The sequence below is a fragment of the uncultured Neglectibacter sp. genome (assembly GCA_937958185.1).
In the GTDB taxonomy this organism is placed as follows: Bacteria; Bacillota; Clostridia; order Oscillospirales; family Acutalibacteraceae; genus Acutalibacter.
This window is the reverse complement of record CALFFN010000022.1, coordinates 1-54,915: the sequence shown is the minus strand read 5'-3', so window position 1 is coordinate 54,915 and position 54,915 is coordinate 1. Positions and strand designations below refer to the sequence as shown.

Below are 54,915 nucleotides of genomic sequence, written 5' to 3'. Positions count from 1 at the left end.
CGCCGTGGTGCTGTTCGGCGTGATGCTGTTCTTTATCGACGGCCTGCGGGCGGGGAATATGCTGGGCAACCTGGTGGCGGTGCTGTCCGGCGTGTGCTATTCCGGCGTGTTTTTGATGAATTCCTCTGAAAAGGCGGACGCCATGTCTTCCGTTTTTTTCGGGCAGCTTGCGGCGGCGGTCATTTTCGCGCCCTTCTGCTTTCAGGAGACGGATTTTTCCCCTGTCCCCATGGCGGCGCTGTTGGCGCTGGGCGCGCTGCAGGTAGGGCTTGCCTATATTTTCCTGTCCCTGGGGATCCGCTATACCCCGCCGGTCACCGCTTCCCTGATCACCGGTCTGGAGCCGGTCCTGAACCCCATTTGGGTGGCGGTTTTCTACGGCGAGCATATTTCCGCCACGGCGTTTGCGGGAGCCGTTATCGTGGTGGGAGCCATCGTGGGCTACAATGTTCTGAAAAGCAGGCGGTCAAAAGCGGCGGTCTGACCCGCATAGCGTCCTGATTTTTTGGAACACTTTGAATAAGACACAGCAGAAAGGAGCATGGACATGAATCAAAACAGGAAAAAGGTGGTGCTGGTAGGCACGGGCATGGTGGGCATGAGCTTTGCCTATTCCGCCCTGAACCAGGCGGTCTGCGACGAGCTGGTGCTCATCGACATTGACCGGGAGCGGGCGGAGGGGGAAGCCATGGACCTGAACCACGGCGTGGCGTTTGCCTCCTCCAGCATGAAAATATCCGCCGGGGATTACAGCGACTGCGCCGACGCGGATATCGCGGTGCTGTGCGCCGGGGTGAACCAGAAGCCCGGCGAGTCCCGGCTGGACCTGCTGAAGCGCAACGAGGCGGTGTTCCGCTCTATTGTAGAGCCCATTGTCCATTCGGGCTTCAGCGGCATTTTTCTGGTGGCGACCAACCCCGTGGATATCATGACCCGGGTGACCTATGAGCTGTCCGGCTTTAATTCCAAGCGTGTGCTCGGCAGCGGGACCACTTTGGACACCGCCCGGCTGCGGTATCTGCTGGGGGAATACTTCTCCGTGGACCCCAGAAATGTTCACGCTTATGTCATCGGCGAGCATGGGGACAGCGAGTTCGTCCCGTGGAGCCAGGCGATGGTGGCGACAAAATCGGTGGAGGATATCTGCCGCCAGTCCGATGGGAAATTCCAGCTTGCGGAAATGCAGCAGATCAGCACGGAGGTGCGGGACGCCGCCCAGAAGATCATTGCCGCGAAACGGGCTACCTATTACGGCATCGGCATGGCGCTGGTGAGGATCGTCCGGGCGGTGCTGTCCAATGAGAACAGCGTGCTCACCGTGTCCGCCCGGCTGCTGGGGGAATATGGGCAGCGGGACGTATACGCCGGGGTTCCCTGTATCGTCAACCGCAACGGTGTAGACAGGGTGCTGGAGCTGAGCCTGACCGATGAGGAACGGCAAAGGTTCCAAAGCTCCTGTGAAATACTTCGGGAAAGCTTTGAAGGAATGCACTGAGAAAAAGAGGCTCCCCGCGGCGTTATGCGCATAACGCCGCGGGGAGCCTGTTTATGAAAGCAAAGATTTCACTTAAAATCGATATTGTCTGCCGGTGCGGTAGGCTTCGTACGCGCCCACCATGAATTTTGTCAGCGCCACCGCATCGTCAATGCCGTTGGGCGCGTCACCGCCCTCGTTGACCGCGGCGATCCACCCGTCGATGGGCATGGTGCCGGGCTGGGGCAGGTCGGTTTTCTGCACCAGCCTGTTCCCGGTCTCCTCGCAGGAATATTCCAAAATATCATTGTGCACCATCAAAGAGCCCTTGGTGCCGCTCATTTCCAGCACATAGGGCATGCCGTTGGTCACAAAGCCCGTTTCGGAAACGCCGATAGCGCCGTTCGCAAATTCGATAACGGATACCGCGTTGTCCTCCACACCCTTGTGGGTCACCTCTGTGAACATGGAAACGATGGACTTCGGCTCGCCCATGAACCAGTTCAAGGTGTACATGGGGTGGGCGCCCAGGTCGATCATAGCGCCGCCGCCTGTCTGGGCAGCGTCATAGAAATGGGGCGGCAGCCAGCCCGCCGTACTGCCGTTGTGGGCGTCCCGCACCCGGGCGTAGGTGATCTGCCCCAGCCTGCCGCTGTCCACCAGTTCCTTGGCAGACTTCAGGGTGGGGAAGGTCTTGTGGGGATAGGAAATGGTGAATTTCACCCCGCTGCTTTTTACCGACGCGGCGATCTCCTCCGCGTCCTCCATGGTAAAGGCAAGCACCTTCTCGGTGAAAATATGCTTCCCGGCTGCCGCCGCTGCCAGCAGCACTTCCCTGTGCTGGCAGGTGGCGGTGGTGATCTGCACGCCGTCGATCTCAGGATTTGCCCAGATTTTGTTCAGGTCCGGCTCAAAGGGGATACCCAGCTTTTCCGCCGCCGCTTTTCCTCTGGCTTCCTCATCGTCCCACAGGCAGACAAGCTCCGCCCCGGGGTTTTGCAGAACAGCCTCGCCGTACTCCATGGTGTGCACGTGCCATGCGCCTACGATCGCGATTTTCATAAGGACCCTCCCAGAATTATCTTCTCTGATTTTGTTTTTTGCTTCTGTTGTAGAACCGGACCAGCGCCGACATACACAGCGCAATGATCCCAAGCGTCAGGTAGCAGATGGAAAAGGTCAGCGCCGTTTCCAGATTCATGATGTAGGTAAACGTTCCTAAGGAGACCATGGCAGGCAGCAGCGCAAAGCACCACAGCTGCCGAAGGTCCTTTCCTGCCAGCACCCCTGCCACTACCGCGAACAGCGGGCAGACAAAGTAGGGCAGGCAGAGGAATGCGGGAAAGGGAATGACTGTTCTCAGCAGGAAAAAGGTCATGGGCAGCGCCAGCATGAACACAGCCGTCAGCACGGACAAAAGGATCGCTCTTTTTTTCATGTTGCTTTTTTCTCTCCCCAATACTTATTTTCCGGCGAACCGGGAAACGATGGCGCCCATTTCCTCCCGCTTCTGCTCCATTTCCTCCACCAGCTTGAACTGGTTCCTGGCGCGGTCCAGATTGTGGGTGGGGTAGGCGGTGCGGAAATATACGTCGCCGTTTAAGTAGTCTGCCAGAAAGCGGATACCCACTTCAAAGGTCATCAGGATCGCGCCGTCAGGCAGGGTGGCAAGCTCGGTTTCCGTCAGGGCGTCTCCCGCCGCGGACAGGAACCCCTGGGTGTAGGCTTCAAACTGTTTCATGTCGCAGTGCACACGGCTCAGGTCGGTTTCGTCCTCCGCCGCGGTGGCGGCTCCGGCACGGATCGAATCGCCGAAATCAAAGGCAGTCAGTCCCGGCATAACGGTGTCCAGATCGATGACGCAGACGGCTTTCCCGGTCTCATCGTCCAGCAGGACGTTGCTCATCTTGGTATCGTTATGCGTGACCCGCAGGGGCAGCTTTTTTTCCGCCAGCAGGTTCATCAGCAGCCCGCAGTTCTGCTCCCTTTTGAGGGCAAAGTCCAGCTCCGGCAGGACGTCCTTCTTCCGCCCGGCTGTGTCCTTGTCCATGGCTTCCCGCAGCTGCCGGAAGCGGTCGGGCGTATCGTGAAAATGGGGAATGATCTCATACAATGTGTCCGCCGGGTAATCGGAAAGCATGCTCTGGAAATTTCCGAAGGCAAAGCCGGCTTCCCGCAGCATTTCCGTTCCCGTGGCAGTTTCATGGGCGGAAGCCCCGGCAATAAACAGCATGCACCGCCAGTATTCCCCGTCCCCGTCCCGGCAGAAGCTCATGCCGTCCACGGTCTTGCGAATGGTCAGCGTTTCCCGCAGGGGGTCGCCGCCCCGGCGCTGTATCTTTTCCCGCAGGAATTCCGTGACCCCGGTGATGTTTTCCATAATATGCTCCGGGGAGGGGAACACAAAGCGGTTGATGCGCTGCAGGATAAAGTGCCCCTCGGTTGTTTCCAGGGAAAAGGTGTCGTTGATATGACCTCCCTGAACAGGTTGCGGCGCGGAAGCCTCCGGCAGCCCGAAGGCTTTCAGGATCTGTGAGGGTACGGCACACTGTTCTTTCATAAGGGTCTTCCTTTCATCGGTAGTGGTTAGTTTTAGAAAAATATTCCGTCCGATTTCTCAAAAGCGGAGGCTTACCTGAATGATGGTTTCTTCCTCCGTGCCGGATACCGTCAGCTTGCCGCTGTACAGGCTGACGATCTCCCCCGTGTGCTGCAGCCCGGCAGTGTTTACCGCCGGTGGGTCATCGTCAAAGAGCCACTGGGCAACGTCGGCAAATTTCTTTCCGTGCAGGCTGAATTTTTCCTGCCGGGGCAGGGGCGCGGAGTACACCGCTTCCAGCGTCAGCGTTTCCCCGGTGGGGAACACGGTGAACCGCACTTTCTTTTCCCCCTGTGCTTCGGCTGCCTCCCGGCACGCCTTGGTCAGCATTTCATCGATCAGCAGGCACAGCTCGGCGGTTTTTAAGGGCGCGCTTCCCGTGACGGCATTGCATTCAAAAGCGATGCCGTTCTGGGCGGCAAAGGCAGCCTTCAGAGCCAGTACCGCGTTGAGATAGGGATTTTCGTGGTATTCTCCCAGCACCGGCGTATGGGCGGAGTTTTGCTTTACAGAAGCAATATATGCCGGGATCTTATCCCCATTGCCGTCTGCCAGCAGCACCGCCACCGTATCCAAAGCGTATTCTCCTGCTTTCTGGGCAGAGTGGGCTTCCCGCACGGCGGCGTGGAGGTTTGTCAAACAGCTGGATTCCACGTCCAGTATTCCGGCGCGGGCTGCCGCCATGGCGGTCCTTTCCCGAAAACGCCCTGCCTGGTACAGGGAACGGAAGGCAAAAATCAGCCCACCGTACAAAAGCGTTACCACCAGCAGCCGGGCGGCGTGGATATTGGTGCGGAACAGGAAATCAAAGGCGCCCAGGGAGAAGAGGTAAATGCCAAGCAGGAGCAGGCACATACCCACAAGGAACCCGGAAGCCCCTCTGTCGCTGAAATGGCGGATAGGGCGGTACAGGCACAGCCCCAGCAAAAGCGTGAAAAGCAGGTAGATCAAAGCGGACAGCACCCCCGCGAACGCCCCTGCCGTGGAAAAGGGAAGCGCCCCCAGCAGCAGCGGCAGGAAAAAGCCCAAAAAAGTGAAATTGCACAGGGAAAGCAGCGCCAGAAACAGCTTTTGCAGGATATTGTTGGTGAAGAAAAAGAGGGAAATTCCAAAGAAGATCAGAGAGCCTACCAGGCAGGGCACCTGCTCTGCCAGAACGGGGTCATGCAGCACCCGGCGCAGAAAAAAAGCAGCCAGCAGCGAAAGCACGTACCCGGCTCCCACCGCGCCCAGGGTCGTCCATACCCGGAACCTGTCCTGCAGCAGCGCTAAAAACAGCCCAGCCGTGCAGAGAAAAACGATGGTAAAATAGATCATTCTGCAAGCCTCCTTTTTTCGGGAATCAAGTTTCGAGAAGCCCGGTACTTTTGCGGAGCAAAAGGGAACCGCTGCGCGGTTCAGGGATTCTCTTGAATGATCGCTTGCGATCATTTTCACCTTGCGGTGGACAATCGTGAAGCTCCTTTGTGCAAAGAAAAAACCAGGTGACCCGACCGCAGCTTTTTGCCCTTTCTAGCATCTAGAATCCAGAATTTAACATCTATTGTACCATAAATTTCCCTGTGAGACAATTACTTTTTCCAAATCCCGGAAAAGCCTCTCTCAAAAAATATATTTTATTTTCCAATATACCTTGACAGGTGAGGTATATTCTGCTATGATGTGTGCAGTCAATCACCTGCGCTGCGAATTGCGGCAGGAAAAAGGAGGAATTCCATGTCTATCGCGTCGGATGTCATTCGGGGGCATACCGATACCATCATTCTGGCTCAGCTCATGCAGGGAGACAGCTACGGCTATAAGATAAACCGTGCCATCGAGCTGCGTACAGGCGGAGAATACGAGCTGAAGGAAGCCACCCTGTACACGGCGTTCCGCCGGTTGGAACAGATGGGTTGTATCACCTCCTATTGGGGAGACGAAAGCACGGGCGCCCGCCGCCGGTACTATTCCATCACCCCGACCGGGGAGCAGGTCTATTATGCGATGCTGGCGGAATGGGACAGCTCCAAGCAGCTGCTGGAGACCCTTATTCGCCCGAATTAAACTTCTTAAAAGGAGATAAAAAGGAGAGTTTTACCATGGAATACAATATCAGAGTTTACGTTGACGAGTTGTTCCAAAACGCGCCCAAAACACAGAAGGCTTACGAGCTGAAGGTGGAACTGACCCAGAACCTGCTGGATAAATACCATGCGCTGCTCGCCGAGGGAAAAAGCCCGGAGGACGCCTACAACCTGACCGTGGTCAGTATTGGCGACGTGCGGGAGCTGTTTGACGGGCTGGAAGAAACGCCGGTACAGTCCGCTCCTGTTTACATTCCCACCACCAGCCCGGAAAAGCGCTCCGCCGCCATCACTTCCATTGCGGTCATGCTGTACATTCTCAGTGTGGTGCCTGTGATCGTGTTGGGCAGCCTTCCCATTCCGGGAATGGATATCCTGGGCGTGGTGCTGATGTTTGTCCTTATCGCCGCTGCTACGGGGCTTCTGATCTACAATCACGCCGCAAAGCCCAAAAAGCAGGTTCCCTCCGGCACGGTGGTAGATGATTTCAAGCAGTGGCAGACCCAGACCACCTCCCGCAAGCAGCTGTTGAAAGCCATTCGCTCCGCCTACTGGCCGCTGGTGCTGGCGCTCTATTTCCTGCTCAGCTTCGGCACAGGGCAGTGGCACGTTACATGGATATTATTCCTCATCGCCCCGGCGGTGGACGGCATTATCAAGTCCATTTTGACCCTGAACGACCCCAACGGCAAGTAAGCATCGGAAAGGAAGATAGGGTATGAAAAAGAAAGCAGCTTTTACATTGGTCGCCTGTTCCATCGCCGCGCTGTTCCTGATCTGCGTACTGGCGGTGGGTCTGTCCCAGAACGGCTTTGGCATTTTCAAGCTGGCAGGGGAAGCGAGCGCCGGCTGGTCGAAGGCGGCGGGAGATACCTATGAATACACCTGGGACCCGGTGGAAACCGATGTGACCGGGCTGGACATTGACTGGATCAACGGCGAGGTCGAGGTAAAGGTCGGCACCGGGGACTTGATCCGCATTACCGAGCGCCCGGCTTCCGGCAAGCTGGAGGAGCAGAAGCGGCTGAAGCTTTCCACCTCCGGCGACAACCTGCGGATCCAGTGGGATCAGGGCTTCCGGCTGATCTCCTTCGGCATTTTTGTGAATAACCGCAAGGACCTGACCATAGAGCTGCCCCGGTCCTTTGCCGGCGCCATGGGAGAAATGCTCTGCGAAAATACCAGCGGCAGGATACACATTGCCGGGCTGACCGCGAAAAAGATGAGCGTTTCCTCCACCTCCGGCAGCATTGAGCTGTCCGATCTGAAATTGGAAAAGGGGCTGGACATCGACAGCACCTCCGGGGCGATCGAGGCGGCTGACGTCACGCTGGGAGAGACTGTCAGCGTCAGCACCACCTCCGGCGCGGTGACGCTCAGCAACGTGCAGGCGAAAAAGGCGGATTTGGATACGGTTTCCGGCGCGCTGACCTATCTTGGCAGCGCGGAGGAATTTGACGGCAGCTCTGTTTCTGCTGCCATTCGCGGGGAATTTGTCAACTGCCCCGAAAAGGTAGACCTGAACGCTGTGTCCGGCGGGCTGACCCTGGTCCTGCCCGAAAACGACGGCTTTGAAACCGAATACAGCAGCGTGTCCGGCGATTTTTCTTCCGATTTTCCCGTCACCGGCGGGTCGGGAAAATCCGGCAGAGCCAAGTATGCTTCCGGCGCTGCCAGCTTCCAGTTTTCCACCACCTCCGGGGACATGAAAATATTGAAGCATTGACGCCTGCGCTTTTGAGATAATCGGAAACGGAGCAGTGCTGTCCGCCGGGTTCGTTCAAAACGGTGATACATTTCAGTTTGGGAAGGTTCTTTTGAGCCTTCCCGTTCTTTTTCCATGTTTCTGCACTTTTTTGTAGCAATTTTCCGAGTGTCATGTTAGAATGGGAATAGTAAAGAACAGGATCGGAAGTCCGGCGAAAACGACAGGGGAGGTGATCTGGTGTACGGCGCGATCTTAGGGGACGTGGCAGGCTCCCGGTTTGAGTTCAGCAAGCCCCAGGGCTTTGACTGGCGCACGGAAGAGCTGTTTGGCGGCATGAGCACCTATACGGACGATACGGTGCTGACCCTTGCCACGAAATATGCGGTGCTGCAGCAGGTCCCCTATGCCAAAGCCTATGGAATGTTTGGCAGGAAATATCGGAAGGTGGGCTATGGCAATCTGTTTTTAAGCTGGCTGGACGCCCATTCCGAACGGGGCTACGGCAGCTACGGCAACGGCTCCGCCATGCGGGTCAGCTTTCTGGGACAGTATTTCGATACGCTGGAACGGGTAGAACAGGAAGCGGAGGAGAGCTCCCGCTGCACCCACGACCACCCGGAGGGAATCAAAGCCGCGAAAGCCACCGCCGCCGCGGTTTTCCTTGCCAGGACGGGGGCGTCCAAAAAGGAGATCGCCTCTTACCTGCACAGGACCTACGGCTATACCGTCCACAAGCCGCTGTCCCTGTACCGCCCCTTTGGGAAATTTGATGTGACCGCCATGGGCACCATGCCCCTTGCGATCCGCTGCTTTCTGGAATCGGAGGATTGGGAAAGCTGCATTCGCAATGTGTGGAGCGTCACCTGCGATACGGACACCGTGGGCTGTATCGCGGGAGGGATCGCCGACGCGTTCTATGGCGGCACAGGTCTAAATGAAGACGAGCTGCTCCGGCGGTTCCTTATCAAGCCCAACGAACAGGGCGTTTTTGATACTTTTTTGTACGACTGGGCAACCAGGGAAGCTCTACCCCAGCTACCGACCGACAACCAAGAGGAGGGTACAGTATGATCGTACAGACCTACCAATCTAAAATAGTGCTGAAAATATTGCAGTCCGGGGAAACCTACCGGGCAAAGCCAAACCTGACCCTGAAGGGGGAATATCAGGCGCTCATCGACCTGCTGGGGCTTCGCTGCGAATGCCCGGTCTTTGGTGTGGTCAAGGGAAAAAGGCAGAACACTGGGGGCAAGGTTTCCGGCTCGGTCAAGCTGACGCTGGACGTGCCGGAAAAAATGGTCCACCTGACGGAATACGGCGAATGGGCGGATTTCCTTTACGTGTTCAAGTATACAAAGCCCGGGAACTACCGCTCTCTCCGCCCGGACTGTGAGGAGATCACCGTGCGGGACTACAACCTGCTTTTGGAAAAGCTGAAGACCCAGAAGCCCCTGTCCGAATACAAATGCCCCCAGGTGGTGCTGGAAAAAATACATCCGGCGTGGCTGAAAAGCGCGAAGGTCATGGGCAGGGGAAATCTTTTTACAAGGCTGTTCCGGCGCTGAGGGCGCGGAGGAAAGGAAGAGGGGACCACTATGATGATCGGAAAATACATTTTGTCCATCGACCAGGGGACTACCAGCTCCCGGGCGGTGCTGTTCGATTCCTTTGGCGGCATTGCCGGCATGGGGCAGCGGGAGTTCCGGCAGTTTTATCCCCAGCCGGGCTATGTGGAGCATAACGCGGTGGAGATTTTGCAGACCACCCTGTTTGCCATGCGCCAGGCGGTAGAGCAGGCGGGCATTCGGGCATCGGACATTGCCGCCATCAGCATTACGAACCAGCGGGAAACCACCGTGGCGTGGGATTCCGTTTCCGGCATTCCCGTGTGCAACGCCATCGTCTGGCAGTGCAGGCGTACCGCGCCGGAATGCGAGAGGCTGAAATCCGCCGGCATGGAGCAGTATATTAAGGACACCACTGGGCTCATTATTGACCCTTACTTTTCCGGCACGAAAATGAAATGGATCATGGAAAACGTTCCCGCCGCGAGGGAACTGGCAGACAAGGGGCGCCTGCGGTTCGGCACTATCGACACCTGGCTCGTCTATTCCCTGACTGACGGAGATTCTTACGTCACCGACGTTTCCAACGCTTCCCGCACCATGCTGTTCGATATCCACAGGCAGCAGTGGGACGAGACCATGCTCCGGGAGCTGGGCATTCCCCGCAGCGCCCTGCCCAGGGTGGCGGAATCGGGAGAGATCGTAGGCGTGTGCAAGGATTCCGTGCTGGGGGAGGAGATTCCCATTGCCGGCATGGCGGGGGACCAGCAGGCAGCGCTGTTCGGGCAGTGCTGCTTTGAAAAGGGTATGGCAAAAAATACATACGGTACAGGCTGCTTTGTGCTGATGAACACGGGCGATAAGCCGGTCAGGTCCGAAAACGGTCTGCTCACCACCATCGCGTGGAAATTAAACGGCAAAACCACCTACGCGCTGGAGGGCAGCGCCTTTAACGCCGGCTCGGCGATCCAGTGGCTGAGAGACGAGCTGGAGCTTATTAAAACTCCGCAGGAAGCCGACCAGCTGGCGGAATCTGTGGAGGACAGCGGCGGCTGTTCCTTTGTGCCCGCGTTTACCGGCCTGGGCGCGCCGTACTGGGATATGTACGCCAGAGGGGCGCTGCTGGGCGTGACAAGAGGGACAAAGCGCGCCCATCTCTGCCGGGCTGTGCTGGAAAGCATCGCGCTGGAAAGCTACGACCTGGTGAAGACCATGGAGCGGGAATCCCATGTGTGTATGTCCGAGCTGCGTGTGGACGGCGGCGCTTCCCGCAGCCGGTTCCTCATGCAGTACCAGGCGGATATCCTGAACGCCAGGGTGCGCCGCCCCCAGTGCCTGGAAACCACCGCCCTTGGCTCTGCCATGCTGGCAGGTTTGACCGTGGGCGTGTGGGACAGCCAGGAGGAGCTTTCCTCCATCTGGAGGGAGGACGTCCGCTTTACCCCGGACTACCCGGAGGAGCGCCGGGCAGCCGACCTTGCCCGCTGGCAGGAATCCGTTCGCCGCAGCATGGGCTGGGCGGCGGAACAGCGTTAGAGCTGCAATTTCCAATAAAATAGAGCCCTGCGCTTTCTTCCCGGAGAGTGCGGGGCTTTTGCAGGGAAAGGGCTTTTTTCGGCATACCTCCCTTTTTCAGTGGGTATAATAAAACCAGAATGAAACTGAAAAACGGAGGCTGCCCTATGTGTACCAGCATTGCTATGAAAACAGATCATTTTTACTTTGGACGGAACATGGATATCGAGTACGAGTTCGGCGCGCGGGTGGTGGTCACGCCCAGGAATTACCCCTTTCAGTTCCGCAGGGCGGGGGAGATGAAGACCCATTACGCCATGATCGGTATGGCGACGGTGATCTCCGGCTATCCGCTTTACGCGGAAGCGGTCAACGAAAAGGGGCTGTGCATTGCCGGGCTGAATTTTCCCGGCAACGCGTACTACTCTACCGTGTTGGACAGCAGTAAAGCAAATATTTCCCCCTTCGAGCTGACCCCGTGGCTGCTGGGCAGGTGCGCGAATTTAGCGGAAGCGAGAAAGCTGCTGGAAACCACCAGCCTGGTATCCATTCCCTTCAGCGAGAAGGTGCCGCTGTCGCCCCTGCACTGGCACATAGCGGACAAAACCGGGTCTCTGGTGCTGGAAGCCACCTCCACGGGAATGCACCTGTACGAAAACCCCATGGGCATTCTCACCAACAATCCGCCCTTTGATTTCCACGTGCAAAATGTCTGCCAGTATATGAATTTGACGCCCAGACAGCCGGACAACTGCTTCCACACCAGGGCAAGCTTAAAGCCCTTCAGCCTGGGAATGGGCAGCATCGGTCTGCCGGGAGATTTTTCTTCCGCCTCCCGGTTCGTAAAGGCTTCCTATCTGCTGCTCAATTCCACGATAAAACCAGATGACGAAAGCGGTTTGGCGCAGTTTTTCCACCTGCTGGCTTCCGTCTCCATGGTGCGCGGCGCGGTGATCGTCCCCGACGGCAGGTTTGAAATCACCACCTACAGCTGCTGTACCGATGTGGACCGCGGAATTTATTATTACACCACCTACACCAATCAGCAGATCACCTCTGTGGAACTGCACCGGGAAAACCTTGACAGCGCCGCCCTGATCGAATACCCGCTCCGCACCGCCCAGCAGATTTTTCAGGAGCGCCAGCCCTGCAAACGGAATGCAGGGTAACCTTTCTTCGCTGCCGATTTTGTCACAAAGCGTGATAGTACACAACACCCGAGCTGAGAAAGGAGAAGTACAGACCACCAGTTTTACTGGCAATCTTGATCCTGACAGCTTTTGGGATCACTTGATTTTTCAAAAAGGCTTTCCAGAGGGACTTCCAAAATTTTCGCCAGCCCGTAAAGCTCGATGTCCGTCACAGTCCGCTGCTTGTCCTCAATTCTGGAAATCGACCCACGGCAAACGTAAACCGCCAGCGTTTCCAGCTTATCGGAAAGAGCCTGCTGGCTCAGCCCCTTTTTGATCCGCAGCTCCCGTACCCTGCTTCCAATCATATTCATTTCCTGTCCATCAATGATTCTCGCCATAAAAAGCACCTCTATTCTTTTTGTCTTGACATAGGACAATGAATAGAGTAAACTAAGATTACGAAAATATTGTCCTGTAACAGGACAATAGGAAGAAGGAATGGATATGAAAAAAATTGCTGTGCTTTTCCTTGCCGTACTTATCCTGCTGGTCTCGCTTTGCGCCTGCGGAAAACCCGGGGCGGAAAATCCTGTTGTATCAGCTGTGCCGGTGGAAACGGTCACCCCAACCCCAACCCAGGCGCCGACGCCAATCCCAACTCCAACTCCAACTCCAACCCCAACTCCGACCCCGACTCCTGAACCCATACCAACTCCTGAACCCATACCAACTCCTGAACCTACGTCCACGCCCGGCAATTGGGAACTTTTCTATTACAATGACAACTTCAACGAGCCGACTGATGAATGGTATATCGCCGCCCTGGGTTTTGGTACTTTTTCAAATAATGCCGCGACCAACGAAGAATTAGCCGCGGCGCTAATGGTAGATACCGAAGATATTGCAATACAGCTTATTGAATATCCCAGAACTAGTCGTTTGGTGAAAAAAGCTCTATTCCTTGATGATTATTACGATATTACCATGCGGACGCAGGCTGGAACAGATTATTTCATGACGGGGACAATGTATGAGGGCGGTGACAGGCTTTGGATCGACAATGATCCCACCTATCGGGAGAATATTTTAAGCGCCCTGCAGGGGGAGGGCAGCGTTTCCTTCTATCTCAAATACTCCGCTCTCAATAATACCTATTTATTCACAATAGAGACGGGCAATTTTTCCGAGCTGTACCAACAGGCAATGGAACTGGGATAAGGAGAAGCTGCATTGAAAAACAATTTGTTTTGCTATGCCACCAGTGAGCTTTGCCGTCCTTGAAGACTACCGCAGGATTTTGGGGAATATCCGGGAAAAAACATAAAAAGTAATGGGGTATAGATCCCCGCAGGATTTTTTGTTGACATTTCCCGTGCCGTACCGTATAATAAAACTCCGCTTTTTGACAGGCTCTATCCTCCCGTCACCGTGAAACGGGTTGATTTCGGGCAAAAAAGCGCACATAATTCCGCAAGACACCCCGGGGGTACTTCCCTCCGGGGCAAATCCTGTTGGAAAAACGGCGGCGCCGTTACCGCTGCCGGATACCCGCGGTGATGTCACTGCCACCGCGGAACAAATGTGTAGAACGAGAAAGGAGCGGATTTTATGATCGAGGTGTCCCATTTGCGAAAGACCTTCCGCGTGGCAAGACGGAACGCCGGATTTTCTCAGGCGGTCAAGGCGCTGTTCCACCGGGAGTACGAGGAGATCGAAGCCCTGTCCGATGTGAGCTTTTCCATCGGAGAGGGGGAGATGGTGGGCTATATCGGACCGAACGGCGCCGGGAAAAGCAGCACCATTAAGGTTCTAAGCGGAATACTGACCCCGGACGGCGGCGAGTGCCGCATTGACGGCAGGGTCCCGTGGAAGGAGCGGGCGGAGCACGTCAAGCACATCGGCGTGGTGTTCGGGCAGCGCTCCCAGCTTTGGTGGGACGTGCCCGTTATCGACTCTTTCGAGCTTTTGAAGGAGATTTATTCCATTCCCGACGACCTCTATCGGAAAAACCTTTCCCGCCTGACAGAGCTTTTGGAGCTGTCCCAGCTGCTCCGTACCCCCACCCGCCAGCTTTCTCTGGGGCAGCGAATGCGGTGCGAGATCGCCGCGTCCCTGCTGCACAGCCCAAGGGTGCTGTTTTTGGACGAGCCCACCATCGGTCTGGACGCCGTGTCCAAGCTGGCGGTGCGGGAGTTTATCAAGGAGCTGAACCGGGAGGAAAAGACCACCGTTATTCTCACCACCCACGATATGCAGGACATTGAAGCGCTGGCGAGCCGGGTGATTTTGATCGGCAAGGGGAAAATCCTGCTGGACGGCACGCTGGACGATATCCGGCGGGGCGGGGAAAGCATTGACGAGGCTCTGGCTGAAATGTACCAGGAACTGAAAATTTAGGAGGGCGGAAACGTGAAAAAATATTTGGCTTTTTTCCGCCTCAGGTTTATCACGGGGCTGCAATACCGCGTTGCCGCGCTTTCCGGGCTTGTGACCCAGTTTGTCTGGGGCGGGCTGCTGATCCTCGCCTATCAGGCGTTTTACCGCAGCCAGCCGGAAGCGTTCCCCATGACCTTTCAGGCGACGGCGACCTACATCTGGCTCCAACAGGCGTTTCTGGCGCTGTTCCAGCCCTGGGGCTTTGAAAACGAGATTTTTGAATCCGTTCGCAGCGGCGCGGTAGCCTATGAGCTTTGCCGCCCGGCAAGCATTTATTCCATGTGGTTCTCCCGCACGGCGGCGCGGCGGTTCTCCCAGGCGCTCCTGCGGTGCTTCCCGGTGCTGATCGTGGCGTCCCTGCTGCCCGCGCCCTATGGCATTGCTCCGCCTGCCGGGGTGGTGCAGCTGCTGTTATCCCTGCTTTCCCTGGTGCTGGGCGCGCTTGTGGGGGTGGCTTTCTGCATGATCGTCTATTTCAGCGCCTTTTTTACCGTTTCCGTGGAGGGGACGCGGGCGATCTCCGCTTCGCTGGTGGAGCTGCTGGAGGGCGCAGTCATTCCCATTCCTTTCCTGCCCGACGGCATTCGCCAGATCGCGGAGCTTTTGCCCTTTGCCTCCATGATGAACGCGCCGCTGCGGATCTACGCCGGGGATATCGCCGGCAGGGAGATCCTATCCACCATGCTGATACAGGTGTTCTGGGTCACGGCGATGATAGCGGTGGGAAAACTGATGGAACGCTCCGCTATGAAGCGCACCGTCCTTTTGGGCGGCTGAAAGGGAGGGAATGAATATGAAGCTTTATCGAAAATATTTTGCCATTCACCTAAAAAGCGCCATGCAGTACAAGACCTCCTTTTTCCTGGCGCTGTTTGGACAGGCTTTCGTGACCATCAATATGTTTCTGGGGATATTTTTCCTTTTTCAGCGGTTCCACGCCATTGAGGGCTTTACCTACAGCCAGGTGCTGCTGAGCTATACCATCGTTCTGCTGCAGTTTTATCTGGCGGAGTTTTTCGCCCGTGGCTTTGACCGGCTGGACACGCTGTTGGCAAACGGAGAGTTTGACCGCATTCTGGTGCGCCCACGGAACACGGTGTTCCAGGTGCTTGCCAGCAGGTTTGAATTTACCCGGCTGGGCAGGCTGCTCCAGGTGGCGGTTTTGCTGCCCTATGCCGTTTCCACCTGCGGCGTGGAGTGGGATTTTCCAAAAGCGCTGACGGTGGTTTTCATGGTGCTGGGCGGAGCGCTGCTGTTTTCCGGCATTTTTATCGCGGGGGCGGCGCTTTCCTTTTTTACCACCCAGGGGCTGGAAGTCATCAACGTGTTCACCGACGGGGGAAAGGAGCACGGCAAGTACCCGTGGAGCGTATACGGAAAGCGGGTGCTGCAATTTACCACTTACATCGTGCCCTATGCCCTGACCCAGTATTACCCGCTGCTCTATGTGCTGGGGCGGGAAAATAATCCGTTGCTTATTTTCCTGCCGCTGTGCGCGGCGTGGTTCCTTGTGCCCTGCTATCTGCTGTGGCGGCTGGGGCTGCGGCGGTATAAGTCCACCGGGTCGTAATCATATATATTTTCGTTTTATGTTTTGATTTTCCCCCAAATATCTGCTTTCGCACAGGTTGCTTTTTTCCCCTTTGCCGATGCTTCCGTGTGCGAAAATCTTTTCTTCGTTGCAAAGGGGGCAAAGCCCCCTTTGCAAACCCCTTGATAGGGTCGCAGGTCTGTGCTTTTTTCAGGGGGAATGTGAGGGGGGGACGGAGTCCCCCCCTCGCAAGAAAGAAAATAATTGCGTATGGCAGCACTGACGGAAACGTACAAACCTGAATACGCGAAATCACTTTACTTTGGGAAAGAAACTGCCTGCCTGAAAAATCATGAGTTGTCAGACGGAAAGAAAGAGAGGAAACCTATGATATTGGAAACGGAACGGCTGTATTTGCGGGAATTGGAGCAGTCAGATTTTTCCGCCCTCTGCAGGATATTGCAGGACGAGCAGACCATGTACGCCTACGAGGGCGCGTTTACGGACGCTGAGGTGCAGGACTGGCTGGACAGGCAGCTTGCCCGGTACAAAAAGTACGGCTTCGGGCTGTGGGCGGTCATTCTGAAAGAGACGGAGGAGCTGATCGGGCAGTGCGGCTTGACCATGCAGCCTTGGAAAGACGGGGAAGTGCTGGAGATCGGCTACCTGTTCCGGCGGGACTGCTGGCACAAAGGCTATGCCACCGAAGCCGCGGTGGGCTGCAAGGAATATGCCTTTGAAACGCTGCACGCCGGGGAGGTGTGCTCCATCATTCGGGACACCAACACCGCCTCCCAGAATGTGGCGCTGCGAAACGGCATGGAAAAGCGGGACAGCTGGACAAAGCACTACCGGGGCGTGGACATGCCCCACTTCCGCTATGTTGTGGATCGGAAATGAGAAAAATGGCTCGGCGAATAGATATTAGTCGTTAGATGTTAGAAAGGGCAAAAAACTGTGGTCGGGTCGCTGGGCTTTTTTCTTTGCACGAAGCAGCTTCACGATTGCTCATTCTTGCCTGTCGGCTCGGTCGGTTCGCACCAACGTCCCGCTGGGACGCGCTCACCGCAGGTGTTTTTTGCAACTTGCGCCTGGATTTCAGCAGGTGGGGAAAAATCGGTTGCAGAGCGAAAATTTCCCGGGTATACTGAAAGCGTGATCACAGGAAGGAGGAAACCCCATGCGGATTTCCATTGAAGAGGGAGAACAGTACGCGGAAACAGAAATACTCATTCGCTGCCGGAAAACAGACCCGGAGCTGGTGAAGCTTATCAGCCTGCTGCAGGTTTTTGACCGCAAGCTCACCGGCATCAGGGAGGGACAGACCTTTCTGCTGGAAGCGGCGGACATACTCTACATCGACACGGCGGATAAGAAGACCTTTCTGTACACCGCGGACGAGGTCTATGAAACGCCCCTGCGGCTTTACGAGCTGGAGGAACGGCTGGCGACCAGCGATTTCTTCCGTGCGTCCAAATCCTCTATTATCAATTTCAACGGCATTCGTTCCCTGCGCCCGGATTTTGGGGGCAGAATGTTTGCCACCATGGTAAACGGCGAGCAGCTTGTCATTTCCAGACAGTATGTGCCGTATGTCAAACAGAAATTAGGCTTATAAGGAGAGAACTGTATGAAAAAATTTTTTCATTTTGTTGTGGAATTCAAGTCCTGGCTCAGCCTGTGCTTTACCGCTGCCATGCTCATCTTTCTCACCATCAGCTGGATCGTGGGAGAGAAGACTGTGGAAATTGCAGTTTTGTTCCAGATTTTCCTGTTGTCAGTGGGGGGGACGCTGTTGCAGTTTGTCTTCTTCTCCGGCTGGGTCATCAAGAAGATGCGCTATTCCCTGCGTCTTTTGCTCTTTGCTTTCCCAATGCTGGCACTGGTTACAGCTTTTGCGGTATGGTGTGGCTGGGTGCCGATGGGAAATCCCGGCGCCTGGGTGCTGTTCTTTGTGAGCTTCCTCGTGAGCTTTGCGCTGATCTGCGCCGGGTTTGAGTTCTGCTTCTGGGTGATGGGCAAAAAGTACGATGGGCTTTTGGGGCAGTACCGAAAGGACCGGGAAAAATAAGCGCTTGCCAAACTCCTGCTTTTTCGCTATACTAAAATAAAAGTAAATTCAAGGATTCCCCTGCCATTGGCAGGGGAATCCTTGAAAATTTCCGGCGCTGTGATTTGGTTATCGGCGCTTTTGGAGAGGGAGAGGGAATGACACAGGAGGAGCTGAACAGGGAGCTTGCGGAGCTGGCGGCGGCGCTCCGCGATATGGGAATCCCCGTGTCCCCAAAGCTGCTGCCCGGTGTGCGTGTGAACTGCCGGGCAAAGCGGCGGCTGGGCTGCTGCTATTATCAAAACGGCGTGTATCAGGTAGAGGTTTCCGAAACGCTGGTAGATTCTCCTGAGCGGCTGCGCCAGACCCTTGCCCATGAGCTGCTTCACACCTGCCCCGGCTGCCGGAACCACGGCGACCGCTGGAAAGCTTACGCCCGGGCGGTCAATGATGCCTTTGGCTTCTCCATTCAGCGCCTTGTCCCGGCGGAGGAAGACAGCACCCGCCTGCGGAACGACCCGGTCAAATATGTGCTCCAGTGCCAGTCCTGCGGGGCAGTGCTTTATCGCAGCCGGATGTCCAAGGTGGTAAAAGCCCCGTGGAACTACCGCTGCCGGTGCGGGGGAAAGCTGAAGCGGCTGCAGTAAGTTGACTTTTTCGGGAAATTTGGCTACAATAAGAAAAACGAAACGAAAAGCGGACAGGCTTGCTTTTGGGTTCTGGAGAGCAGGGCTTCTCCGTTTCTTGCGGAAAGGAAAAGGTCATTCTTGTGAAAAAGTGGAGCTTTCTATTGCTTGCGGGGTGCCTGCTCTGCTGTTTGGCAGGCTGCCGGAACCCTGATTCCCTCCAGCTGGACCTCTCCCGGGGTTATGGGCAGAACCTGAAGCTGATCCATCTCAATTCCAGCACTGCCGAAAAGCGGGAGCGGATCGACACCTTTATCGGTGTGCTGACCGACGCGGAGCCTTTGGAGAAGGATTTTTCCATGTTTGCCTATTACCCGGACTACCAGCTCAAAATCACCGGGAAGGCGCTGGACTACAAGTTGGACGGGGACGGCGTGATTCAAAATGTCACCGTAAAAGAGGGCGTGGGCTTGACGATCACCGCCATTGTGGACGTAAACGGCGACTTTGTGGATTTTATCCTGCCCGATGTGGAAGCGGGGGGTTCCTCTGTGATCTACCGTTCCGTTATGACCGCCGAGGATTTTGTGAAGCTGGTGAACCACGCGTAAAGAAAATTGTGAACCGAAAGAAAAGCGGAAAGCGGGGAAATCCTGTTTTCCGCTTTTTGAAACGGCGTCTGGAAAGAGCACCTCCGGCGTATTGCGCCGAAGGTGCTCTTTCAGTGTTTCTATGCTTTTGGCTGTGCAATTATTGTTCTCTGAGAGTGACGAACCGCTCCATGACCGCGGCAGTCTCGGCGCGGGTGGCAGTGGCGTGAGGCATCAGGCGCATCGTGTCGCTGCCCTGAATAATGCCTGTGGAAACAGCCCATTCCATCGCTGATTTTGCCCAGGGGGAGACCTGCCCGTGATCGGCAAAGGGCGTCAGATCGGCAGTGCGACCGTCATTCAAGCCGGGTGAGCCTGCATAACGGTACAGCATGGTCGCCAGCTGTTCCCGCGTAATGTGATCGTGAATATTGCTTCCGTCCGAAACGCCGGCGCTCACAGCCCATTTGACAGCCTGATCGTACCCACTGACGGTCTGCCCAGCCATTCTGGCAATTACGGTGATCACCATTGCCCGGCTGGTTTTTCCAAACGGATCAAATTTATTGTTGCCCACCCCCAAAAAGAGGCCGCGGTGGACCGCAAAGCTCACAGGGGCTTCGTACCAGCTTCCAGCCTTCACATCGGTAAACAGCTGGGACGCAGGCGGTATTTCCGTATCGTCAGGGGGAGTGGGAACATCGGGCTGCTCCAAAGGCGGGTCCCCGGTCGAACCGCCGCCTGTTCCGCCGGTATTGCCACTGCCGGAGCCGCTTTCCCCAGAGCCTGGATCGGAGAGCACGGTCAGCCGCGCGGCGGCAGAAAGCGTACCGTCCTTTGAAGGCGCGGAAACCGTGACTTCGTAAAGCCCGGGGGCGATCCCGCCGGACAGGTCGATGGATTCGATACAAAGGTCATAGCCGTCGTCACTGCCCAGTTTCGGGGTCATAAACACCCGGAGATTGAGCTCCTCAGATTCAGCGGAGGCGGTGTCCCAATCCGGCTTAAGCTCCTGTGATTTCCCGTTCAGCTCCAGCTCGTAATAGAAAGTGGGGAATCCTGCCGGATCGCTCTGCACGATCATATCAAAGGAAACTCCGCTGTTCAGATCGCCGCGGTGGGCGCTTTTTTCCGGCGAAAGGCATTCCAGCCTGGTGAGATATGGCACAGGGGTTTCTCCGGCATGTATGCTCCAGAGCTTCCTGCCGCCGGAAAGTTCGCCTGCAATGACGCAGCCTGCCTGAGAGGGGGAGGGGGCAAAGGTAAAGCTTCCGGCACTGGTTTCAGGACCGTCAATATAGATATGCCCGGTTTGTGCCAGACCAGAGTGACCGTTATAGCCGCCGGAGGTCTCAAAGGCAGTGGTCCCCGTCAGTTCCCTTGCCACCGTAAGCTTTTCGCTGCTTCCGAGCACGAGAGTGCCGCCGCCGGAAAATTTTTCCGTGACGATGGGCTCCTCATTGCCGGCAACGTTCAGCACCGCGCCCTCATCGACGGCGATTTCAAGAAAGCCGGAGCCGTTTTCGCTTGTAAGCGCCGATGGCTTCAGTGTGCTGGATTTTACCGCGAGGCTCCTGATCCCGAGCAGGGAAAGATTCGTATTGGGAAATTCTGAGGAAAATTGGACGGAAGTTCCCTGAGCCGCCCCAAGACCAACAACTTCACGCACAAAAGCGTCGTCAAGCCGGACCGCTACCTTTCCGTTGACGGAGAAAGTGGGGTCGTACCGGGGATCGGGCGGTTCTGTCACATCAAACATATTGTCCAGATCCAAGTTGGGTTCCTCGGCGCCGCAGGCATATACGTTGCCGATGGCAATGTTTTTTGAACCAGCAATACTGATCGCGGCGTCGCCGTCCTGCCCCACGTTCAGACCCCCGGCGTAAATGTTTCCAAGGTGGGTCTTTTCCCCGGATATGGTGATGGAGCCGCCGCTGGCAGGCACAGCGCCCAGCCAGCTGCCGCTTGGGTGTTTTAGTCCCCCCGCGAACACATGGACAAGCCGGCAGCCGCTTTCCCGCGCGGTGTTTTTCAACGTAAGGCTGTGACCGTTGGCAAAAATGCCGCTGTGATACTTATTGACAAATCCCAGCGTGACATTTTCAAAAGTCACATCGCCGCCCATCACAAGACCGGCGGCACGGACCGTCAGCTCTGCCTGCTCGTTCCCCGCGGGGCGTACAGTCACGTTTTTGTCGATGACATAGGGGCTGACGCCTGCCTCCTCGCGGATATTGATAAAAGCGCCGGAACCGAGAATGTATATGGTACCGCCGTCCGCCACGTTGGCAACGGCGTCCTCAAAACGGTTATAGGGGTTTTCCCGGCTCCCGTCCCCGGAGGTGTCGGCGTTGGGTCTTGTCGCCTCAGTGTAGACCTCGCTTTTTCCCGCCGTATTTGGGGTCGCCATCGCTCCGAACGCAGTGTTGGGCACAGCCGCAAGGAAGCACAGCAGCAGTGTGATGGCAAAAAATTTCTGTCGCAGCTTCATCTTCATGGGTTACCTCCCGTAAAGCATAGAATCAGGGCTTATCAGCATTGTACCAGAAAAATTCCCGCCTGTCACCAACAAAATGTTTTTGAAGAAAAATCTAAAATTATGTAAACTGAAATTTGGATTTGAGATCCTGCCGCGGTCCCAACCGCCGGAAAAGGAAGCGATGATTGCGGCAGGGCAAAAACCTGATAAGAAAAAGCTCCCCGGTTTCCGGGGGGCTTTGCTTCATAGGGAAATGGCTCAGTCCTTCAGGATCACGCCGTTGCCGTCGTACATACGGGAGGGAGAGTTTGCGGAAAGGATCAGAATGCCCTCGATCAGCGACCAGATGGCGACGCCGGCAGTCGCCACGCCGCAGGTGAAAATTCCGCCCAGGGTGGACACGATCAGCTGAACTACCGCGCGGCTGTTAAAGCCCAGATAGAAATTGTGTACGCCGAAAACGCCGACTAAGAACGCCAGCAGACCGGCAGCCAGCCGGCTTTTTTGATTATATCCGGCAGGGGGGACATTATAATAGGTCTGGGGCTGCCCGTAACTGGGAGCGCCGTACTGGGTCTGGGGATTGTACTGGGGCGGCGTGCTGTACTGGGGCTGCTGCGCCGTATAGTTGGGCGGCGTCTGCTGATAGGCAGGCTCAGCCTTGGGAGGCTCCGGCGCGCGGGGCGGGTCGGGCATATGGAAAGGTTCCGCCGCGGAGCCGGGAATATTTGCTTCCTCCGGCGTGAGGATCTCCGGCACCACCGGGTCCGGCTCCAGCGTCAGCTGGGGCGTGGGGCGTGTGGGAACCGTTTCAGGGGCAGGGCTTGCCGCCTGAACAGGCACTTCCTGAGCAGGCTCTGCCACAGGGGCTTCCGCCGCGGCAGGCTGTGTGACTTCTTCCGCGGTCTGCGCGGGCTCTGCCGCTTCGGCCGTTTTCGGAACAGTCGTTTCGGGCTGCAGGTCTTTGTTTTCAAAATCAGTCATGGAAATTTCTCCTTTTACAAAAATAGGGAATGCCGGCTGCGGAAACTCAATCCTTCAAGAACACGCCGTTTGCGTCCACATTGATGCGTCCGTCCAGCAGCTTGATGCCGTCCAGAATGCCCCAGATCGCGATGACGATAGCGCCCACGCCGCAGGTCAGCAGGGAAATCAGCAGCTGCATCAGCCCCCGGGAGGTGTTCCCAAGGTAAAAGCTGTGGATTCCGTAGGTGCCCAGCAGGATCGCCAGAATGCCTGCCGCGATACGGCTCCTCTGGGGATAGCCGGGAGGGGGCTCCATACCTGCCTGAGGCTGGTATTGGGGCGGATTGTACATGGGCGGTTGGTTGTTGCCGTTGTTGTAATTGCGATAGTCTGACATAGACACCATCTTTCCTTTACTAGAATAATTGCCTGGTCTGCCATGGAAAAGCGAAGCAAATTGCCGCGTTTTTCCGTTCTTCTGTCTTTCTGTCACCCATCATACACTATCGTTTTGTGGAAATCAATACGGGAACGTGCAAAGTAAGAGAAATGTAATCATCAGAAAGATTTTTTTCGTTTTCTGTAATAAAGTTGTCCTTTTGAGGGCAACTTTTTCCTTTTTCGGCGGTGGGGATAGAAAGGAGACGAGCTTGTATGGACAGACAGGACCCGGCGCGGGAAACCGCGCAGGAAGGCTACCGACGCATTGCCTTCGGAGACATTAGCGACGCGATCCGGCTGCTGTTCTGCGAGGAGGTTGCGCCCCGCGCCTTGAAGAATATGGACCTGTTCAGCATATCGGAGATCAAGCGCCTGAAGGGCGGCGGCATGGAGATCAAGTTCTTCGATCGGATCCAGGCTCTCCAATGTATGCAGGAGCTGGAGGGGGATACCACCGGCTGCGGATTTTATCAGGCGCTGGAAAACGGCGCAAGGGTGCTGCGGGAAACGGAAAATTGAGACTCTCCTTTATGGTGGTCTTTTTCCAAACGCAGGGGACTTGGAGCGCAAATGTTTCTGCTTGGCAGAGAAAGGAGGTGAATTTATGACGCTTGCGCCTTTTTCGCCGAAGCAGATGAAAGCGCTGTGCTGGTGGGGGAAGCAGAGCCCCTACCACGACCGGGAAGCGCTGATCTGCGACGGCGCGGTGCGCAGCGGGAAAACGCTGTGCATGGGCATCTCCTTTATATGCTGGGCATTTTCCCGGTTTTCCCACCGTTCCTTCGCCCTTTGCGGGAAAACCGTGCGCAGCATTCGCCGGAACATGGTGACGGAGCTGCTGCCCGTCCTGCGGGAGCTGGGCTTTACCGTGCAAGACAGGGTGAGCCAGAACAAAATCACCCTGTCTCAAAGGGGGAGGAAAAACACCTTTTATCTCTTTGGAGGCAAGGACGAGGCTTCCGCCGCGCTGATCCAGGGCATGACGCTGGCGGGCGTGCTGTTCGACGAGGTGGCGCTGATGCCCCACTCCTTTGTGGAGCAGGCTCTGGCGCGCTGCTCCGTCACCGGGGCAAAATTCTGGTTCAATTGCAACCCCGAGCACCCGGGGCACTGGTTCTACCGGGAATGGATCGAAAAGCGGCAGGAGAGGAACGCCCTGTACCTGCACTTTACCATGGAGGATAACCCTTCCCTTTCCCCGGAAACAAAGCAGCGCTACCGCAAAATGTTTTCCGGCGTTTTTTACCAGAGGTTCATCGAGGGGAAATGGGTGGCGGCGCAGGGGCTCGTGTACCCCTTTGCGGAAAGCCTGCTGTGCGAGCCGCCGCCGGGAGCATGGGAGGACTGGGCGGTGTCCTGCGATTACGGCACCGTGAACCCCACGTCCTTTGGCTTATGGGGCTTGCAGGGCGGCTGCTGGTACCGGGTAGACGAATACTACTACGCTTCCCGGCTGACCGGGGAGCAGCGCACGGACGAGGAGCATTATCAGGCGCTCCTGCAGCTCTGTGGGGATAGACCTGTGCGCCGGGTGGTGGTAGACCCCAGCGCCGCCAGCTTCCTGACCCTGATGGGTCAGCGGGGCAGGTTCCAGCCTGTTCCCGCGAAAAACGACGTGCTGGACGGTATCCGTCAGGTGAGCAGCGCGCTGAAAAGCGGGAAAATCCGTATCTGCAAAAACTGCGTGGACACGGCGCGGGAATTTTCCCTGTACCGCTGGAAGGACGACCTGGCACGGGACGCGCCGGTCAAGGAAAACGACCACGCCATGGACGACATTCGGTATTTCGTGTCCACGCTGCTGGAAGCAGATGGGGCGGGCGCTTCGGCATTCTGCGCCGTTGCCCGCGGGGAAGAAGACTGATTCAAAAAAGGAAGGTGGTTCTACATGGGGTTCCGAAAACGGGAGGAGAAATTGGCGGCGGTCAGCGTGCAGAGCGGCGCCCAGGGCTGGGCGCTGCCCCGTACCCTCCCCGCAGGGCGGGGCGAGCGGGAGCTTTACCGCAGCCTGCGGGAAAATGTGCCCATCATCGACGCCGCTATCTATAAGCTGCGCCGGTTGATCGGAGAATGCGCCGTGTCCTGCGAGGACAACGGAGCGGAAAGGGGCTTGCGGGATTTTTTGAAAACAGTGCAGGTAAACGCCGTGGGGCAGGGGCTGGACGATTTTATCGGCATCTATCTGGAGGAGCTGCTGACTTTCGGCAACGCCGTAGGGGAAATGGTGGTGTCCGGCGGGCAGATACGGGCGCTGTACAACGCTTCCCTGGACGATCTGGAGCTGGAGGAGGACGGACCGCTGGGGGTCAGGGTCTCCGTGGCGGAGCCGGGCGGCAAGCGGGAATGCCCCTATCCCCAGCTGCTGCTGGTGTCGGCGCTGAACCCTCCGGCGGGCAGCCCGTGGGGCACCTCGCTGCTGCGGGGGCTCCCCTTTGTCAGTGAGATCTTGCTGAAAATCTACCACACGCTGGGCGTGAACTGGGACAGGCTGGGCAATGTGCGCTTCGCCGTGACCTGCAAGCCCGACAGCGCCGGCGGCTTCCCGGCGGCTGACAGGGCCAGAAAGATGGCGGAGGAATGGAAGAAAGCCATGCGCAGCCGGGAGGTCAGCGATTTTGTGGCGGTGGGGGACGTGTCCATCAAGGCGATCGGCGCGGACAATCAGATTCTGGACAGCGATGTGCCCGTCCGCCAGATGCTGGAACAGATCGTGGCAAAGCTGGGGCTGCCCCCGTTTTTGCTGGGGCTTTCCTGGTCCTCTACGGAGAGAATGTCCAGCCAGCAGGCAGACGTGCTGACCAGCGAGCTGGACGCCTATCGCCGCCTGCTGACCCCGGTGATCCGAAAAATCTGCTGCACATGGCTAACGCTGGCAGGTTATCCGGCGGAGTGCGGTATCCAGTGGGACGAGATAACCATGCAGGACGAGGTGGATCACGCCAACGCCCGGTACCTTACTGCCAGAGCAAGACAGCTGGAGCAGAGCTTGGAGAAAAACGGAAAGGAGCGAAAGCCATGAAAGAGGGATACGTGATAAAGAGCGGGGACCCGCAGGCGCGGGAAATGGAGCTGATCAACCGCTACACCCGCCGGGAATACAAGCCCGAAGAGGTGTACGCCTTTTCCCTGATCCTCTGCGACAACGAGATAGACAGGGATTTTGAGCGCTTTTCCCCGGCGGCGCTGGAAAAGCTTCGGGAGCTGTTTTTGGGCAAGACCTGCATTCTGGACCACGAGCGCAAAAGCGCCAACCAGACTGCCAGGATTTTCGATACGGCGCTGGAAACGGAGGAGGGGCGCGTCACCCGGGCGGGAGAGCCCTACCAGCGGCTGACCGCCAGAGCCTACCTGCCCAAGACGGAAAAGAACCGGGAGACGATCGAGCTGATCGAAAGCGGCATTTTGAAAGAGGTCAGCATCAGCTGCGCCGTGAAGAGATCCGTCTGCGGCATTTGTGGAAAGGAAAGCTGCTCCCATCAAAAGGGGAGAGAGTACGGCGGAAAGCTGTGCAGCCGCATTCTGGAAGAGCCTGCCGACGCCTATGAATGCTCCTTTGTGGCGGTTCCCGCCCAGCGGGAGGCTGGCGTGCGCAAGGGCTGGAAGGAGGCTTCGGAGCCCGGTCTGGAAAAGCTGAAAAGCAGCGCAGGGGAGCAGGTCTCCCTGTCCGCCGAGGAAGCCCATCTGCTCAGCGCCAAATTGGAGGAGTTGGAGGAGCAGGCACAGTGGGGGCAAAGCTATCGGGAAGCTTTGCAGGCGGATATTTTGAAATACAGCGGGCTGCTGCAGCCGGAGGTGCCGGGAGATGTGATGAAAGCGGCGGTGGAGAGTTTGTCGCTTTCCCAGCTTTCCCAGCTGGGGGCAGCCTATGCTGCCATGGCGCAGAAGGTCATGCCCCTGCGCCCCCAGCTCGCCCCGGAAGTGAAAAAAAGCCGGGAGGAAGCAAACGGCGCGTACCGCATCTAACGGGAGACCCCGTCCCGAGCCGGGCAGCGTGAATCCGCGCTGCCCGATGAGTGGGCGGTGTTCCAAATACAGCAAGGAGAAAGGAGAACAGTTATGAAAGTATCGTTTTTGGGGATCGGAGAGCAGGTGGCTACCTTTGAGGCAGTCACCAGCGGCGCCACTGCCGTCCAGGTGAACGCTCCGGCGGTCATGAGCGGGAACGGCAAGGTAAGCGCCAGCAGCAAGGCGGGCGAGCTGCCTGCGGGCATGGTGACAGCCGTGCGCGGGGACTTCGCCGCCGTGCAGATCGGCGGCTACATGAAGCTGCCCTGCGACGCCGCCCTGACCGTGGGCTACCAGCACCTGGTGACGGACGCCTCCGGCAAGCTGAAGTCTGCCGCCGCCGGCAGACCCGGTCTTGTCGTCGACGTAGCGGACGGCGTCTGCGGCGTGATCCTGTAAGCGGGACAAATTCGGCTCCCGGCAGGCTCATGCTCCGCCTTTGGGCGCAACAGAAACAGGAATGAGAAGTAAAAGGAGGAAAAAGCATGGCAGATTTTGAAAAGATCGTCTTGGAAAAGGGCATGTACGGCGTGCCCGGAAAAAGCTTCACACAGGTATTGGAGGAGCTGGACAGCTCCGAAAACTACAAGGGAACCGCGCTGGAAGGTCTGGACGCTTACCAGCGCCAGCTGAAGCGCTTCGGCATCCGCGTTAGCGGAACGGGCTCCGACACGGTGGAGAAATTCTTCAGCACCACCTCCAGCGCGGCGCTGTTCCCGGAATACGTCTCCCGGGCGGTAAGCAGCGGCATGGAAAGCGCCAATAAAGTCACCGACCTGGTGGCGACCGTCACAAAGATCGACGGCATGGACTACCGCACCATTACAGCCGAGGAGGACGGGGAGTACAAGGAGCTGAAGCCCGTGGTAGAGGGCGCGCAGCTGCCCCAGACCACCATTCGCGTGGGAGACGGGCTGGTGAAGCTGCGCAAGCACGGCAGAATGCTGGTCAGCTCCTATGAAGCCCTGCGCTTCCAGAAGCTGGACCTGTTTACCGTGGCGCTGCGTCAGATTGGCGCCTACATCGCCACCTCCCAAATGCGCGACGCGGTGGACACACTGATCAACGGGGACGGCGCCAAGCCCGGCATCACCTTTACCGCCGGAACGCCCGGCTACAGCGATTTTATCGCCATGTGGGGCAGGCTTTCCCCCTACAGCCTGAACACCGTGATCGCCGGTACGGAGGCAATGGAAAAGCTGCTGCAGATCTCCGAATTTAAGGACGCCCAGGCGGGCATGAATTTCCAGGGCACCGGCAAGCTCTGCACGCCGCTTGGCGCGAACCTGATCCACATTCCCGGCATGGAAGCTGGGAAGATCATCGGGCTGGATAAGAACTGCGCCCTGGAAATGGTGCAGGCAGGTGACGTGAGCACCGAGTACGACAAGCTCATCGACCGCCAGCTGGAGCGGGCAGCCATCAGCGTCATCACCGGCTTTGCCCGTATCTATCAGGGCGCCGCGCAGGGCATTTCCTACACCGTGTCCGCCTGATAGGATCTTTATGCTCTGAAAAAGAAACGTGGGGGCGGAAACGTTTCCGCCTTAGAGAGTATCAAGAAGGTTGGAAAGCTTCCTCTTCGGAAGGAGGGAGAGTTACGAGAGGGGACGATCAGTAGTCCCCTTTCATTTTCCAATCACAGCATGTTGAGGGAAGCTCAACGTGCTTGAGCGGGGCGAAAAGCTTTTCGCCCTGCTCGTGGGGGCGGAAACGGAAACGTTTCCGCCCTTGCTTCAAAAAGGAGGAGGATCAAATGACGCTGAATTTGGAAAAGGTATCGGAAAAATTCTACCGCTACAGCGGCGAGAGTAAAGAAGATACGGAACGCGCCGCCCTGTGCGCGCAGCTCTGCGAGGAAAGCGCGGCGAAAATCCAGGGGGCGCTGGACGCCTGCCCCGGCGCCGACCCCGCGCCCTGTTTGGGGGCGCTGGAAAGCTGGGCGGCGGCGGAAGCCTTTTACCACCTGACCCTGGCGGACGAGGCTACCGCGCCGGAAAGCATCTCTGCCGACGGCGTTACCGTCAGCGCCGGGGAACGGTCGAAAAAGGCAAAGCTCCTGCTGGAGGAAAAAAGGAGCGCTGTGTTCCCGGCGCTGGGCGAGGGAGGGTTCTATTTTGGGAGAGCTTGAGCAGACGAGAAGATTTTTCTGCCGCCTGTTCCGCCGAACAGGACCCGTTACGCTGGAAACGGAAGCCGGGAAAGTCCTTTCCGGCAGGGGGGTCATTACGGCGATGAAGCGCACGGCAGGGGAATGGGGCGGCGTCCGCCATGAATTGGGAACGCTTTCCCGCCCTCTGTACCGCTTTTTGGGCGACCTGCCCCCGGAGCAGGGAAGCGGCGGTATTCTCACGCAGGGGAAGCGCAGCTACCGCGTTCTGGAAAGCCGCCCCCTCCTGCTGGGAGGAGAAGAGATATGCACAAAAATGATTTTGGAAAGGAGGGACGATGATGAGGAGCAGTGAATGGCTGGAAAAAATTTTAGCCCTGTTTCAGGAAAAAATTCCCGAAGCGGATTTTTACCGGGCGCACCGGGAAAAGCCGGGCAGCAGAGCGCTTTCATGCCCGGTGGTCACGGGAGAGGTGGACAGCGAAACGGTAAAGCCCGCATCGGAGGAGACCCGGCTGCGGTTCCGCATCTATCTCCCGGAAAAGCAGGGCTTGGAGACGGCGGAAAGCATTTTTGCCGCCATGTGCAAGCTGGCAGGGGAAAAATATTCGGGCTTTTCCGCCATTTCCCGCGGCGCGGCGGAACGGGACAAGATAACCGGGCTGCTGGCGGTGAACTGTTCCCTTTCCTTTCTCACCCAGGGCGCGGCGGGCAGCCCGGGCGATGGTTCCTGCAAGGTGCTGCTGGGCGGCAGGGAGTACCAGATATCCGGCAGCAAGACCACGGTGAGCAGAAGCGCGAAAAATTTGGTTTCCATTGGGGAGACAGAGCCATTTGCCAGCCTGAACGAGGAGATGGAATACACCGTGGAGCTGGAGGGCATCGACACCGCCGGGCTGGATAAGCTGGCAAGCTTCACCGCGGAGCTGGGTACGGGGGAGGAAAAATCCGTCTATCAGGGCTGCCGCTGGAAGCAGATTTCCGATGTGCTGCGCCGGGCGGTGTTCGTTTCCGCCGTCAAAGAGGGCGCCGCGTAGAAAAGGAGGAATGGATCATGGAAAGTGTAGAACGGGCGGAGGAGCTGTCCCTGGAAATCGAGCGGGACAGCCGGCGCTATCCGGGAAAACTGTAAAGGGGGGGAAAGCATGAATCTGATGGGCATGAGCTTTCGGAGCTTTCTCTGGCGGAACAACCCCACGTCCCTGACCGTCAGCGATGAAAGGACGCTAAAGGAAACTGTGCTGCCCTACGCGGGCACAAAAGCGGAGGATCTGGGGCGGCAGAAGCGCAGGGTCACCGGGGAGGGCTATTTTGTCGGCGACAACTGCTGGACGCAGTGGAACGCCCTGCACGACCTGTACCTGCAGGGTGGGGCGGGCAGCCTGCGCCTTCCGGGGCAGAAGCCGTTTCTGGCGATCTTCGACAGCCTGAAGCTGATCGGCGCCGCCGGGAAAAATCTCCTGAAGTACAGCTTTACCTTTGTGGAGACCCAGTCGGAGACCGAATATGACGGCAGGGGCGCGTACACGGCAAAAGAGGGCGAAAGCCTGTGGGACTATGCCCACCGCTGGAACAGGAGCATGGATACGCTGACAGCGGCGAATCCCGATCTGCCGGATATCGGCTGCCTGAAAGCGGGAGAGCGGGTGATCGTGCCGTGACATTTCTGGGATATGATCTGGCAGGAAAGGCTTTGGAGCTGGGCGACCCTTTGGAGCTGAGCCTTTCCTTTGACAGGGACGCGCCCGCCGACCTGCTGCGGGTAAAATTTCCCGCAGACAGCCGCTGGCAGGAGCTTGCGGAGGTGCGGATCATCGAGAGGGGAAGCACTTTCTTTCGCGGCATTGTGGACGAGCAGAATACCACCCTGTCCGCTTCCGGCCTGCAGGTGGAGCTGATCTGCCGCAGCATGGAAGCGCTGCTGCTGGACAACGAAGCGGCGCCGGAAACGGTCCTCTCCCCGGCGCTTCCCACGTTGGAGAAAAAGCTTTTGACCCCTGTGGGGCTGACCCTGGGCAGGGGGGACCGTGGGCGGAAGCCGGGAAAACTGACCATCGGCAAGGGCGACAGCTGCTGGACGGCGCTGGCGGGGTTCTGCCGCGATTTTCTGGGCACAACGCCCTATGTGGACGAAGCCGGAGCGGTCCACTGCGAAAGCGCCGAGCCAAAAAAGCTGCGGCTTTCCCATGTGCTTTCCGCAGAGCTTCACCAAAAGCCCTGCAAGTACATCACGCAGGTGTGGAAACAGAACAGCCTGGGCGGGTACGACACCCTGTACCAGGGCAGCAGACCGGGCGTTTGCCGCAGAAGGTACGTCAGCATGGAATCCGGCAGGGACCCCCGCAGTATCCTTGCCAAGGGAAAGCGGGAAAGCTTTTTGCTGACCGTCACCTGTCAGGGCGCTGTGTGGGGGCTGCGGGACGCGCTGGTCACCGTGACCGTGCCGGGCGCGGGGACCTTTACCGACTGCCCGGTGCAAAGCGCCCGGTACAGGCGGGACAGAGCCGGCGAACGCACCACACTGGTGCTGGAACGGGGAAAGGAGGAAGATTATGTGGCTGACGCAACAGCTGGAAAGAAATGACGGCGCAAAGGTGACCAGCGGCGAGGTGCAAAGCGGCGGGGAATTTTCCGTGCAGGGGGAAAGCGAGTACCGTTCCCCGGAGCTGCTGTTCCCCTACGGTTTTTCCAGCATGGCGGCTTCCGGCGGGAAAGCCGTCATGCTGAACGGCTTCTGCGCCGGGGTCTCCGCCCTGCCGGACACGGAGCTGAAGGAGGGCGAGGTGCGCCTGTATTCCTCCGGCGGAGCGGAGATACTGCTGAAAAGCAACGGCGACGTGGTGATAAACGGTCAGGTCTTTTCCCCCCAATAGGAAAATAATTTACAGGACCGTCCACCGCTAAGAGAAGGGAAGTGTATAACTATGGGGCTGAAACTGCAATACGGCACCTATCCGCTGCTCAGGACAGGGCTGCCCAGAACCACCACCGAAAAGGAGGAGCTGCTGCAAAACGCCACCCTGCGGCTCACCATTCCGCAGGGCAGCTTCCTTTACGACCGAACCATCGGCAGCCGCCTTTCCACATTGGATACTACGGCGGAGCATGCTGCCGACCAGGCGCTGAGCCTGGCGAATGAAGCGCTGATGGGGCTGCCGGGCGTCCAGGCGAACAGCGTGGTGAGCCTTTCGGAAGAGCAGGCAGGCTTTACCGTTTCCACGCCGCTGGGAAATGGCACTGTCTGGGTGGATTTTTAAGCGGCACAGCACAAAAGAAAGGAGAACGCCATGGAGACCTATGAAGAAATTTTTTCCCGCATGAAGGAAGCCTATGAAAAGGAAAGCGGCTGCAATGCCGAGGACGTTTCCGATACCGGGCTTCGCATGAAGGTGCTGGCGGGGGAGGTGTACCGCCTGCAAAAAAAGCTGGACTGGATCCGGCAGCAGGCATTCCCGCAGACCGCCACCGGCGAGCAGCTGGATTCCCACGGCGCGCTGCGGGGCGTTGCCCGCCGGGGCGCCGCTCACGCGACGGGGACCATCACCTTTTCCCGGTACCTGCCGCTGTCCTTCGATCTGGTGATCCCTGCCGGAACGGTATGCGCCACCTCCGGCAGCTCGCCTTTGGAATATGAGACGCTGGAGCAGGCTGTCCTGTCAGCCGGAAGCCTGAATGTAGCCGTTCCCGCGCAGGCGGTACAGAGCGGCGCGGCGGGGAACGTTGCTTCCGGGCGGATAAATACCCTGTCTTCCTCCCTGACGGGGATCAACACCGTGACAAACAAGACGCCTTTCAGCGGCGGGAGGGAGCAGGAAAGCGACGGGGAATACCGCAGCCGGGTGCTGCTTGCCTATCAAAACCTGCCCAACGGCACCAACGCCGCTTATTACCGGGATATTGCCCTGTCCTGCCCGGGCGTGGGCTCGGCGGGAGTGGTTCCCAAAAAGGACGGCGCGAACACCGTGGGCGTGTACATCTGGGGAGAAGCCGGCGCGCCGGACACCGCAACGATAAGCCGCCTGAAGGCGGAATACGACCGCCTGCGGGAGGTAGGCGTTACCGTATCGGTGCAGGCTGCCGCCCAAAGCGCTGTCAATGTGGGGCTGCGCATGAAGCTTCCCGACGGCATGGACTTTGGTCACGGCAAGGAGCTGGCGGAATCCGCCATCGCCGCCTATTTTGCCGGGCTTTCCGTGGGCAGCCCCGTATATCTGGCAGAAATTGAGCGTGCCGTGCTGAACGCCGTCCCGGCGGTGAAGCTGGTATTTTTCAGTTCCATGCGGGATGTAAACGGAGCAGCCAATATGCTGCTGACGCTGGGAACGGTGACCCTGGAGGAAAGCGTATGAGAAAACCGGCGGCGCAGCGAATGCTGGAAATTTTGAACGCCACGGGCGCCTACCGAATGGAGCTGGAGGAGGACCCCGGCAGCTGGGACCTGCTTGCCTGCGGCGAGGGGCTGGACAGGCTGGAAACGTCCATGGACGCTTTGCTTTCCGACCTGTTCCCGCCCACCATGTCCGAAGGGGAGCTGTCGCGCTGGGAAAACCTGTACGGCTTTCCCCCTGTGAACGGCGCCCTCTATGACCGCCGGGAAAGGCTGGGCGCGCGGCTTGCTATGAACCCGAAAAAATTCGCGCCGGGGGATTTTTCCCATATGCTTCCGGCGGCAGGGGTGAAGGGCGAGCTTGCGGAAACGGCGGAAGGGCTTACTGTGCTGGTGGGCAGGCTGCTGGGCGTTTCGGAAGCGGAAGCCCGCCGGGAGCTGGAAAAAATTCTTCCCGCCCACCTTTCCTGGGAATGGTCGGAGGACATGAACTGGGTCAAGCTGGACGCCTATCTGCCCGCATTTTCAGAATTTGACGGGCTGCAAAAGACATGGGAGGAACTGGACGGGCTGACACAGGAGGAGCTGGAAGCACTGTGACGGCAGCATATCTGAAAGAGGAGGAATTTGAATATGGCTTCATCGGAAAAATCGGAACGGCTGGGGCTGTCCCTCTGGGAACCCACAGACAGGCCGGAACGGCTGGATTTCAGGCAGGATAACGAGATTTTGGAAACCGCCCTGGGAGACCATCTGGAAAGCGCCCTGAAGCACATCACGGCGGACGACAGGGAATTTCTGGACCGCCCCTTTTCCTATCTGTATTACACCGGGACGGGAGCTTCGAGTACATCGAGGAAAATCTATTTTTCGCCGCGGGCGATGTTTGTCTTTTGTCTGGACTGCCCGCCGGTCGTGCCCCGCTCCGACGGAAAGCTGGATATCTATTGGGACCTGTGGTTCAACCACTCTAACAGCTCTATCCCAAAAGACCTTGGTCTGGGCGGCATCGCCATCACAAGCACCGGCGGAGGGATCAATGTGGCGCGGTACAACAAGACCTGTGCCAAGGACAGCAATTACATTCTGCACCTGAACGATTCCAGCAAACGGTATCTTGTGCTGCTCCTGCCGGAAAGAAGCAAAAATGAGATACTGTAGGATCAATGGACAGAAAAATATTTCACAGCATACTGAATAAGTAAGTTAGAAAAGGCGGTTTTCGTTTAGAAAATCGGCTGCGGTGCAGCCGAAGCCTTTTCCAGGAAGAAAGGCGCAGCCTTTCTTTTGCTTCGCAAGAAGTATATGTCTTTCCTACGGAAAGACCGGGCTTCTCTAAAGCGGTATGGACATATTGACAGGGAAACAAGGAAATGCTAGACTGAACAGAACAGACCGGGGAACCCTATTGTAATTAGAAGCAGGTTTCACTGTCGGAACGGGAGGAACGCTATGTTTGAAAATGAAGAAAAGCAGGAACGGGCGCTGCTTGTTTCTCTGGACACCGGGGAATACGACGCCCAGGCGTCTCTTCTGGAGCTGGGGGAGCTGACCCGCACCGCCGGGGCGGAACCGGCGTTTACCCTTATGCAGAAGCGCCCCTCTCCCGATACGGCGACCTGCCTGGGCTCCGGCATGGCGGAGGAAGCGGCGGAGCTGGTCAAGCGGGAAGAGCTGGACATGGTGGTGTTCGACAGGGAATTGACGCCCACCCAGATACGCAATCTGGAAAAGCTCTGCGGCGTGCGGGTGATAGACCGCACCATGCTGATTTTGGACATTTTTGCCCAGCGCGCCAGAAGCCGGGAGGGCAAGCTTCAGGTAGAGCTTGCCCAGCTCCGCTATATGCTGCCCAGGCTCAGTGGGCAGGGCACGTCCCTGTCCCGTTTGGGCGGCGGCATCGGCACAAGGGGACCCGGTGAAACCAAGCTGGAAACGGACAGGCGGCACATTCGGCGGAGGATAAGCGCCTTAAAGGAACAGCTCGGCGATGTGGAAGCCGCCCGGGGCGTGATCGACAGGCGCAGAAAGAAAAACGGCACGGTCACCGTGGCGCTGGTGGGCTACACCAACGCCGGGAAAAGCACCCTGATGAACCGCTTGACCCAGGCGGGCGTACTGGCGGAGGATAAGCTTTTCGCCACCCTTGACCCCACCGCCAGAGCCCTGAAGCTGCCCTGCGGAAAAACGGTCATGCTCATCGACACGGTGGGCTTGATCCGCCGCCTGCCCCACCATCTGGTGGAAGCTTTCAAATCCACCCTGGAGCAGGCGGCGGCCGCCGACATTCTGCTGAATATCTGCGACGCTTCCAACCCGGAAGCGGGAGAACATCTCCGGGTCACCGAAGAGCTGCTGCAAAGCCTGAACACCGGGAAAGGGCAGGAAACGCCCAGCCCGGTGATCCCCGTGCTGAACAAATGGGACGCTGTGGAGGACCCGGAATCCACCCTGCGTATCCCCGGCGCCGTCCGTATCAGCGCCCTGAACGGAGACGGCATTGACGGGCTGGTGCAGGCGATCGAGGAAAACCTGCCGGAAAAGACCTTTGATGTGGAGCTTTTGCTTCCCTTTTCCAAAAGCGGCGTGGCGGCGAAGCTTCGGGAGGAGGGGGCGGTGCTCTCCGAGGAATACGTGCCGGAGGGGCTGCGCCTTTCCGCCCGTCTCAGCGAGCGGCTGTACGCGGTTGTGAAAGAGTACGAAATCAAAAGCTGAATCCAAAAGAAAAACAGGAAGCCCTGAACCAGATATGGTTCAGGGCTTCCTTGCGCAAGAAAGGAATTTTTCTCAGATTGAATCGCGTTTTTTACTCGATGGTCCATTCCACGGCTTCCACGCCGCCTTCGTTGGTAAATCCGCCGGTGCCGCTGTCTGTGATCGTCCAGACGCCGTCGATTTTCTCTACCTCCACTCCACGAGCAGCGGTATAATAGCCTTCGTTTTCTCCAGTGCCCGGCTTGGTGTTTCCTGCCATCCAGTAGGAAAGGCTTTCTTCATTTTTCGGCTTGAACACCATGCGCAGCGCCATACGGAAATAGCCCTTTTCTTCAGAGATCGCCTCCACCCGGAGATTTTGATAGAAGCATTCCGCAAGGGGGTGCTCTGTGTTGGAAAGCCATTGGTTTACATAATTTTGCGCCTGTTGCTTTGCTACTCGCCGTACCTCTTCCCAATAAGGCACTTCGCCGCTCTGTGCCAGCTCTTCCGAGCCTGTAAAGACCCACTTGCCCTCCGTCGGCTCACTGGGCGGGTAGACCCATTTGGCGTAGACATTGCGGGTAGTGACCCAATAGCCCTCGTAAGCCTCGGTGCCCTCCTCTGTGTTTTCCGTGACCCAGTAGGCGCGGGCTTCCGAGTCGTCCGGGTCCTGGAGCTGGAACGCGATCCGGCAGGTCAGCCTGATGTTGTTGTCCGGGTCGTTTTCCAGAACGATATAGGAATAATCCACCAATAGCTGGGAAGCGAGGGGATAAGTTTCCCGGTTCACAAATTCCTGCATTCGGTACTCGTTGACCAGTGCTTTTGCCGTTTCTTTCGTAATAGTGGGGGTGTAGCTGCCGGCGGTATTCGCCCCGTCCTGCGCTGCTTTTTGCTCCTGTCTCAAGGACACATTTTGCTTTGCGGTTTCGTTGCGCATGGCGGCGGCGTGAAGCTCCTCGTCTGTAATGAGGCGGTACTCGCCGTCCTGAAGCTGATAGCCCGTCAGATCGTTCTGGGACATATAGGCAAACAGCAGCTGCTGGAAAATATCTCCCGCCTGTTCCCCGTCTTTATTAAAGGCGTTTCTCTTCTGCTCCGCCTTTTCCAGCAGAGCGGAGGTTTCTTCCTCAGTCAGCCCGGTAAATTCCGCAATGGAGGAAACATATCGTTTTCCATCGCCGGGGTACCATGCAGGTTCCCGTCCGGGAGCAAACGCATCGCCGGCGTCCTTTACCGCCGTCATGCCTGCAATGTCGCTGTAGCCGCCAATCGGTCTTACGGTCTTTTCCCCGTCTTTCTCAAAAAATCCGTATTGCTGTTCTTCCAGCAGACAGAGCAGATGAGAGGTTTCGCCGTCCACTGGATATTTGCCTATCATGTAGTAAGGCAGGATAAGGTCTAAGACCATGGTGCAGGAATCGTCTCCCGCTTCCGAAACGGCGTCCTCACCTGTTTTTACGTTCCGGCTGTCTGCTCCAAAGGCAAAGTACAGCTTTTGATATTTTGAATTGGCAAAGTACAAATCCCCCTCCTTGCTGATATACAGCGCGTCCCTGGTGAGCAGGGGAACGTCGGACGGCTGAACCGTGCTGGAGCTTCCTTTCGCATAGCGGCTCAGCTCCACCATTTCCTTGACGCCGGGCAGCTGCACCCGGGCGTATTCCAGCAGGTCGTTCTGCTCCAGATAGGAATAGAGCAGCTTGTAGATCAAGTCCTCGCCGCCGTATCTTTCCCATTTTTCGTAAGGACCTTCCAGGTCCCGGGGGGATTCCGGCGGCACGCTGGCGGTCTCCGCGGAACCGTCCGTGGATTCGCCGGATACGCTCAGCGTGCTTCCGCTTCCCGGTTCCGCTCCCTGAAACTCCCGCAGGAGGTCTGCATAGTTATCTTCTTCGGCGTACCGGGGCTGCTCCGCATGGTACACGTGCTCCTCGTCATAGTATCCGATCACCCCGGCCAGCCCGTCAAAGCGGGAAACAGGTTTCAGATAGGCGGGGGAGCCGTCCTCCGGCTTGCAGAAATAGTAATCCGTTTCCAAAAGCTGCCACAACAGATTGGTGCGGTCCGCCGCTTCGTACCGACCTGCCACGAACAGGGGCAGCGTCAGCGTGAGAATGCGGTCCGCAGGATCCCCGGTTTCGGGCAGGGCGTATTTTGTTCCGTCGGAGGCTTCCAGAACGGGCATTCCCTGTTCTTCCCGCATTTCGCCGACGACCACCGGCTCATGGCGCAGGAACACCCGCTGTACCTCCTGAAATTCCGGGTTTGCAAAGGTCAGGCTGCCGTCCCGGTTCATGGTGACCGTGTTTTCAGAAAGCACCTCCGTGCCATTGACGGCGCTGCTCAGGGAAGACGTCCCTCCCGGCTGGGATTGCACCGAAGCGATGGGCAGCAGCCCGTTTTTGCCCAGCAGCCACACGCCTATCCCCACCACTAGGCAGGCGGCAGCGGCGCAGCTCCAGCGGAGAACAGTGGAAACGGGGGAGACCTTTTCCGGCTTTACAGGTCCGAAGATATCCGCCTCTTTGATATATTTGTCGCTGATCTCCGTCAGCCCGTGATAAAATTTTTCTTTTGTCATGTTACAGCGCTCCTTTCTTTATAAGATAGGTTTTCAGCTTTTTCCGTGTGCGGGAGACCCGGGCGGCGCAGGCGTTTTCCGATATCCCAAGCCGCAGCGCCAGCGTGTCATAGGCTTCCCCGTACCAGTACCTGCCCAGAAACAGAACCCTGTCCCTGTGGGTCAGCCTGCGCAGGAAACTGTCTAATAGCTGTCCCAGCTCCTTTGCGTCCAGCTCCTGCTCCGGGCTGCCCGTGGGGGAGACCAGCACTGCTTCCAGCTCCTCCAGCGCCGCGTCGAACCCACCGCCGCCCCGTTTCCGGGCGCTGCCGGAGCGCCTGCGGTTCAGCGCCTGGTTCCTCACAATGCGGTAGAGGTAAGGCAGCAGCGGGTCGGGCTTGCTGGGGGGAATGGAATTCCAGGCGCCCAGGCAGGCGTCATTGACGCATTCCTCCGCGTCCTGGAAATTTCCCAGCAGGTTTTCCGCCAGCCGCCGCAGCTTTTCGCCGTATTGCTTTTGTGTTTCCTCAATGGCTGTCTGGGAGCGCTCCCAGTACAGCGCTACGATCTCCCTGTCGTCCATAGGGGTCGCCTCCTTTTACTCCCTGAATCATATCCTCGTTTGAGTGACGTCCTCAACCCTGTTTCTACCTCTTTTGGAAAAAGTATGACAGGTTTTTCCGAAAAAATCAAAAAAATTTTTGGAAAGCTTCTTGTAAGGTTTCCTTGAAAAAAATTTGAGATTCTCCCCCTATACTGAATGCAGCATAAGAAAACCGATAGGGGGAAGTGTGATGGATCCGCTGAAAAGGAAACGCGCCGCGGCGCTGGCAGCCTTAGCCGTATCACTGGCGCTTACCGGGCTGCTGTGCTGGTACGTGGGAAAGCCCATGCTGGAATTTGTCTCCCAGCCGGAGCAGTTCCGCGAGTGGGTAAACGCCCACGGTATCTGGGGGCGGCTGGCGTTTGTTGGCATGATGGCGTTTCAGATCGTAGTGGCGTTCCTGCCGGGCGAGCCGCTGGAGATCGGCGCGGGCTATGCCTTCGGCGTTTGGGAAGGAACGCTGCTGTGCCTGTTGGGCGCTGTGCTGGGCGGGACCATTGTGTTCCTGCTTGTGAAAAAATTCGGGCTGCGCTTTGTCACCCTGTTTATTCCCGAAGAAAAGCTGCATTCCCTGAAATTCCTGCAAAACGAGGAGCGGCTGAAGACCGTCACCTACATTTTGTTCCTGATCCCCGGCACGCCCAAGGACGTGATGACCTACCTTGCCGGGCTGACCTCCATGAAGCTGCCCTTCTGGATATTTCTCACCTTCACCGCCCGTATCCCTTCGGTGGTCACCTCCACCATTGGCGGCGACGCGCTGGGAACCCAAAATTATGCCTTTGCGGCCGCGGTGTTCCTGATTACCGCCGCCCTCAGCGGCTTGGGGCTGCTGGGCTATACGCGCTATACCCGCAGAAAGCAGAAAAAGGAGGCGCGGCAGCCTGCCGAAGAACATGGAGAGCGCCATGCTGCATAAAATTGCATACGGTTTGAGCTTCCGGCTTTTTGGAGAGCCGGGATTTTGAAGGAATCTGCGGGGCTCTGCCGCTTTGAAATGCCGTTTTGCGGAAAAACTTTTTCCGGGAAGCGGCACTTTTTGTGAGAATGTATAAATATGCAAATTCTCCTTGCTTTTTTCAAAAATCAGTGTATAATAATAAATGCTCCATTCAGAAAAGGCACAATTTGGCGGCGGCGGAAAGCCAAAGCCGTAACAATTTTGGAAAAGAGGAAAAGAACATGGCAAACGAGATCAAGAAAGTAGTGCTGGCATATTCCGGGGGACTGGATACCTCTATCATTATCCCATGGCTCAAGGAAAATTACGGGGGCTGCGAAGTGATCGCCGTTTCCGGCGACGTGGGGCAGGGAACAGAGCTGGACGGCCTGGAGGAAAAGGCGAAGAAGACCGGCGCTTCCAAGCTGTACGTGCTGGACTTGAAAGAAGAATTCGTGCAGGATTATGTCTATCCCACGGTAAAGGCAGGGGCGGTCTATGAAAACAAGTACCTGCTGGGCACCTCCTTTGCCCGTCCCATCATTGCCAAGGGCATTGTGGAAATTGCGAAAAAGGAAGGCGCCGATGCCATCTGCCACGGCTGCACCGGCAAGGGCAACGACCAGGTGCGGTTCGAGCTGGCAATCAAGGCGTTTGCCCCCGAGATGAAAATTATCGCCCCGTGGCGTATCTGGAACATCAAGTCCAGAGAAGAAGAGATCGACTACGCAGAAGCGCACCAGATACCCCTGAAGATCAACCGGGAAACGAATTATTCCAAGGATAAGAACCTGTGGCACCTTTCCCATGAGGGGCTGGATCTGGAAGACCCTGCCAATGAGCCACAGTACGAAAAGCCCGGATTTCTGGAGCTGGGCGTTTCCCCGCTGGAAGCCCCCGACAAGCCCACTTACCTGACCCTCCATTTTGAAAAGGGCATTCCCACCCAGCTGGACGGCAAGACCCTTTCCGGCGTGGAAATGGTGGAAGCCCTGAACAAGCTGGGCGGCGAAAACGGGATCGGGCTGGCGGATATCGTGGAGAACCGGCTGGTGGGCATGAAGTCCCGTGGCGTGTACGAAACCCCCGGCGGCACCATTTTGTACCACGCCCACAACAAGCTGGAGGAGATCTGCCTTGACCGGGACACCTATCACTACAAGCAGCAGGTCGCCATGAAATTTGCGGAGCTGGTCTATTTCGGGCAGTGGTACACGCCCCTGAGAAAGGCGCTTTCCGCCTTTGTGGATTCCACCCAGGAAACGGTCACGGGAGATGTGAAGCTGAAGCTCTACAAGGGCAACATCATCGACGCCGGGGTGACCTCTCCCTATTCGCTCTACGATGAGGATATCGCCACCTTCGATGAGGACGAGGTCTATGACCAGAAGGATTCCGCAGGGTTCATCAATCTCTTCGGTCTGCCCATCAAGGTACAGGCGAAAAAGGGCTTGACATACGACAAATAAAGCAGTACCTTTTTGAGCGGCGGGTTTCTTAAAGTATAAGCCCCGCCGCTTGCCATAGAAATTCAAAGAATGGAGACGGGCTTATGAAGCTGTGGAAAGGGCGGTTCCAAAAAGAAGCCGATCCCAGGACCAACGATTTCAATTCCAGCATTTCCTTTGACAGCCGTATGTTCCGGGAGGATATCGAGGGCAGCATCGCCCACGCCGCCATGCTGGGCAAACAGGGGATCATCTCCCAGGCGGAAAGTGAAAAGATCCAGGCGGAGCTGCAAAAGCTTCGGGAGGATATGGAAACGGGCGCTTTGCCCATCGATCCCGACGCCGAGGATATCCACACTTTTGTGGAGCAGGAGCTTACCGCCCGCCTGGGCGATACCGGCAAACGCCTGCACACAGCCCGCAGCCGGAACGACCAGGTGGCGCTGGACCTGCGCCTGACCCTGAAAAAGGAGGGGAAAGAGCTTGTCTCCCTTTTGGAGGAGCTGGTCCTCACCCTGGCGAAAAAAGCGCGGCAGCACAGCCGCACCGTCATGCCCGGGTACACCCACCTGCAGCGGGCGCAGCCCGTCACCTTCGGGCACCATCTGCTGGCATACTGCGAAATGCTTCTCCGCGATTTTGACCGCTTTGACGGCGCGCTGTCCCGCATGGATATTTCCCCTCTGGGCAGCGGCGCTCTGGCAGGGACAACTTATCCGCTGGACAGGCAGTACACCGCCCAAAAGCTGGGCTTTGCGGATGTGAGCCACAACAGCCTTGACGCGGTAGCCGACCGGGACTTCTGCGCGGAGCTTGCCTTTGCCTGCTCCCTTGCCATGGTGCATCTGTCCCGGCTCTGCGAGGAGCTGGTGCTGTGGTGCTCCTGGGAATTCCAGTTTATCGAGCTGGACGACGCCTTCTCCACCGGGTCCAGCATCATGCCCCAGAAGAAGAACCCGGACATTGCCGAGCTGATCCGGGGCAAAAGCGGCAGGGTGATCGGCGATGTGGTGACGCTGCTCACCATGCTGAAGGGCTTGCCCCTTGCCTATAACAAAGATATGCAGGAGGATAAGGACGCCATTTTCGACGCGGTGGATACCCTGAAGCTGTGCCTGACGCCTTTGATCCCCATGCTGGACACCATGACCGTGAAGAAAGAAAAAATGCGGGGCGCGGCTGCCGGGGGATTCATCAACGCCACCGACTGCGCCGATTACCTCGTTTCGGAAAAAGGCGTTCCCTTCCGGGACGCGTATAAGATCACCGGGGAGCTGGTCGCCCTGTGCATCGAAAAGGGTCTGACTTTAGAGACCCTGCCCCTGCCGGACTACCAGACCCTTTATCCCGGCTTTGACGAGGGCGTGTATCAGGCGGTCGCTCTGGAAAGCTGCGTGAACGGCAGGAACGTCATCGGCGGACCCGCCCCGGAAAACGTCGAGCGGGAAGCCGACCGGGTGTTGGAGCTTCTTCGGCGCATAGATAGTAGTTGTTAGACGTTAGATGTTAGAAAGGGCGTAAGATAGCTGCAGCCGGGAGGGTCGCTTTCGGCTTTGATACAGGCAGCTTCACGATCGTCCACCGCAGATGGAAAGGAGAGCATATGGGAGACAAGGAAAAGAAAACTAAACTGACAGCTGGGGACAGGCTGGCGGCGGCGCTGGCGATCCTGCTGTACGGCAATTTTCTCACGGTGCTGCTGTTTGCTGTTTTCGCCATGGGAAAGCTTTTGCTGGAACCGATCTTCCCTCTTGGGACAGGCGGTCTGGCGCTGTGCGGGCTGATCGGGCTTCCGGTGTCCCGGCGGCTGGGCGCGGGAAAGCTTTGGCGAAGGCTGCTGCTGGGCGCCGTTGCCGGAACGCTTCTCATTATCGCGCTCTATTGTTTTCTTTTTGCGGCGATGGTTCTTGCGTGGCAATAAAATGGGGGCATTTCCCAAGCCTCGGCGGTTTTCAGAACGGCGGAGCCTGGCTGCCGAAAAATCGGTTGACAGGGGAAGGCTCCCTGTGATATGATAAGCTTCCTTTCCCACAAAAAAGGAAAGAAGGACAAAAAGAAAAACTTACCGTTTCCGGCGCAACCCGGCGAATGGCAAGTTTTTTTGTTCGGCAAAAACGGTCAAAATCGATTTTTGACCACATGTAATATATAACATACCATACCGCAAAGAAAAAGTCTAGTCTTTTCAAAAATTTTTTGCTATACTCGTTACGTCTCAGGAATCTTTCAGACCGGTCAACCGGAACAAAAAGGAGGAATGGTCATGAACAAAGCGCAAGAACAGCAGGAGCCGCTCCAAAACGGGGGAACCGCCGCCGAACAGTTCCCGGAGGAGGCTGCCCGCCTGCGGGAGATCGAGGAGCGTGTCCTGCGCGAGCTGCAGGACGCCCAGGACAGGGTGGACCGCATGGAGGAAGAGCAGCGGGAGCTGCAGCAGTACATGGTGGATCACCACGGCGAGGGAGACGCCAAGGAAATGTTCCAGACCGAGCGCATCATGCAGGAGGTGAACAATTCCGGCGCTTCGGCGGTGCAGTACCTGAACCGTTTGAAAAAGGTGCAGGATTCTCCCTACTTTGCCCGGATAGACTTTCACGCGCAGGAGGAAACGCTCCCCTATTATATCGGCTTGTACGCTTTTCGCCAGGAGAAGCAGCTTCTCATCATCGACTGGCGTTCCCCCGTTGCCAGTATGTTTTACGATTTTGAAACGGGTCCCGCGTTTTACACCACTCCCGCTACCCTGATGTCCCCGGAGGAAAAGGTGGAGGGCGAGATCGTGCTGAAGCGGCAGTTCAAGATCAAAAACGGGGAAATGGAGTTCGCCTTCGACAGCTCTCAGAATATTCAGGACGACATTTTGCAGCAGGAGCTTGCCCACACCTCCGATGAAAAGATGAAATCCATCATCTCCACCATTCAAAAGGAGCAGAACAGGATCATTCGGGACGAGAAAGCGGACGTGATGATCATTCAGGGCGTGGCAGGCTCTGGCAAGACCAGCATCGCCCTGCACCGGGTGGCGTTCCTGCTCTATCGGTTCCGGGATACCATCAAGGCGCAGAACGTCACCATTATTTCCCCCAACAAGGTGTTCGGTGATTACATCGCCGGGGTGCTGCCGGAGCTGGGGGAGGAACCCATCTTTGAAGCAAGCTTGGAAGATCTGGCGCTGATCCAGATCGAAGACGGCGTGGATTTCGTGGGGGAGAAAAACCCGCTGGAAACCGATGACCCCGCGTGGACAAAGCGGGTGCGCTTCAAGGGCACCGCGGATTTTGTCCGCCAGATGGACGAGTTTATCGAAAAACTGCCCACCCTTGCCTTTCAGCCCCAGGATTTCGTCTTTGGGGAATTTTCCGTTCCGGCGGACTGGATCCGGGAGCGGGTGCAGATCTACAGGCGTTTCCCGCTGCTCAAGCGGCTGGAACAGGTGGCGGACGATATCCACAGCCGGCTGGAAAACGAATTTCTCCGGGAGGAGCGCCCGCCCCATCGGAACGTGATCTTCCAGGTGCTGCGGAAAATGCTGGTCTACAAAACCACCCTTGCCGCCTATAAGGGCTTTTACGCGTGGCTGGGGGAAACCAGAATGTACAAGCCGGTGAAGAAAGGGATTCTGGAATGGAACGATGTGTACCCATACCTGTATCTCCAGTCCTATTTCACAGGCGTGCAGGAGAGCCGGCTCATCAAGCACCTTGTCATCGACGAAATGCAGGATTACACCCCTATTCAGTACGCTGTGCTCAACCGCCTGTTCCAGTGCCCCAAAACCATTCTGGGAGACTTTGGGCAGTCCATCAACCCCAACTGCCAGTACACGTTGGAGGACCTGCACGCACTGTATGAGGGCTCGTCCCTGATGCGGCTGGAAAAGAGCTACCGCTCCACCTATGAGATCATCCATTACGCGAAAAAGATCGCCAAAGCCCAGGATTTCCAGGCTGTGGAGCGCCACGGGGACCCGCCGAAGCTGTTGACCTTCTCCACGGAGGAGCAGGAATTGGAGCAGCTGCTGCAAACGATCGGCGAGTTCCACCAAAGCGATTATAACGCACTGGGTATCCTCACCCGGACGAACCCGGAGGCGCAGGCTCTTTACGAGAAGCTGAAGGAGCGCGGGGCGGAGGTGAACCTGATCCTGCCGGACAGCAAATCCTTCCACAATGGCGCTTCCGTCATGTCGGTTCAGATGTCCAAGGGACTGGAATTTGACGAAGTGCTGATCCCCTGGGCAAACGAGGAAACGTACCACACCGACTTTGACAGGAATATTCTGTATGTCGCCTGTACCCGCGCCATGCACAAGCTGCTGTTGACGTGTACGGGAACGCCCACGCCGCTTCTGCCGGACGAAAAAGCCTGAAAAATAGCAGAACCGCAAAAAAAGCTCCGATAGAATTTTCTATCGGAGCTTTTTGCACCTTCAAACGGGAAAAGGCGAAACTAAAAATAACCTTCGGGTATCATGGGAAAGGTTTGGCAGCCGCGTTCCCCAAAAACCAGGAAGGTTATTTTTGTAAATTTATCCTAGCAGCAGCTTGTCGTCCGCTTCGTCGGAGCCTGTCGCCTGCCCGAACTTGTCCAGCAGGTCTTCTACCGTCAGCTTCTTCTTGTCCGCGCCGGAAATGTCCAGGGCAATTTTGCCGTCGTACATCATGATAAGCCGGTTGCCGTGGGCAATGGCGTCCCGCATATTGTGGGTGATCATCAGGGTGGTCAGGTTGTCCTGCCGGACGATCTGCTCCGTGGTTTCCAGTACCTTGGCGGCGGTTTTGGGGTCAAGGGCGGCGGTGTGCTCGTCAAGCAGCAGCAGCCGGGGCTTGACAAGGCTTGCCATCAGCAGTGTCAGCGCCTGCCGCTGCCCGCCGGAAAGCAGCCCCACCTTGGAGGTCATGCGGTCCTCCAGACCGAGGTCCAGGGTTTTCAGCAGCTCGCGGTAGCGCTCCCGCTCCTGCCGGGTAATGCCGCGGCGCAGGGTGCGCAGCTTGCCCCGGCGGGAAGCCAGCGCCAGGTTTTCCTCGATCTGCATGGTGGCGGCGGTGCCCAGCATGGGGTCCTGGAACACCCTGCCGATATAGCTTGCGCGCTTGTGTTCGGAAAGCCTGGTCACGTCCACATTGCCGATGGTAATGCTGCCGCTGTCGATGGGGAACACCCCGGCGACAGCGTTCAGCAGGGTGGATTTTCCCGCCCCGTTGCCGCCAATCACCGTGACGAAATCCCCCTCCTTCAGGGTCAGGGAAACGTCGTTCAGGGCGATCTTTTCGTTGACCGTGCCGGGATTAAAAACTTTTGTGACATGGGAGACTTCAAGCATTCTGCTTCGCTCCTTTCTTCGCGGACTTGGAGAAATATTTTCCTTTCCAGTAAGGAACGGAGAGGAACAGCGCCACCAGCAGGGCGGAGATGAGCTTCAGATAATTGGTGTTGATGCCGCTGAGGCTGACCACCGCCTGGATCACCACATAATAGATGACCGCGCCGATGGACACGCTGAGAAGCGACAGGGCAAAGTTGCGGAAAATTTTAGAGAACAGCACCTCGCCGATGATGACAGCCGCCAGCCCGATGACGATGGCGCCCTTGCCCATGCTGGAATCCGCAAAGCTCTGGAACTGGGACAGCAGCGCGCCGGACAGCGCCACCAGACCGTTGGAAAGCATCAGCCCGATGACCTTTGCCACATCGGTATTGATCCCCTGCGCCCGCGCCATGTTGGCGTTTGCGCCTGTCGCCCGCAGGGAAGCGCCCAGCTCCGTGCCGAAGAACCAGTACAGCAGCGCGATGATCACCAGTGTAAAGATACCCACCACGAAAATGGGGTGCTGGTAGAAAGGACGGTTTCCCTGGGCAACGTCCTGCACGAACCGCAGCGAGACCAGCAGCCGGTTCAGGTTGGTCTGGTCGATCACATTGATCGCCACATTTGCCTTCATGGACATGATGGCGAGGTTCACCGACCACAACCCCAGCTGGGTCAGAATGCCGGACAAAATGCCGGGAATGCCGCAGAACGTATGGAGCAGCCCGGTGACCAGCCCGGCAAGCAGTCCGGCGGCAAAGGCGGCGAGCAGCGCCAGCCAGAGGTTCACGCCTGAGGAAAACAGTACCACGAAAACAGCGCCGCCGGTACAGAACGAGCCGTCCACCGTCAAATCCGCGATGTCCAGCAGCTTGTAGGTGATGTACACCCCCATCGCCATGATGCCCCAGATCAGCCCCTGGGAGACCGCACCCGGCAGGGCGTTGATAAAATCAGCCATAAGGAAAGGAACCTCCAAACAAAAAGTATGAAAACCAAAAATTCCCTGATAAAGTGGAGCAGGGGGGCAAAAAAGCAGACAGAAACGCCCTTGCGCCCTTTCTAGCATCTAGTATCCAGAATCCAGCGTCCAGTATATCATAAAACAACGGAAAAGGGAAGTCCCTTTTCCGTCGCCTTTTTTCAAATCAACTGCTTATTCCGCCGCAATAGCTTCATAGCCCTCGGGCGGGGTGACGCCCAGCTCGTCGCAGATTTCCTTGTTGTACTTCTTGGTGAAGTTGGCGGCGTACTCGACGGGCATTTCAGAGATATTGGCTTCGCCCTTCAGAATTTTGACCGCCATCTTGCCGGTGGCAACGCCCAGATCGTAATAGCTGATGGAAAGGGTCGCAACGCCGCAGCCCTTGGCAATGCCCTCCTCGCCGCAGAATACCGGGATCTTGGCAGGGCGGCAGATGTTGTCGATAATGCCGGTGCTGGAAGCGCAGGTGTTATCGGTGGGAACATAGAGCACATCGCTGTTGTCGGCGGCAGTCTGGGTGACGGCAGCCATGTCGTTGGAATCGGAGAAGGGGTACTGGGTGCAGGTATAGCCCAGCTCCTCCAGATATCCCTGCACGGTGTCCACCTGGTACTGGCTGTTGTTTTCGTTGGAGCAGTACAGCAGCCCCACCGTCTTGGCGTCGGGGTACCATTCCTTGATCATCTGCGCCTGCTGGTCCAGCGGGGCAAGGTCGGAGGTGCCGGAAACGTTGCCGCCCACCGTGCCGGAAAAGCCGCTGATCCCCAGCGCCACGCCGTATTCGGTGACGGAGGTGCCCAGCACGGGAATGTCGCTGGTGGCAGTGGCGGCAGCCTGCAGGGCAGGGGTGGCGTTTGCCAGGATCAAGTCTACCTTAGAAGTCACAAACTCGTTGGCGATAGTGGCGCAGGTGGCGGAATCGTTGGCGGCGTTCTGCTCGTCAAAAACGACCTTGTCGCCAAATTCCTCGGTCAGCGCGTCCCGGAAGCCTTTGGTGGCGGCGTCCAGCGCCTCATGGGGAACCAGCTGGCAAATGCCCACATGGTACTCGGCGTCTTCATTGCCGGTGCCGGCGGCTGACGGCTCAGACGCGGGCTCGGCGGACACAGTGGAAGACCCCGTGCTGCTCTTCGCAACGGAAGAGTTGGTATTGCCGCCGCTGCAGGCGGCAAGCGCCAGCAGCAGCAAAACACACAGTGCCCCGGCAAGCAGCCGGGAAGAAAGCTTTCTTTTCATGATCTAGGACCTCCTGAAATATTTGGAATGGACCGCGGGAAGCGGTCTCTCTGCGATTTTGGGCATTTAACGGTTTACAGCATTAAAGCGAATCGCAAGTTTTATTATATCATCTTGCAAAAAAATGTCAACCCCCTCCGGCACGTTCCGAAAATTTCCGGGATAGATTCGGAAAACAGCGGAAAGCGGCTTGCATTTTTCATGGAAAAGGAGTATCCTAGCTTTTGCAGTTTTCGCCCGATGGGGCAGGCTGTGGTCAGTCGCGATATCCTGACCTTAAAAAATACTAGTTCAGAAAGGAACGATAAGCATGAAAACTTCAAAACAAGTCCGCTTTCTGGCGCAGGGCGCCGTGATCGCGGCGCTGTACGCTGTCTTCACCTATGTGGCGGCGGCAGTGAATCTGGCGTACGGACCCATACAGTTCCGCTTTTCGGAAGCGCTGACTGTTCTGCCCGTATTCACCCCGGCGGCAGTTCCCGGCTTGAGCCTGGGCTGCTTCCTCTCGAACCTGGCAAGTCCCCTTGGCGTGGTGGACTGGGTCTTCGGCACCGCTGCGACCCTGCTGGCTGCCATCGGCACACGGGCGGCAGCGCGGGTAGAGTGGAAGGGCGTCCCGTGGCTGGCGCCCCTGCCCCCGGTGGTGGCAAATACCGTCATTGTCGGGCTGGAGGTCGCCTGCCTGTCCGATGCAGGATTTTCCTGGGCAAATTTCTCCTGGGTCGCTTTCGGCGCGGGCGCGCTTTCCGTAGGGCTGGGAGAACTGACGGTCTGCTATGTGCTGGGGCTCCCCCTGCTGCTGCTCCTGCGCCGGACCGGGGCGGCGGATAAGATATTTGCATGACCCATGTAAAAAAGGAGAACGAATGATGAAACGACCGCTGGAAAAGGGAAAAAGCCTTGGAGAACGTGTGAAGAACGCAGCCCCGGTGCGCATTATCGTGGTCAGCTTTTTTGTGCTGATTTTATTAGGCACGCTGCTTTTGATTTTGCCCGTTTCCTCCGCCGCGGGAAAAATAACCAACCCCGTGGACGCCTTTTTTACCGCCACCTCCGCCACCTGCGTGACCGGGCTTTCCGTGGTGGACACCACCTCGTACTGGTCCCCCTTTGGGCAGGCTGTCATTTTGTTCCTGATCCAGCTGGGCGGTCTGGGCTTTTCCACCTTCGCCATCGGCTTTACCCTGCTGGTACGCCGGAAACTGGGTATCCGGGAGATCATGCTTGCCAGCGAATCCACAGGCGGCAGCGCGGTGGACGCCGTTTCCCTGATGAAGCTGATGCTGGGCTTTACCTTTGCCTGTGAAGCGCTGGGGGCGGGGCTTTTGATGATACGCTTCGTGCCGATTTTGGGGCAGAACGGCATTTGGGCTTCGGTGTTTGTGGCGGTGTCCGCCTACTGCAACGCCGGGTTCGATATCTTGGGCAACGTCCCCGGCAATTCCAGCATGACCGCCTTTGCCGGCGACCCGCTGGTCAGCCTGACCGTATCGGCGCTTATCATCATCGGCGGTCTGGGCTTTGTGGTGGTACAGGATATTTACCAGTGCCGTATCCGCACCCGCCTTCATGGAAAAGAGCCGGTGCGGCTGCAGTTTTTCTCTCAGATCTGTCTGCGGGGCACGGCGGTGCTGCTGGTGCTGGGCACCCTGCTGTTCCTGGTTTTGGAATGGAACAACACCATGCAGGGGCTGAATTTCTTTGAAAAGCTGAACGCGGCGTTTTTCCAGTCCACCAACACCAGGACCGCCGGCTTTGCCTCGGTGCGCACGGCGGGGGAACATGATTTTACCAAGGTGGTCACCTGTATTCTGATGTTTATCGGCGGCTGCCCCGGCTCCACCGCGGGCGGCATTAAGATCAGCACCTTTGTGGTGCTGATGGTCACGGTGCTTTCCACTATGCGGGGCAGGGAGGAGCCTGTCATTTTGAAACATCGCTTTTCCGTCAGCATGGTGCACAAGGCGCTGACCGTGGCGATCCTCGGGCTGCTGCTGGTGTTTGTGGACGCAGGCGTCATCAGCAACTGCAACGCTACCGTTTCCTTTATGGACTGCCTGTTCGAGGCCACCTCCGCCTTTGCCACGGTGGGGCTTTCCGCCAATGTGACCCCGCGGCTGGAGCCTGTTTCCAAGCTGCTTCTCTGCTTTACCATGTTCGTGGGCAGGGTAGGTCCCGTATCCTTCGGTCTGTCCATTTTGATGGGGCGCCGAGGCGGGGGGGATTCCGTGCTGCCGGAGGGCAGAATGCTGATTGGCTGACAGTCCAAATTTTTACGCGGAAAAGCCCGCCCTGATAAAAGGGCGGGCTTTCTCATGGAAAAAGCGGGGGTCACTTCCCGTTGACATGGCGCTTGATCGCCTGAAAGCTCTCTTCGCTGATGACATGCTCGATACGGCAGGCGTCTTCGGCGGCGGTGCGCGGATCAACGCCCAGCTGTACCAGCCACTGGGAGAACAGCGTGTGCCGCTCGTAAACCCCCTCGGCAATGCGCTGTCCCTTCTCCGTCAGGGAAATACAGCCGCCGCCGTCCACGGTGATGCAGCCCTGTTCCCGCAGGTTCTTCATGGCGACGCTGACGCTGGGCTTGCTGAACCCCAGCTCCGCGGCAATGTCGATGGACCGCACAGAGCCGTTTCGGTGCTGTAAGATCAAAATGGTTTCCAGATAATTTTCCGCTGATTCCTGTATTTTCGCCAAAGCTGTTTCCTCCCAACCTGTTCCGCGCGTGATTCCCTTTCGGCTATACCTTGTAATGATCTCATTATATCCCCTTTTCCTGCCCATTGCAAGCGGCCTCCCCGGCGGGAATCTTGCAATGCTTCCCGGAATATGTTATCCTGAAAACAAATCCCAAACACGAGAAGGGGTGTGTGCAATGGCGGTGCCCACTGTGCTGCTGTACAATTTGGATACGGACAAGGGCAGGCAGATCAAGCTTTTGTGCCTGACCATGAAGCTGCGGGCGAGAAGCGTTTCCCCTGCGGAATACAGCCTGACGCTTTCCGACCTGCTTTCCGGGAAAACGGCGGAGGGTCAGGCTGCGGAAAAGGTCTTCCCCGAAGAAATGCTGGTCATGGCGGGGTTGACCCCGGCGCAGACCGACCATTTCCTGCAGGGCTTCCGCCGGAAGAAGATTCCCCCGGTGGCGCTGAAAGCGGTCCTTACCGCCACCAATGCCGGGTGGGACTCCTTTCAGCTCCGCGACGAGCTGCAAAGGGAGCATGAAGCAATGGCGGCGGGAAAAACAGCCCATTCCGGCTGACCTTTCGTTTTTGTAAGGCAGCTTTGGAATTTTGTAAGAAATACCGCCCGCTTTTTGCAAGGACTTCCTCCTAAACTGAAGACAGTAACGAGAGAGGAGAGAAGCCCCGTGAAAAAAGCTTGGAAAATTCTGCGCAGCCTGCTGATCGTTTTATTTGTCCTGGGGCTGTGCGGCGCAGGGATCATCACGTTTCAGGGCTATCAGATGTGCGAAGCCGCCTTGCAGGAGACGCCGCTGGGCGTGCGGGTGGCTGAGATTCGCTCCCAGAGCAGCTATACCGAATTTGACGACCTGCCTGAGACCTATCGGAACGCCGTGCTGGCAACGGAGGACCATCGGTTCTATACCCACAACGGGATCGACCTTATCGCCATCGGCAGAGCCCTGTGGAACGATATCTGCACCATGTCCCTGGACGAGGGCGGCAGCACCATCACCCAGCAATTGGCGAAGAACCTGTATTTTACCCAGGAAAAGAAGCTGACCCGGAAGGTAGCCGAGGTCTTCCTGGCGTGGAAGCTGGAGGAACAGTACAGCAAGGACGAAATTTTCGAGCTGTACGTCAACAGCATTTATTTCGGCAACGGCTGCTACAGCGTGGGGGAAGCGAGCCGGTCCTATTTCGGCAAGGAGCCCGCCGCCATGACCGACGATGAATGCACCCTGCTGGCAGGCATTCCCAACGCCCCCTCGGTGTACGATCTGACAGAGAACCCCGACCTTGCCCGGCAGCGGCAGCGCCAGGTGGTAAACATGATGGTAAAGCACGAATATTTGACCCGGCAGGAGGCAGCGGCGCTCCTGTCATAAAGGAGGCTGCACCGTGCGGGAAGAGCTGATGCGCGAGCTGCGGAAAATCACCCCGGAGGAGGAAAAGCTTCTGGCGGGGGGCAGGGTGGAGCGGACGCTTTACACCTCGAGCCGGGATTTCACAGTGGACAGTGAAAAGCTGCTGGCAAAGGGAAAGCTCATTACCGTGCGCCCCCATACCCGCTTTGCGGAATTTCCCCGGCACGCCCACAATTATATCGAGATCATGTATATGTGCAGCGGGCAGACGGTCCACACCATTGACGGCGAGCCGCCGCTGACCCTCCGGGCGGGAGAGCTGCTGTTCCTCAATCAGCACGTGTCCCATGCCGTGCGCCGGGCAGAGGAAAACGATATCGGCGTCAATTTTATCGTGCTGCCCCAGTTTTTCGATTATGCCCTGGAGCTGATCGGCACGGGCAACGTGGTGGGGAAATTTCTGGTGGGCGGGCTGCGGCAAAGCGGCGGCGATATGGGCTGCCTCCATTTCCGCGTGGCAGACGTGCCCATTGTCCAGAACCTGGTGGAAAATCTGGCGTGGAGCATCGTCTATCCCCAGCCCAACGCCCGGAAGATCAATCAGATCACCATGGGTCTGCTGCTGTTACAGCTTTTGAATTACACCCAGGAGCTGGAAACGTCCGGCGGCAGCCAGGTGCTCACCGTCCTGCGGGAGATCGAGGAAAACTACCGCACGGTGGACCTGACATGGCTTGCAAAGGAGCTTCACGTGTCCCTGCCCTATTTGAGCTCCGCCGTCCATGAAGCTACCGGGCGCACCTTTAAGGAACTGCTGCTGGAAAAGCGGCTGACGAAAGCGGCGTCCCTCCTGCTGGAGACCCGTTTGCCGGTGCAGGACGTCATTTCCGCCGTGGGCTATGAAAATACCAGCTATTTCTACCGGGTCTTCCGGGAGCGCTTCGGGTGCTCCCCCAGGGATTACCGCCGCCAGGCGTAAGCCCTTGAAATACTTTGAAATCATAGAATGGGGAATTATGATGAAAGAATTGCAACCTTTTTTGGACGATGAGGGCAGGCTGACCGCCCTGCCGGCAAAGCGCGGGAAAAAGCTGAAAGCCGTCGCCTATCTTGCAGGCAAATTTGAGCAGGGGCGCGGATATACGGAAAAAGAGGTCAACGCCCTGCTCAATGAGTGGCACACCTTCCATGACCCTGCTACCCTGCGCCGGGAGCTGTACAACAATTATTTCCTGAACAGAAAGCCGGACGGCTCCCTTTATTGGCTGGAAGCCCCTCCTGAGCCGGAACCCCGGCAGGAAACGGAAGCCCCTGCCCGGTAGGAAAGAAAATTTCAGATATGATCCAAAAACAGGACGTGTTTTGAAAAAGCACGTCCCGTCTTTATACCAATAAAGAAACCACCTGCTATGCAGGTGGAATGGATAAACTTTAGTGAAAGGGAGAAAAAGTGGAAAAA

The 54,915-nt window shown here is 57.4% G+C and carries 60 protein-coding genes (1 of these 60 only partly in view); 46 read left to right on the top strand and 14 right to left on the bottom strand.

Annotated elements, in window-relative coordinates; translation table 11 throughout:
- Positions 1-484: the 3' portion of a DMT family transporter gene (locus tag AB8996_RS07135; protein ID WP_369298288.1), read on the top strand. Its footprint begins 365 nt before the window's first position; the window shows 484 of its 849 coding nt (coding positions 366-849); the start codon falls outside the window, past its left edge; it ends in the stop codon at positions 482-484.
- A gap of 63 nt (positions 485-547) precedes the next feature.
- Positions 548-1,495, top strand: a complete 948-nt coding sequence (locus AB8996_RS07130) for an L-lactate dehydrogenase (RefSeq protein WP_369298450.1) — start codon at positions 548-550, stop codon at positions 1,493-1,495.
- A 72-nt stretch (positions 1,496-1,567) separates the two neighbouring features.
- Here AB8996_RS07130 and AB8996_RS07125 read toward each other — a convergent pair whose 3' ends face one another.
- The 4 genes from AB8996_RS07125 to AB8996_RS07110 are packed head-to-tail and all read right to left on the bottom strand — an operon-like array spanning position 1,568 to position 5,390.
- Complete coding sequence (locus AB8996_RS07125; RefSeq protein WP_369298287.1) at positions 1,568-2,536, bottom strand: Gfo/Idh/MocA family protein; 969 nt, start codon at positions 2,534-2,536, stop codon at positions 1,568-1,570.
- A 16-nt stretch (positions 2,537-2,552) separates the two neighbouring features.
- Positions 2,553-2,912 (bottom strand): hypothetical protein, encoded by a 360-nt coding sequence (locus AB8996_RS07120; RefSeq protein WP_369298286.1) that lies wholly within the window; start codon positions 2,910-2,912, stop codon positions 2,553-2,555.
- A 24-nt stretch (positions 2,913-2,936) separates the two neighbouring features.
- Entirely contained in the window at positions 2,937-4,034 is a 1,098-nt protein-coding gene (locus AB8996_RS07115; RefSeq protein ID WP_369298285.1) for a phosphotransferase enzyme family protein, read from the bottom strand.
- 57 nt (positions 4,035-4,091) lie between these two features.
- Complete coding sequence (locus tag AB8996_RS07110) at positions 4,092-5,390, bottom strand: hypothetical protein (protein ID WP_369298284.1); 1,299 nt, start codon at positions 5,388-5,390, stop codon at positions 4,092-4,094.
- A gap of 399 nt (positions 5,391-5,789) precedes the next feature.
- On the opposite strand from AB8996_RS07110, the gene AB8996_RS07105 reads away from it, so the two are divergent.
- The 7 genes from AB8996_RS07105 (at position 5,790) to bsh (ending at position 12,096) form a co-directional block, all read left to right on the top strand.
- Positions 5,790-6,119 carry a PadR family transcriptional regulator gene (locus AB8996_RS07105; protein WP_369298283.1) on the top strand — a complete coding sequence of 110 codons (330 nt, stop codon included), beginning with the start codon at positions 5,790-5,792 and terminating at the stop codon, positions 6,117-6,119.
- Positions 6,120-6,154: 35 nt separating this feature from the next.
- Positions 6,155-6,835 carry a permease prefix domain 1-containing protein gene (locus tag AB8996_RS07100; RefSeq protein ID WP_369298282.1) on the top strand — a complete coding sequence of 227 codons (681 nt, stop codon included), beginning with the start codon at positions 6,155-6,157 and terminating at the stop codon, positions 6,833-6,835.
- A 22-nt stretch (positions 6,836-6,857) separates the two neighbouring features.
- Complete coding sequence (locus tag AB8996_RS07095) at positions 6,858-7,865, top strand: DUF4097 domain-containing protein (RefSeq protein WP_369298281.1); 1,008 nt, start codon at positions 6,858-6,860, stop codon at positions 7,863-7,865.
- Between the two features lie 219 nt (positions 7,866-8,084).
- Positions 8,085-8,918 carry an ADP-ribosylglycohydrolase family protein gene (locus tag AB8996_RS07090; protein ID WP_369298280.1) on the top strand — a complete coding sequence of 278 codons (834 nt, stop codon included), beginning with the start codon at positions 8,085-8,087 and terminating at the stop codon, positions 8,916-8,918.
- On the top strand, positions 8,915-9,412 hold the full coding sequence (locus AB8996_RS07085; RefSeq protein ID WP_369298279.1) for a hypothetical protein: 498 nt from the start codon (positions 8,915-8,917) through the stop codon (positions 9,410-9,412). The genes AB8996_RS07090 and AB8996_RS07085 overlap by 4 nt, the downstream gene beginning before the upstream one ends.
- 30 nt (positions 9,413-9,442) lie before the next feature.
- Positions 9,443-10,948, top strand: a complete 1,506-nt coding sequence (gene glpK / locus AB8996_RS07080) for a glycerol kinase GlpK (protein WP_369298278.1) — start codon at positions 9,443-9,445, stop codon at positions 10,946-10,948.
- Positions 10,949-11,094: 146 nt separating this feature from the next.
- Positions 11,095-12,096, top strand: coding sequence for a choloylglycine hydrolase (gene bsh / locus AB8996_RS07075; protein WP_369298277.1), 1,002 nt, complete (start codon positions 11,095-11,097; stop codon positions 12,094-12,096).
- 83 nt (positions 12,097-12,179) lie between these two features.
- Here bsh and AB8996_RS07070 read toward each other — a convergent pair whose 3' ends face one another.
- Positions 12,180-12,458: a helix-turn-helix domain-containing protein gene (locus tag AB8996_RS07070; protein ID WP_369298276.1), complete on the bottom strand. Its 279-nt coding sequence runs from the start codon at positions 12,456-12,458 to the stop codon at positions 12,180-12,182.
- A gap of 106 nt (positions 12,459-12,564) precedes the next feature.
- On the opposite strand from AB8996_RS07070, the gene AB8996_RS07065 reads away from it, so the two are divergent.
- The 9 genes from AB8996_RS07065 to AB8996_RS07025 all read left to right on the top strand — a co-directional run bounded on the left by AB8996_RS07065 (position 12,565) and on the right by AB8996_RS07025 (position 19,314).
- On the top strand, positions 12,565-13,278 hold the full coding sequence (locus AB8996_RS07065; RefSeq protein WP_369298275.1) for a hypothetical protein: 714 nt from the start codon (positions 12,565-12,567) through the stop codon (positions 13,276-13,278).
- Between the two features lie 390 nt (positions 13,279-13,668).
- Positions 13,669-14,457 carry an ATP-binding cassette domain-containing protein gene (locus AB8996_RS07060; protein WP_369298274.1) on the top strand — a complete coding sequence of 263 codons (789 nt, stop codon included), beginning with the start codon at positions 13,669-13,671 and terminating at the stop codon, positions 14,455-14,457.
- A 12-nt stretch (positions 14,458-14,469) separates the two neighbouring features.
- Positions 14,470-15,273, top strand: a complete 804-nt coding sequence (locus AB8996_RS07055; RefSeq protein WP_369298273.1) for an ABC transporter permease — start codon at positions 14,470-14,472, stop codon at positions 15,271-15,273.
- Positions 15,274-15,289: 16 nt separating this feature from the next.
- On the top strand, positions 15,290-16,066 hold the full coding sequence (locus AB8996_RS07050; protein ID WP_369298272.1) for an ABC transporter permease: 777 nt from the start codon (positions 15,290-15,292) through the stop codon (positions 16,064-16,066).
- Between the two features lie 348 nt (positions 16,067-16,414).
- Positions 16,415-16,927: a GNAT family N-acetyltransferase gene (locus tag AB8996_RS07045; protein WP_369298271.1), complete on the top strand. Its 513-nt coding sequence runs from the start codon at positions 16,415-16,417 to the stop codon at positions 16,925-16,927.
- A 280-nt stretch (positions 16,928-17,207) separates the two neighbouring features.
- Positions 17,208-17,645, top strand: a complete 438-nt coding sequence (locus AB8996_RS07040; protein WP_369298270.1) for a LytTR family DNA-binding domain-containing protein — start codon at positions 17,208-17,210, stop codon at positions 17,643-17,645.
- A 12-nt stretch (positions 17,646-17,657) separates the two neighbouring features.
- Entirely contained in the window at positions 17,658-18,098 is a 441-nt protein-coding gene (locus tag AB8996_RS07035) for a hypothetical protein (protein WP_369298269.1), read from the top strand.
- A gap of 137 nt (positions 18,099-18,235) precedes the next feature.
- Positions 18,236-18,724, top strand: a complete 489-nt coding sequence (locus AB8996_RS07030; RefSeq protein WP_369298268.1) for a SprT-like domain-containing protein — start codon at positions 18,236-18,238, stop codon at positions 18,722-18,724.
- Between the two features lie 122 nt (positions 18,725-18,846).
- Positions 18,847-19,314 carry a hypothetical protein gene (locus AB8996_RS07025; RefSeq protein WP_369298267.1) on the top strand — a complete coding sequence of 156 codons (468 nt, stop codon included), beginning with the start codon at positions 18,847-18,849 and terminating at the stop codon, positions 19,312-19,314.
- Between the two features lie 139 nt (positions 19,315-19,453).
- Here the strand turns inward: AB8996_RS07025 and AB8996_RS07020 are convergent, their stop codons facing one another.
- The 3 genes from AB8996_RS07020 to AB8996_RS07010 form a co-directional block, all read right to left on the bottom strand.
- Positions 19,454-21,790, bottom strand: a complete 2,337-nt coding sequence (locus tag AB8996_RS07020) for an S-layer homology domain-containing protein (protein WP_369298266.1) — start codon at positions 21,788-21,790, stop codon at positions 19,454-19,456.
- A gap of 240 nt (positions 21,791-22,030) precedes the next feature.
- A complete protein-coding gene (locus tag AB8996_RS07015) occupies positions 22,031-22,756 on the bottom strand; it encodes an NINE protein (RefSeq protein WP_369298265.1) in 726 nt (241 codons plus the stop codon).
- 46 nt (positions 22,757-22,802) lie between these two features.
- On the bottom strand, positions 22,803-23,135 hold the full coding sequence (locus AB8996_RS07010; protein WP_369298264.1) for a TM2 domain-containing protein: 333 nt from the start codon (positions 23,133-23,135) through the stop codon (positions 22,803-22,805).
- A 257-nt stretch (positions 23,136-23,392) separates the two neighbouring features.
- Here AB8996_RS07010 and AB8996_RS07005 point away from each other — a divergent pair, with 257 nt between their 5' ends.
- The 17 genes from AB8996_RS07005 (at position 23,393) to hflX (ending at position 36,336) form a co-directional block, all read left to right on the top strand.
- Positions 23,393-23,698 carry a hypothetical protein gene (locus AB8996_RS07005; RefSeq protein WP_369298263.1) on the top strand — a complete coding sequence of 102 codons (306 nt, stop codon included), beginning with the start codon at positions 23,393-23,395 and terminating at the stop codon, positions 23,696-23,698.
- Between the two features lie 85 nt (positions 23,699-23,783).
- Positions 23,784-25,043 (top strand): PBSX family phage terminase large subunit, encoded by a 1,260-nt coding sequence (locus AB8996_RS07000; protein WP_369298262.1) that lies wholly within the window; start codon positions 23,784-23,786, stop codon positions 25,041-25,043.
- Between the two features lie 24 nt (positions 25,044-25,067).
- On the top strand, positions 25,068-26,198 hold the full coding sequence (locus AB8996_RS06995; protein WP_369298261.1) for a serine/threonine protein phosphatase: 1,131 nt from the start codon (positions 25,068-25,070) through the stop codon (positions 26,196-26,198).
- Complete coding sequence (locus tag AB8996_RS06990; protein ID WP_369298260.1) at positions 26,195-27,142, top strand: hypothetical protein; 948 nt, start codon at positions 26,195-26,197, stop codon at positions 27,140-27,142. Before AB8996_RS06995 ends, AB8996_RS06990 begins: the two co-directional genes overlap by 4 nt.
- A 93-nt stretch (positions 27,143-27,235) precedes the next feature.
- A complete protein-coding gene (locus AB8996_RS06985) occupies positions 27,236-27,583 on the top strand; it encodes a hypothetical protein (protein ID WP_369298259.1) in 348 nt (115 codons plus the stop codon).
- An 86-nt stretch (positions 27,584-27,669) separates the two neighbouring features.
- The gene (locus AB8996_RS06980; protein WP_369298258.1) at positions 27,670-28,680 is read left to right on the top strand and encodes a phage major capsid protein; all 1,011 of its coding nucleotides are present in this window, start codon (positions 27,670-27,672) and stop codon (positions 28,678-28,680) included.
- 260 nt (positions 28,681-28,940) lie between these two features.
- Entirely contained in the window at positions 28,941-29,315 is a 375-nt protein-coding gene (locus tag AB8996_RS06975; protein WP_369298257.1) for a hypothetical protein, read from the top strand.
- Positions 29,302-29,649, top strand: coding sequence for a hypothetical protein (locus AB8996_RS06970; RefSeq protein WP_369298256.1), 348 nt, complete (start codon positions 29,302-29,304; stop codon positions 29,647-29,649). Before AB8996_RS06975 ends, AB8996_RS06970 begins: the two co-directional genes overlap by 14 nt.
- Positions 29,636-30,331: a hypothetical protein gene (locus AB8996_RS06965; protein WP_369298255.1), complete on the top strand. Its 696-nt coding sequence runs from the start codon at positions 29,636-29,638 to the stop codon at positions 30,329-30,331. Before AB8996_RS06970 ends, AB8996_RS06965 begins: the two co-directional genes overlap by 14 nt.
- 108 nt (positions 30,332-30,439) lie before the next feature.
- Positions 30,440-30,955: a DNA circularization N-terminal domain-containing protein gene (locus AB8996_RS06960; protein WP_369298254.1), complete on the top strand. Its 516-nt coding sequence runs from the start codon at positions 30,440-30,442 to the stop codon at positions 30,953-30,955.
- On the top strand, positions 30,952-31,878 hold the full coding sequence (locus AB8996_RS06955; RefSeq protein WP_369298253.1) for a hypothetical protein: 927 nt from the start codon (positions 30,952-30,954) through the stop codon (positions 31,876-31,878). The genes AB8996_RS06960 and AB8996_RS06955 overlap by 4 nt, the downstream gene beginning before the upstream one ends.
- Positions 31,847-32,167, top strand: a complete 321-nt coding sequence (locus AB8996_RS06950) for a hypothetical protein (protein ID WP_369298252.1) — start codon at positions 31,847-31,849, stop codon at positions 32,165-32,167. The genes AB8996_RS06955 and AB8996_RS06950 overlap by 32 nt, the downstream gene beginning before the upstream one ends.
- A 51-nt stretch (positions 32,168-32,218) precedes the next feature.
- Positions 32,219-32,551, top strand: a complete 333-nt coding sequence (locus AB8996_RS06945) for a histidine kinase (protein WP_369298251.1) — start codon at positions 32,219-32,221, stop codon at positions 32,549-32,551.
- A gap of 30 nt (positions 32,552-32,581) precedes the next feature.
- Entirely contained in the window at positions 32,582-33,643 is a 1,062-nt protein-coding gene (locus AB8996_RS06940) for a baseplate J/gp47 family protein (RefSeq protein ID WP_369298250.1), read from the top strand.
- Entirely contained in the window at positions 33,640-34,221 is a 582-nt protein-coding gene (locus AB8996_RS06935) for a hypothetical protein (protein ID WP_369298249.1), read from the top strand. Before AB8996_RS06940 ends, AB8996_RS06935 begins: the two co-directional genes overlap by 4 nt.
- 33 nt (positions 34,222-34,254) lie before the next feature.
- Positions 34,255-34,782 (top strand): hypothetical protein, encoded by a 528-nt coding sequence (locus AB8996_RS06930; RefSeq protein WP_369298248.1) that lies wholly within the window; start codon positions 34,255-34,257, stop codon positions 34,780-34,782.
- Positions 34,783-35,073: 291 nt separating this feature from the next.
- Positions 35,074-36,336: a GTPase HflX gene (hflX, locus tag AB8996_RS06925; protein WP_369298247.1), complete on the top strand. Its 1,263-nt coding sequence runs from the start codon at positions 35,074-35,076 to the stop codon at positions 36,334-36,336.
- A 91-nt stretch (positions 36,337-36,427) separates the two neighbouring features.
- On the opposite strand, the gene AB8996_RS06920 is transcribed toward hflX, so the two are convergent.
- On the bottom strand, positions 36,428-38,902 hold the full coding sequence (locus AB8996_RS06920; RefSeq protein ID WP_369298246.1) for a hypothetical protein: 2,475 nt from the start codon (positions 38,900-38,902) through the stop codon (positions 36,428-36,430).
- 1 nt (position 38,903) lies between these two features.
- Positions 38,904-39,464: an RNA polymerase sigma factor gene (locus AB8996_RS06915; protein ID WP_369298245.1), complete on the bottom strand. Its 561-nt coding sequence runs from the start codon at positions 39,462-39,464 to the stop codon at positions 38,904-38,906.
- A 211-nt stretch (positions 39,465-39,675) separates the two neighbouring features.
- On the opposite strand from AB8996_RS06915, the gene AB8996_RS06910 reads away from it, so the two are divergent.
- The 5 genes from AB8996_RS06910 to AB8996_RS06890 all read left to right on the top strand — a co-directional run bounded on the left by AB8996_RS06910 (position 39,676) and on the right by AB8996_RS06890 (position 46,242).
- Entirely contained in the window at positions 39,676-40,404 is a 729-nt protein-coding gene (locus AB8996_RS06910) for a TVP38/TMEM64 family protein (RefSeq protein WP_369298244.1), read from the top strand.
- 263 nt (positions 40,405-40,667) lie between these two features.
- Entirely contained in the window at positions 40,668-41,894 is a 1,227-nt protein-coding gene (locus tag AB8996_RS06905) for an argininosuccinate synthase (RefSeq protein ID WP_369298243.1), read from the top strand.
- An 83-nt stretch (positions 41,895-41,977) separates the two neighbouring features.
- Positions 41,978-43,369 carry an argininosuccinate lyase gene (argH, locus tag AB8996_RS06900; RefSeq protein WP_369298242.1) on the top strand — a complete coding sequence of 464 codons (1,392 nt, stop codon included), beginning with the start codon at positions 41,978-41,980 and terminating at the stop codon, positions 43,367-43,369.
- Positions 43,370-43,476: 107 nt separating this feature from the next.
- Entirely contained in the window at positions 43,477-43,794 is a 318-nt protein-coding gene (locus AB8996_RS06895) for a hypothetical protein (protein WP_369298241.1), read from the top strand.
- A 342-nt stretch (positions 43,795-44,136) separates the two neighbouring features.
- Positions 44,137-46,242 carry a 3'-5' exonuclease gene (locus AB8996_RS06890; protein ID WP_369298240.1) on the top strand — a complete coding sequence of 702 codons (2,106 nt, stop codon included), beginning with the start codon at positions 44,137-44,139 and terminating at the stop codon, positions 46,240-46,242.
- A 159-nt stretch (positions 46,243-46,401) separates the two neighbouring features.
- Here AB8996_RS06890 and AB8996_RS06885 read toward each other — a convergent pair whose 3' ends face one another.
- The 3 genes from AB8996_RS06885 to AB8996_RS06875 all read right to left on the bottom strand — a co-directional run bounded on the left by AB8996_RS06885 (position 46,402) and on the right by AB8996_RS06875 (position 49,402).
- The gene (locus AB8996_RS06885) at positions 46,402-47,196 is read right to left on the bottom strand and encodes an ABC transporter ATP-binding protein (RefSeq protein WP_369298239.1); all 795 of its coding nucleotides are present in this window, start codon (positions 47,194-47,196) and stop codon (positions 46,402-46,404) included.
- Positions 47,189-48,142 carry an ABC transporter permease gene (locus AB8996_RS06880; RefSeq protein WP_369298238.1) on the bottom strand — a complete coding sequence of 318 codons (954 nt, stop codon included), beginning with the start codon at positions 48,140-48,142 and terminating at the stop codon, positions 47,189-47,191. The genes AB8996_RS06885 and AB8996_RS06880 overlap by 8 nt, the downstream gene beginning before the upstream one ends.
- A gap of 195 nt (positions 48,143-48,337) precedes the next feature.
- Entirely contained in the window at positions 48,338-49,402 is a 1,065-nt protein-coding gene (locus AB8996_RS06875; protein ID WP_369298237.1) for an ABC transporter substrate-binding protein, read from the bottom strand.
- Positions 49,403-49,712: 310 nt separating this feature from the next.
- Here AB8996_RS06875 and AB8996_RS06870 point away from each other — a divergent pair, with 310 nt between their 5' ends.
- Both AB8996_RS06870 and AB8996_RS06865 read left to right on the top strand, forming a co-directional pair.
- Positions 49,713-50,246, top strand: a complete 534-nt coding sequence (locus AB8996_RS06870; protein ID WP_369298236.1) for a QueT transporter family protein — start codon at positions 49,713-49,715, stop codon at positions 50,244-50,246.
- A gap of 25 nt (positions 50,247-50,271) precedes the next feature.
- Complete coding sequence (locus AB8996_RS06865; RefSeq protein ID WP_369298235.1) at positions 50,272-51,663, top strand: TrkH family potassium uptake protein; 1,392 nt, start codon at positions 50,272-50,274, stop codon at positions 51,661-51,663.
- Between the two features lie 70 nt (positions 51,664-51,733).
- Here the strand turns inward: AB8996_RS06865 and AB8996_RS06860 are convergent, their stop codons facing one another.
- Positions 51,734-52,102: a metal-dependent transcriptional regulator gene (locus tag AB8996_RS06860; protein WP_369298234.1), complete on the bottom strand. Its 369-nt coding sequence runs from the start codon at positions 52,100-52,102 to the stop codon at positions 51,734-51,736.
- Positions 52,103-52,280: 178 nt separating this feature from the next.
- On the opposite strand from AB8996_RS06860, the gene AB8996_RS06855 reads away from it, so the two are divergent.
- The 4 genes from AB8996_RS06855 (at position 52,281) to AB8996_RS06840 (ending at position 54,778) form a co-directional block, all read left to right on the top strand.
- Entirely contained in the window at positions 52,281-52,667 is a 387-nt protein-coding gene (locus AB8996_RS06855; RefSeq protein WP_369298233.1) for a DUF3783 domain-containing protein, read from the top strand.
- A 108-nt stretch (positions 52,668-52,775) separates the two neighbouring features.
- Positions 52,776-53,477, top strand: coding sequence for a transglycosylase domain-containing protein (locus tag AB8996_RS06850; protein WP_369298232.1), 702 nt, complete (start codon positions 52,776-52,778; stop codon positions 53,475-53,477).
- A gap of 13 nt (positions 53,478-53,490) precedes the next feature.
- Positions 53,491-54,435: an AraC family transcriptional regulator gene (locus tag AB8996_RS06845; protein ID WP_369298231.1), complete on the top strand. Its 945-nt coding sequence runs from the start codon at positions 53,491-53,493 to the stop codon at positions 54,433-54,435.
- Between the two features lie 40 nt (positions 54,436-54,475).
- Entirely contained in the window at positions 54,476-54,778 is a 303-nt protein-coding gene (locus AB8996_RS06840; RefSeq protein WP_369298230.1) for a DUF2087 domain-containing protein, read from the top strand.
- Positions 54,779-54,915: the final 137 nt, after the last annotated feature.

Excerpts from the sequence above, each read along its gene's own strand:
- AB8996_RS07130 (WP_369298450.1), top strand. The coding sequence starts at position 548 with ATGAATCAAAACAGGAAAAAGGTGGTGCTGGTAGGCACGGGCATGGTG.
- AB8996_RS07125 (WP_369298287.1), bottom strand. The coding sequence starts at position 2,536 with ATGAAAATCGCGATCGTAGGCGCATGGCACGTGCACACCATGGAGTAC.
- AB8996_RS07120 (WP_369298286.1), bottom strand. The coding sequence starts at position 2,912 with ATGAAAAAAAGAGCGATCCTTTTGTCCGTGCTGACGGCTGTGTTCATG.
- AB8996_RS07115 (WP_369298285.1), bottom strand. The coding sequence starts at position 4,034 with ATGAAAGAACAGTGTGCCGTACCCTCACAGATCCTGAAAGCCTTCGGG.
- AB8996_RS07110 (WP_369298284.1), bottom strand. The coding sequence starts at position 5,390 with ATGATCTATTTTACCATCGTTTTTCTCTGCACGGCTGGGCTGTTTTTA.
- AB8996_RS07105 (WP_369298283.1), top strand. The coding sequence starts at position 5,790 with ATGTCTATCGCGTCGGATGTCATTCGGGGGCATACCGATACCATCATT.
- AB8996_RS07100 (WP_369298282.1), top strand. The coding sequence starts at position 6,155 with ATGGAATACAATATCAGAGTTTACGTTGACGAGTTGTTCCAAAACGCG.
- AB8996_RS07095 (WP_369298281.1), top strand. The coding sequence starts at position 6,858 with ATGAAAAAGAAAGCAGCTTTTACATTGGTCGCCTGTTCCATCGCCGCG.
- AB8996_RS07085 (WP_369298279.1), top strand. The coding sequence starts at position 8,915 with ATGATCGTACAGACCTACCAATCTAAAATAGTGCTGAAAATATTGCAG.
- glpK (WP_369298278.1), top strand. The coding sequence starts at position 9,443 with ATGATGATCGGAAAATACATTTTGTCCATCGACCAGGGGACTACCAGC.
- bsh (WP_369298277.1), top strand. The coding sequence starts at position 11,095 with ATGTGTACCAGCATTGCTATGAAAACAGATCATTTTTACTTTGGACGG.
- AB8996_RS07070 (WP_369298276.1), bottom strand. The coding sequence starts at position 12,458 with ATGGCGAGAATCATTGATGGACAGGAAATGAATATGATTGGAAGCAGG.
- AB8996_RS07065 (WP_369298275.1), top strand. The coding sequence starts at position 12,565 with ATGAAAAAAATTGCTGTGCTTTTCCTTGCCGTACTTATCCTGCTGGTC.
- AB8996_RS07060 (WP_369298274.1), top strand. The coding sequence starts at position 13,669 with ATGATCGAGGTGTCCCATTTGCGAAAGACCTTCCGCGTGGCAAGACGG.
- AB8996_RS07050 (WP_369298272.1), top strand. The coding sequence starts at position 15,290 with ATGAAGCTTTATCGAAAATATTTTGCCATTCACCTAAAAAGCGCCATG.
- AB8996_RS07045 (WP_369298271.1), top strand. The coding sequence starts at position 16,415 with ATGATATTGGAAACGGAACGGCTGTATTTGCGGGAATTGGAGCAGTCA.
- AB8996_RS07040 (WP_369298270.1), top strand. The coding sequence starts at position 17,208 with ATGCGGATTTCCATTGAAGAGGGAGAACAGTACGCGGAAACAGAAATA.
- AB8996_RS07035 (WP_369298269.1), top strand. The coding sequence starts at position 17,658 with ATGAAAAAATTTTTTCATTTTGTTGTGGAATTCAAGTCCTGGCTCAGC.
- AB8996_RS07030 (WP_369298268.1), top strand. The coding sequence starts at position 18,236 with ATGACACAGGAGGAGCTGAACAGGGAGCTTGCGGAGCTGGCGGCGGCG.
- AB8996_RS07020 (WP_369298266.1), bottom strand. The coding sequence starts at position 21,790 with ATGAAGATGAAGCTGCGACAGAAATTTTTTGCCATCACACTGCTGCTG.
- AB8996_RS07015 (WP_369298265.1), bottom strand. The coding sequence starts at position 22,756 with ATGACTGATTTTGAAAACAAAGACCTGCAGCCCGAAACGACTGTTCCG.
- AB8996_RS07010 (WP_369298264.1), bottom strand. The coding sequence starts at position 23,135 with ATGTCAGACTATCGCAATTACAACAACGGCAACAACCAACCGCCCATG.
- AB8996_RS07005 (WP_369298263.1), top strand. The coding sequence starts at position 23,393 with ATGGACAGACAGGACCCGGCGCGGGAAACCGCGCAGGAAGGCTACCGA.
- AB8996_RS07000 (WP_369298262.1), top strand. The coding sequence starts at position 23,784 with ATGACGCTTGCGCCTTTTTCGCCGAAGCAGATGAAAGCGCTGTGCTGG.
- AB8996_RS06995 (WP_369298261.1), top strand. The coding sequence starts at position 25,068 with ATGGGGTTCCGAAAACGGGAGGAGAAATTGGCGGCGGTCAGCGTGCAG.
- AB8996_RS06990 (WP_369298260.1), top strand. The coding sequence starts at position 26,195 with ATGAAAGAGGGATACGTGATAAAGAGCGGGGACCCGCAGGCGCGGGAA.
- AB8996_RS06985 (WP_369298259.1), top strand. The coding sequence starts at position 27,236 with ATGAAAGTATCGTTTTTGGGGATCGGAGAGCAGGTGGCTACCTTTGAG.
- AB8996_RS06980 (WP_369298258.1), top strand. The coding sequence starts at position 27,670 with ATGGCAGATTTTGAAAAGATCGTCTTGGAAAAGGGCATGTACGGCGTG.
- AB8996_RS06975 (WP_369298257.1), top strand. The coding sequence starts at position 28,941 with ATGACGCTGAATTTGGAAAAGGTATCGGAAAAATTCTACCGCTACAGC.
- AB8996_RS06965 (WP_369298255.1), top strand. The coding sequence starts at position 29,636 with ATGAGGAGCAGTGAATGGCTGGAAAAAATTTTAGCCCTGTTTCAGGAA.
- AB8996_RS06960 (WP_369298254.1), top strand. The coding sequence starts at position 30,440 with ATGAATCTGATGGGCATGAGCTTTCGGAGCTTTCTCTGGCGGAACAAC.
- AB8996_RS06950 (WP_369298252.1), top strand. The coding sequence starts at position 31,847 with ATGTGGCTGACGCAACAGCTGGAAAGAAATGACGGCGCAAAGGTGACC.
- AB8996_RS06945 (WP_369298251.1), top strand. The coding sequence starts at position 32,219 with ATGGGGCTGAAACTGCAATACGGCACCTATCCGCTGCTCAGGACAGGG.
- AB8996_RS06940 (WP_369298250.1), top strand. The coding sequence starts at position 32,582 with ATGGAGACCTATGAAGAAATTTTTTCCCGCATGAAGGAAGCCTATGAA.
- AB8996_RS06935 (WP_369298249.1), top strand. The coding sequence starts at position 33,640 with ATGAGAAAACCGGCGGCGCAGCGAATGCTGGAAATTTTGAACGCCACG.
- AB8996_RS06930 (WP_369298248.1), top strand. The coding sequence starts at position 34,255 with ATGGCTTCATCGGAAAAATCGGAACGGCTGGGGCTGTCCCTCTGGGAA.
- hflX (WP_369298247.1), top strand. The coding sequence starts at position 35,074 with ATGTTTGAAAATGAAGAAAAGCAGGAACGGGCGCTGCTTGTTTCTCTG.
- AB8996_RS06920 (WP_369298246.1), bottom strand. The coding sequence starts at position 38,902 with ATGACAAAAGAAAAATTTTATCACGGGCTGACGGAGATCAGCGACAAA.
- AB8996_RS06915 (WP_369298245.1), bottom strand. The coding sequence starts at position 39,464 with ATGGACGACAGGGAGATCGTAGCGCTGTACTGGGAGCGCTCCCAGACA.
- AB8996_RS06910 (WP_369298244.1), top strand. The coding sequence starts at position 39,676 with ATGGATCCGCTGAAAAGGAAACGCGCCGCGGCGCTGGCAGCCTTAGCC.
- AB8996_RS06905 (WP_369298243.1), top strand. The coding sequence starts at position 40,668 with ATGGCAAACGAGATCAAGAAAGTAGTGCTGGCATATTCCGGGGGACTG.
- argH (WP_369298242.1), top strand. The coding sequence starts at position 41,978 with ATGAAGCTGTGGAAAGGGCGGTTCCAAAAAGAAGCCGATCCCAGGACC.
- AB8996_RS06895 (WP_369298241.1), top strand. The coding sequence starts at position 43,477 with ATGGGAGACAAGGAAAAGAAAACTAAACTGACAGCTGGGGACAGGCTG.
- AB8996_RS06890 (WP_369298240.1), top strand. The coding sequence starts at position 44,137 with ATGAACAAAGCGCAAGAACAGCAGGAGCCGCTCCAAAACGGGGGAACC.
- AB8996_RS06885 (WP_369298239.1), bottom strand. The coding sequence starts at position 47,196 with ATGCTTGAAGTCTCCCATGTCACAAAAGTTTTTAATCCCGGCACGGTC.
- AB8996_RS06880 (WP_369298238.1), bottom strand. The coding sequence starts at position 48,142 with ATGGCTGATTTTATCAACGCCCTGCCGGGTGCGGTCTCCCAGGGGCTG.
- AB8996_RS06875 (WP_369298237.1), bottom strand. The coding sequence starts at position 49,402 with ATGAAAAGAAAGCTTTCTTCCCGGCTGCTTGCCGGGGCACTGTGTGTT.
- AB8996_RS06870 (WP_369298236.1), top strand. The coding sequence starts at position 49,713 with ATGAAAACTTCAAAACAAGTCCGCTTTCTGGCGCAGGGCGCCGTGATC.
- AB8996_RS06865 (WP_369298235.1), top strand. The coding sequence starts at position 50,272 with ATGAAACGACCGCTGGAAAAGGGAAAAAGCCTTGGAGAACGTGTGAAG.
- AB8996_RS06855 (WP_369298233.1), top strand. The coding sequence starts at position 52,281 with ATGGCGGTGCCCACTGTGCTGCTGTACAATTTGGATACGGACAAGGGC.
- AB8996_RS06840 (WP_369298230.1), top strand. The coding sequence starts at position 54,476 with ATGAAAGAATTGCAACCTTTTTTGGACGATGAGGGCAGGCTGACCGCC.